Here is a 48,332-nt window from a genome sequence, read left to right as displayed (position 1 = left end):
CGCCTCGCGGCTGCCCGGGGTAACGCCCCGACCTGGCGAATGTTCTCGGTGGCTCGCGGCTACCGGGGATGTAACCGTGCCGGGCCGGCGGGTGTTCCCGGCTGGGCTCCCGCCCACCTGAGCTGGGGGGTACCGCGAAGCCCGAGGGCTGGGGCGGCATGCCAGGTATAACGACCCCCGCCAGCCCCCGATTCCACGACCAGGATGACCCCGACCACGGAACGAAATCCCCCATACGGAACAAACCGACCCGACGCTGGCCTCGCGTATCGGGCGGTGAGCGGTGATCCACTCCAGTTCGGCGACATGGCGGTATCCGCCGGACGGGATACCCCCATGTCGGCGATATGGAGTGGATCACGGCGCCTGTCCGGTTGGCGCCGGCCGACAGGACTCGGCCCGGCCTCAGAGCGGCGGGGTGTCGGCCCAGGTCGGGTCGTGCTGGGCGGGGGCGGTCCGCCGGTCATGCTGCGCCGGGATGGTCGGGTCGTGCTGGGCGGGGGTGGTCGGGTCATGCTGGGCGGGGGTGGTTGGGGTGGTCGGGTCGTGCTGGGTCGGGATGGTCGGCATGGTCGAGATGGTCGGCCAGGGGATCTCGGGCGCGCGGTGGAAGGCTGTGCCGGCTATCGCCCAGTGCGGGCCGTGAGCGGCCAGCCGGTCGCGGAAGCCGGCCCAGTTGTGCGTTGCCCGGGGTGACCAGCCCAGTTCGGCGATGGCGGGGAGCCGGGGGAGGAGCATGAATTCGATGTCGGCCAGCGTTGTGACCGATTCGGTCCAGAGCGGCGCCTCCACACCGAGCACCGCCTCCGTGGGTACGCCCGTGATGTGCGTGCCGGGGTCCCAGTCGTACGCCTTTCGCACGTCGATCAGGCCAGCCCAGTCGTGTCCGATCGGGGTGTCCGGGGTGTACTTCATGTCCAGGTAGGCGTGGTTGCCGGGGGAGAGGATCAGCCGGGCGCCCCTACGTACGGCGTCGGCGGTGGTGGGGTCTTCGGCGTTGGTGCCCCACCACTGGAGCACCCGCCCGTCGACGTGGGCGGCCGGTGCGAGCTGGTGCCAACCGACGACGGTCTTGTCGAGGCCGGCCACGATGCGCTGGACCCGCTCGACGAAACCGGTGTAGACCTCGCCCTTCACCTTGAACGCCTCGTCGCCACCGATGTGCAACCACGGCCCGGGGGTGAGTTCGGCCATTTCGCCCAACACGTCGGTGATGAAGTCGTACGTCCGCTCGTCGGCCGGGTCGACGTAGCTGAAGCCGACCTCGGTGCCGGTGTACGTCGGCGGGGCGATCTTGTCCGGTGCCAGCTCCGGGTACGCGACCAGCGCCGAGTTGGTGTGCCCGGGGAGGTCGATCTCCGGGACGATGGTGATGTGGTGGGCGGCGGCGTAGGAGACGATGCGCCGGTAGTCGGCCTTCGTGTAGTGCCCGCCGGGGCCGCCGCCGACCTCGGTCGTCGCGCCGATGCCTGTCAGCTTCGGCCAGGAGTCGACAGCGATCCGCCAGCCCTGGTCGTCGGTGAGGTGCAGGTGCAGGTGGTTGAGCTTGTAACGGGCCAGGTGCTCGATCACCCGCAGCACGGCCTCGACGGCGAAGAAGTGCCGCGCGACGTCGAGCATCGCGCCCCGGTACGGGAACCGGGGGGCGTCGGTGATGGTCCCGCCGGGTAGCGCCCAGTGCGCGGTGACCGGGGCTGGGCTCTCGATGGCCGGTGGCAGCAGTTGGCGCAGGGTCTGCACGCCGTAGAAGAGGCCGGTGGCGGTGACGGCGGTGACGCGTACCCCGTTGGTGGTGATGTTGAGCCGGTAGCCCTCCGCGCCGAGGTCGGCGGTTTCGTCCAGTACCAGCGCGATGCCGTCGGTGGGGTCCGGCGTGGTGGCGTCGGTGACCGGCAGCGGGTACCCGGTGGCTGGCCGGAGCAGCTCGGCGAGTTGCACGGCGACCGCCAGCGCGGCGGGGTCGGCGCTGGCCACGATGACCGCCTCGGCTGGCAGCACCCAGTCCTCGGTCGGGTCCGGCTGGACCTGCCGGGGGGCGGGCACGACGTCGGTCAGCCGGTGTGGGGCTGGCGGGGCGAGCGACTCGGCGGCGGTCCGCTCGGCTGCCCGGGCCAGCGTGGCCGCGTCGGGTTCCCGGGCCGGCAGCGGCACCGCAGCGGTGGGCCTGGCCGCGGTGGGGTCGGCGGCGGGGTCGAAGGAGGGGATGGTCGACACGGCGGCGACTCCGGGGGTGTATTCGCGTCGGTTATGGCAAAAGTGAGGTTCGCTGGCTGGCGTGCCGTCAAGCGTACGACTCCTGGCCAGGATGCGTGTTAGTGCGCGTGGAAGCGTTCCCAAAAACCGGTACGAACACGGATAGTCGTGATAGCTGTGCCTATTGTCACCGAACGGTCCCAGAGCACCCCAAGTTCGCTTAACCTTCGCCCACCGATTGGCGTCGACTCCGGGATTACCGGTGGTCCGTCCGGGGGAAGAAAAAAACTGAACCTTCGTTAAGTGTCAATCCGGCGCGTGTGTGGAGGCTCTGGTGGCAGCGCAAGAGACCGTCGATCACAAGTACGTCTACGACTTCTCCGAAGGCAACAAGGATCTCAAGGACCTGCTCGGCGGCAAGGGGGCGAACCTCGCCGAGATGACCAACCTCGGCCTGCCCGTTCCGCCCGGCTTCACCATCACCACCGAGGCCTGCCAGGCGTACCTCGCGACGGGACGGGAGCCCGACGGCCTCGCCGGTCAGATCGAGGCGCACCTGGAGTCGTTGGAGCGTGTGATGGGCAAGCGTCTCGGCGACCCGCAGGACCCCCTGCTGGTCTCCGTCCGTTCCGGGGCCAAGTTCTCCATGCCCGGCATGATGGAGACCGTCCTCAACGTCGGTCTCAACGACCAGAGCGTGGAAGGACTCGCACGACAGGCGGTCGGCTCGACTGGCCAGGCCGCCTCCGGCGGCAACGACCGGTTCGCCTGGGACTCCTACCGCCGGCTCATCCAGATGTTCGGCAAGACCGTCTGCGAGGTGCCGGGCGAGGCGTTCGAGCACGCCCTGGACGAGGCCAAGAGCGCCAGGGGTACGTCCAACGACCTCGACCTCGACGCGGACGACCTGCGCGGGCTGGTCGACGCGTACAAGAAGATCTTTCTTGAGCACACCGGTCGGGAGTTCCCGCAGCAGCCGCGCGAACAGCTCGATCTCGCCATCCGCGCGGTCTTCGAGTCGTGGAACGCCGAGCGCGCGGTGCTCTACCGCCGTCAGGAGCGCATCCCGGCCGACCTCGGCACCGCGGTCAACGTGGTGACCATGGTCTTCGGCAACCTCGGCCCAGATTCCGGCACCGGCGTCGCGTTCACCCGTGACCCGGCCAGCGGCGCGCAGGGCATCTACGGCGACTACCTGGCCAATGCCCAGGGCGAGGACGTGGTCGCCGGCATCCGTAACACCGTGCCCCTGCAGGAGTTGGAGCAGCTCGACAAGGCGTCCTACGACGAGTTACTCGGCATCATGGCCCGGTTGGAGGAGCACTACAAGGACCTCTGCGACATCGAGTTCACCATCGAGCGCGGCAAGCTGTGGATGCTGCAGACGCGGGTCGGTAAACGCACCGCGGCCGCCGCGTTCGTCATCGCCGGGCAACTCGTCGACGAGGGCCTGATCGACCTGGACGAGGCGCTGCACCGGGTCAACGGAGCGCAGTTGGCCCAGCTGATGTTCCCCCGCTTTCAGCTCGACCACGAGTTCCAGCCGGTCGCCACGGGCATCGGCGCCTCGCCCGGCGCGGCGTCCGGCACTGTGGTCTTCACCTCCGCGCGGGCCGTCGAGCTGGCCGCCGAGGGCGCGTCGGTGATCCTGGTCCGCCGGGAGACCAATCCCGACGACCTGAACGGCATGATCGCCGCGAAAGGCATCCTCACCTCCCGGGGTGGCAAGACCAGCCACGCCGCCGTGGTGGCCCGGGGCATGGGCAAGACCTGCGTCTCCGGCGCGGACGACATCGAGGTGAACGTGCCGGCGAAGCGGTTCACCGTCGCCGGGCAGACCGTCAACGAGGGCGACGTCGTGTCCATCGACGGCACCACCGGCAAGGTCTACCTGGGTGAGGTGCCGGTCAGGCCGTCGGAGGTGGTGCAGTACTTCGAGGGCAGCGTCGATCCCGAGCACATCGACAACGCGCTGGTCCGGGCCGTACACCGGATCATGACGCACGCCGACGGTAAGCGGCGGCTCGCGATCCGCACGAACGCCGACACCGGCGCGGATGCGGCCCGGGCCCGGCGCTTCGGCGCCGAGGGCATCGGGCTGTGTCGCACCGAGCACATGTTCCTCGGCGACCGGCGGGAGTTGGTCGAGCGGCTGATCCTGGCCCGGGCCGAGGGTGAGCGGGAAGCTGCGCTGGCGGCGTTGCTGCCGTTGCAGCGGGCCGACTTCGAGGAGATCTTCCGGGAGATGGACGGCCTGCCGGTCACCGTGCGGCTGATCGACCCGCCGCTGCACGAGTTCCTGCCGCCGTTGGAACAGCTCGCGGTCAACGTCGCGGTCGCTCAGGAACGCGGCGAGGACGTCGCCAAGGAGGAGGCACTGCTCGCTGCCGTCCGACGGATGCACGAGGAGAACCCGATGCTCGGGCTGCGGGGCGTTCGCCTCGGCCTGGTCATCCCCGGCCTGTTCGCGATGCAGGTCCGGGCCATCGCCGAGGCGGCCGTCACCTGCGCCCGTGGCGGCGGCGTGGCGAAACCGGAGATCATGGTGCCGCTGGTCGGGGCCGTGCAGGAGTTGGAGACGGTCCGCGCCGAGGCCGAGAAGATCATCGCGGAGGTGGTCGGGGACAGCGGGGTCGAGGTGCTGATCGGCACCATGATCGAGGTGCCCCGAGCGGCGCTGACCGCCGGGCAGATCGCCGAGGCGGCCGAGTTCTTCTCCTTCGGCACCAACGACCTGACCCAGATGGGCTGGGGTTTCTCCCGCGACGACGTTGAGGGCGCGTTCTTCTGGCGCTACCTGGAGTTGGGCATCTTCGGCATCTCGCCGTTCGAGTCGATCGACCGCGACGGCGTCGGCCGGCTGGTGCGGATTGCCGCCGAGGAGGGCCGGGCCGCCCGGCCCGGGCTGAAGCTGGGTGTCTGTGGTGAGCACGGCGGTGACCCGGACTCGGTGCACTTCTTCCACGAGGTCGGCCTGGACTACGTGTCCTGCTCGCCGTTCCGCGTGCCGGTGGCCCGGCTGGAGGCGGGCCGGGCGGTCGTGGAGACCGGCGGCTCGGACAGCCGTTGACGCGGGGTCGGCGGCGGACCGGGCGACCCGGCCGCCGCCGGCCTCAGCGCTCAGATCGGCGGGCGACGCCAGGTCGGTCGGGCTGGGCGGCGTAGCTGCGTCGGCAGGGTCGCCATCGGGGTACGCACGGCAAGCGGCGCGTGCGCGTCCGGGACGGAGGTGGCGCCGATCCCGCCGCCGCGCGTGTTGTCCAATACCGAACCGGCCCGTCGGGCCACCGCCCGAGCCTCCTCGTGCAGCGCCTCCAGATCGTCCGCAGCCGACACGGTGACCAGGGTCAGCAGGGCGGTGCGCCCGGCCGGGTAGGTCACCACGCAGCCGGCCGTCGTCGAAACGACCGACTCCCGGAACTCACCCCGCCGGACGGTGTCGGCGACCCGGTTGCCGAGCCCGAAACTGGCGGCGGCCAACGCGGCGAGATGGGTGGCGTCGGTGCTGGGCAGATCGCTGGAGATGAGCAGACCGTCAGTGCCGGCAAGCACCGCCCCGGCAACCTCGGGTCGGCGTCGGCGCAGCCCGCGTAGTTCCGTTCCCACCACCGTGTCTGCGTCCACGAACTGCTCCCTTACCGGTCGGGATCTGCGTGTCGGTCGGCTGGTCACGTTCTGCGCTGGGAACGCTACCGCTGGCGACTTCCGCCCGCGAGCCCGTAACCCACGGCAATCGGTTGACAACTCCGGGCCGATCGGCGGTTGTGGACATCCCCCCGACGCGTCGGGGGCGGGTCGAGCAGCTGTGGCGGGCGTAACCTTGGCTCGCTCGCACACGGCCGATTGCGCACGCCGTCGAACGGGAAGGGTTATTGCATGACCAGCGTCTGGGAGAGCCTGACCATCGATGCCCGCGACCCGGCCCGACTGGCCCGCTGGTGGGCCGAGGCGCTCGGCTATCAGATCGTCACCGAGAAGCCCGGCGGCGTGGAAATTCGCCAGTCCGCAGACCAGCGCCCCGCCCTGTTCTTCGGCCCGGTGACCGACGGCAAGGACCGCAAGAACCGGCTGCACCTCGACCTGCGCCCCGCCAATCAGGAAGCCGAGGTCGAGCGCCTGGTCGACATGGGCGCCCGGCACGTCGACATCGACCAGGGTGACGTCGAGTGGACGGTGTTGGCCGACCCGGAGGGCAACGAGTTCTGCGTGCTCCGTGAGCGCGAGGAGTGAGCCGGGTTTGCGAGCCCCGCAGTCGCGAACAGCGGTGGCTCCGTGAGCGCGAGGAGTGAGCAGGCCGCGGCGGACGCCCGGCTGGTCGAGGAGCCACCCAAGGACACCGGGCACCGCCGGTCACCGTACGAGCGCGACCGTGCGCGGGTGCTGCACTCCGCCGCGTTCCGCCGGCTGGCCACCAAGACCCAGGTGCACACCGCAGGCACCGACGACTTCCTGCGTACGCGGCTGACGCACTCGCTGGAGGTGGCCCAGATCGCGCGGGAGATGGGTGCCCGGTTGGGCTGCGACCCGGACGTGGTGGATGTCGCCGGGCTCGCCCACGACCTCGGGCACCCGCCGTTCGGCCACAACGGCGAGGCGGCCCTGGATCTGCTCGCCACACCGTGCGGCGGCTTCGAGGGCAACGCGCAGACCCTGCGGGTGCTGACCCGCCTGGAGGCGAAGGTGCTCGCCCCGGACGGCTCGTCCGCCGGGCTGAACCTGACCCGGGCGTCGCTCGACGCGATCGGCAAGTACCCGTGGCCGCGCCGCCCCGGGGAGCGCAAGTTCGGGGTGTACGCCGACGACACGGCGGTCTTCGAGTGGATCCGGGCCGGTGCGCCCGGCGACCGGCGCTGTCTCGAGGCGCAGGTGATGGATTGGGCCGACGACGTCGCGTACTCGGTGCACGACGTGGAGGACGGCATCCACGGCGGGTACGTCACGCTGCGCCCGTTGCTCGCCGACGCCGACGAGCGGGCCGCTCTCTGTGCCGACGTGGCTGGCGCCTACTCCGGGGAGTCCGCGGCCGACCTGGCCGAGGTGCTTGTCGAGTTGCTGGCGGATCCGCTGCTCGCCCCGCTCGCCGGCTACGACGGCAGTCACCGCGCCCTGGTCGCGTTGAAGGCCACCACCAGCGGGGTGACCGGGCGGTTCGTGTCCGCGGCGGTGGCTGCCACCGAGGAGCGGTTCGGTCCCGGCCCGCACCGGCGCTACGCCGCCGACCTGGTGGTGCCACGTCTGGCCCGGGCGCAGTGTGCCCTACTCAAGGGCATCGCGCTGCGGTACGTGATGCGTCGAGCCGGCTTCCGTGGCCGCTACGAGCGGCAGCGGACGATGCTGGCCGAGTTGGTCGCCGCGCTGGTCCGGTGCGCGCCGGACGGGCTCGACCCGATCTTCGCCCCGCTGTGGCGAGCCGCACCAGACGACGCCGCCCGACTGCGCGTGGTGGTCGACCAGGTCGCCTCACTCACCGACCCGGCGGCCGTGACCTGGCACACTCGCCTGGTCGGTAGGAGCGCACCGCCGACTGACGGCGGAGCAGATTAGGCTAGCCTAAGCAACATGTCGGAACGCCCCAGGAACGTCACCTCCGCCCGGGTGCTGCGCACCGAGCGGCCCACCCCGCACCTGATCCGGCTCGTCCTCGGTGGGGACGAGCTTGCCGGCCTGCCGGTGGGCGAGTTCACCGACCACTACATCAAGGTGGTGTTCCCGCAGCCCGGCGTCGCGTACCCGCAGCCGTTGGATCTCGCCGCGATCCGCCGGGACCTGCCCCGGGAGCAGTGGCCGCGGCAGCGCGCGTACACGGTGCGACGCTGGGACCCGCTGGCCAAGGAGCTGACCGTGGACGTGGTGTACCACGGCGACGAAGGGCTGGCCGGGCCGTGGGCCGCCGCGTTGCGCCCGGGCGACCCCGTGCACTTCGTCGGCCCCGGTGGCGCGTACGCCCCGAACCCGGACGCGGACTGGCACCTGCTGGCCGGCGACGAGAGCGCCCTGCCGGCGATCGCGGCGGCGTGCGAGCGGCTGCCACTGGGTGCCCCGGCCCACGTCTTCGTGGAGGTCAGCGACCCGGCGGAGGAGCAGAAGCTGCTCAGCCCTGGTGCGGTCGAGCTGACGTGGCTGCACCGCGGCGAACGCCCGGTGGGCGAGGCGCTTGTCGCGGCGGTGCGGGAGTTGGAGTTCCCGCCCGGCCAGGTGCATGCGTTCGTCCACGGCGAGGCTGCCTTCGTACGGGAGCTGCGCCGGCTGCTGCGCACCGAGCGGGGCGTACCCGTCGAGCGACTCTCCATCTCCGGCTACTGGCGGCGCGGCATGGACGACGAGGGCTGGCGCTCCACCAAGGCCGACTGGAACAGCCAGGTGGCCGCCGAGGAGGCTGCCGCCCCGGTGGCCGTCGAGCGGGCAGCCGCCTGAGCGGCGCTCAACTCTCGGGCTCGTCGTCCGACTCCCGGCGGGCCAAGGCGAGTCGCCGGGTGAGCAGCACGGCGTACCCGATGATCGCTGCGGACAACAGAAACAGCATCAACCTCGGCTCGTGCACCGTCGCGGTGATCACGCTGACCGAGATCACTCCGTAGCCGGTGATCGCCAGTCGGGGAACGCTCGGCTGCGACCAGAGCCAATACAGGGCCAGCCCACATATCGTCCAGATCACGACCGAGGCGGCCAGCAGGAGCCGCAGCTCCAGCGGCAGGCGGTCCGCGTTCTCGTCGATCAGTCGGACCACCTGCCCGAGCGACCAGCCGAGCAGCAGCAGCGACCCGCCGAGCGGGATGTGCAGGTAGCCGTACGCCTGCCCCCCGCGCAGCCGGCGCTGCGTCAAGCGGGTGGTGACGAAGGTGGTGTAGACCCACCAGACGGCGGCCGGCACCAGGAAGGCCATCCCGGCGGCGACGATCATGTGCGGCCGGGGGTGGTCCGGCACCGCGAAGAGCAGGCTGGCCAGCGCGCTGCCCAGCACGATGATGGTGAACTGCCCGATTCGCTCGGGCAGGTGGCGGTTGTCCACGGGCCACTGGTTGAGCCGGCGTTTGCCGACCCACGGTGTGGCCAGTTCGATGCACATCGCGATGACCCACAGGGTCGGGCGCAGCGTGTTGGGCGCGGCCAGCGAGGCCAACCAGATCAACCAGCCTGCCCCGAAGCCGATCAGGTAGACCGAGGTCACCGCGCGGGCCATCGGGCTCGTCGGCCGTGCCCGCAGGTACAGCAGGAGCAGCACGCCCCGCACGATGAGGTACCCGACTGCCAGGAGCACGCTGTCCGGCACCTCGTCGACGCCGAGCGTCATCGTGCCCGCGCCGACCAACGCGCCCAGCACCAGCACTCGGTGCACCGTGTCATCCGGGTCGAACCGGGTGTCGTAGTAGACCTGCCCCACCCAGGCCCACTGGACCACCACGAAAAGCCCGATCACGGCCAGCACGGCGCGCGGTGACGGAGTCGGGTCGTTGCCCAGCCGGGCGACCACCGCCGCCAACGCGTACACGAAGATGATGTCGAGGAAGAGCTCCAGCCAGGTGGCATGGCGGTGGCCGGCCTCGTCCGTCCGCGGGGCCTGTCCGCGTAGTCCCAATCGGCCGGCCAGCCAACCGGAGGACTGGACACCGTCGGCCCGTACCCTGCGCATCTGGTCATGGTCCCTGCGCGGGCCCGGCCGCCGGGGGGAAATCGGCGAGCCGGCAGCGGTGGCCGCCACACCGGCGTCCCCCGGCGGGCGCGTCGTCGGTCCGGCAGGGCAGGATGTACGCCGAGGGGGTGGCGCATGGCCGGGCGGATCCGGGACGAGGACATCGCACTGGTCCGGGAACGCACCTCGATCGGGGATGTGATCTCCGAGACGGTCACCCTGAAGTCCGCCGGCGGCGGCAACCTCAAGGGTCTGTGCCCGTTCCACGACGAGAAGAGTCCGTCGTTCAACGTCTCTCCGGCCCGCAACGTCTGGTACTGCTTCGGCTGCGGGGCCGGCGGCGACGCGATCAAGTTCCTGATGGACGCCGACCATCTCAGCTTCGTGGAGTCCGTCGAGCGGCTGGCCGGCCGCGCCGGCATCCAACTGCGCTATATCGAGGACGACAAGGGCACCCCGCGCCCCCGCCCACAGCAGGGCCAGCGCCAGCGCCTGGTCGCCGCGCACGCCGCGGCTGTGGAGTTCTACCGGGCGCAGCTCAGCACTGCGGGTGCCCGGCCGGCACGGGAGTTCCTGGCCAAACGGGGCTTCGACCGGGCCGCCGCGGAGCGCTACGGCTGTGGTTTTGCGCCGGAGGGCTGGGACCTGCTCACCAAGCACCTGCGCCAGCAGGGTTTCACCCACCAGGAGCTGGTCACCGCCGGGTTGTCCCGAGAGTCCCGCTCCGGCACCCTGATCGACCGGTTCCGCCGTCGGCTGCTCTGGCCGATCCGCGACCTCGCCGGTGACGTGATCGGTTTCGGCGCGCGCAAGCTCTTCGACGACGACGACGGCCCGAAATACCTGAACACCCCCGAGACGCCGATCTACAAGAAGTCGCACGTGCTCTACGGCATCGACCAGGCCAAGCGGGAGATCGCCAAGCAGGGTCGGGCGGTGATCGTCGAGGGCTACACCGACGTGATGGCCTGCCACCTCGCCGGGGTGACCACGGCAGTGGCGACCTGTGGCACCGCTTTCGCCGCGGACCACATTTCGGTGCTGCGTCGGCTCCTGTTCGACAGTGACGAGGTGGCAGGCGAGATCATCTTCACCTTCGACGGTGATGCTGCCGGCCAGAAGGCCGCGCTGCGCGCCTTCGAAGATGATCAGCGGTTCGTCGGGCGTACGTTCATCGCGGTCAGCCCGGACAACATGGACCCGTGCGACCTGCGGCTGGCCAAGGGTGACCTGGCGGTGCGTGACCTGGTCGCCCGCCGCGAGCCGCTTGTCGACTTCGCGCTGCGACACGTGATCAGCCGCTTCGACCTCGACACCGTCGACGGCCGGGTCGAGGCGATGCGCCACGCCGCGCCGCTGGTCGCGCGACTCAAGGACCGGGAGAAGCGCCCGGAGTACGTTCGCAAGCTCGCCATGGACCTCGGCATGGAGATCGAGCCGGTGCAACGGGCGGTGCTCGCCGCTGCCAACACCCCGCCGCCCGGCTCCCGCGACGCCGCACCCGCCGCCCGGCCCGCCTCGGCCCGCGCCGAGTCAACACCGGACAGCCCGCAGTCGATGGTCGAGCGGGAGGCGTTGAAGCTCGCTCTCCAGCAACCGGTCCTGGCCGGGCCCATGTTCGACGCGGTCGAGGCCACCGAATACCGCCACCCCGTGCACGTCGCGGTGCGTACGGCCATCGCGGCGGCCGGTGGGGCCGCGTCGGCGACCGGCGGCGCGGTCTGGATCGAGTCGGTCCGTGACGCCTGCGACGACCTGGCAGCGGCGGCGCTGGTCGGCGAGTTGGCGGTGGAGCCGCTGCGGATCGACGGCGAACCGGACCCCCGCTACGTGTCGATCACGATGGCGCGGGTGCAGTTCGGGTCGGTGACCTCCCGAATCCGCGACCTCAAGTCGCGCATCCAGCGGATCAACCCGGTCAACAACAAGGACGAGTACTTCGCCGCCTTCGGTGAGCTGCTGTCACTGGAGCAGCACGCCCGGGCGCTGCGCGAGCAGGCCGCGGGAGGCCTCTAGATGGGACTGTTCAGCCGCAAGCCAAAGCTGCCACCGGCCTCCCGGCCGCCGCTGACGGCCGACGAACGGGTGCTGGCGTGGGCTGCCGCCGGAAACGGCGAGGGCGACGGGGTGGTGGTCGCCAGCAACCTCGGGTTGTGGCTGCCCGGTCGAGGGCACCGGCTCGGCTGGCACACCATCCTCAAGGCGGTCTGGTCCGGCCGGGAGCTGACCGTCACACCCGCCGAGCCCTTCGCCGAACGCGACGGTTACACGGTGGTCGCCGACGGCCCGGCCGAGACGTACCTTCTGCTCGACCCGGGTGAGCTGCCGCACCAGGTGCGGGCGCGGGTCACCCGCTCGGTCGCGTACACCGAGCACCAGCCGGTGCCCGGCGGCGCCGCGCGGGTCGCGGCCCGCCGCGTGCCCGGGGTCGACGGTCTCACCTGGACGGTCCGACTCGACCCCGGCACCCCGGCGGACGACGAGGCCCTGCTCGTCGAGACCGACCGTCTGGTCACGGTGGCCCGCGCCGCCACCAACCCCGGCGACCTCTGAACCTCGCCGAAAGTCGGTGGGGAGGTGTCGGACTCGACGGTTAGGGTCGGGCGGTGACTTCGGGGCTACCACTCATTCAGGCTCGGGGGCTGGTGAAGCGGTTCGGTGACTTCACCGCCGTGGCCGGCATCGACGTCGAGGTGCGCTCGGGCGAGGCGTTCGGCTTCCTCGGGCCGAACGGTGCCGGCAAGTCCTCCACCATGCGGATGATCGGCTGCACCTCCCCACCGAGCGGAGGTGAGCTGCGCATCCTCGGCATGGACCCGGTCGGTGACGGGCCGGCGATCCGGGCCCGGCTCGGTGTCTGCCCGCAGTTGGACAATCTCGACCCCGAGCTGACAGTTCGGGAAAACCTGACCGTCTACGCCCGCTACTTCGGCGTCTCACGCCGGGCGGCCCGGGAACGGGCCGACGAGCTGCTCGACTTCGTCCAGCTCGCCGAGCGGGCCGACAGCTTGGTCGAGCCGCTGTCCGGTGGGATGAAGCGTCGGTTGACCATCGCCCGCGCGCTGGTCAACGATCCGGAGATCGTGCTGCTCGACGAGCCGACCACCGGGCTCGATCCGCAGGCCCGGCACCTGGTGTGGGAGCGGCTCTTCCGGCTCAAGCAGCAGGGCGTCACGCTGGTGCTCACCACGCACTACATGGACGAGGCCGAGCAGCTCTGCGACCGGCTGGTGGTGATGGACGGCGGGCGGATCGTCGCCGAGGGCTCACCCCGGGCGCTGATCGCGCAACACTCCACCCGCGAGGTGGTCGAGCTGCGCTTCGCTGCCGAGTCACAGGAGTCATTTGCCGGCAAGCTCGACGGCGTGGGGGAGCGGGTCGAGGTGCTGCCGGACCGGGTCCTGCTCTATGTGCCCGACGGTGACGCGGCGGTCGCCGAGGTCGCCGCGTTGGGGCTCAACCCGGCCAACGTGCTGGTGCGGCGCAGTGGCCTGGAGGACGTCTTCCTGCACCTGACCGGTCGCACCCTGGTCGACTGACCGACCTTTGTGATCAGTCGCGCTGGCTGGGAAGGCGCGCGTAGGCCCCGGGTTGTGGCCACATTCGATCTTGGGCATAGCATCGGCCGGCCCGGTCGGTGGGTGCACCGAACCGGCCGACGTTCATGGAGGTTCGATGTCCGATCTGCTAATCGCCAACCGACGTCAGGCGGGGCTTACCGCCCTTTACCTGGGCATCTTCGCGATGGTCTGGTTCAGTGTGCCGGCGGCGGAGCAACCGCTGCGTGCCCTGCTCGTCGTGGGCAGCATCGTCGCACTGCTCACCGCCGTGGTGGGCGGCGTGCTGTCGGCTCGCCTCCGGGGTGCCGCTGTCCCCCGGGACCGGGCAGCCGACCGCCCGTACCTGCTCATCGTCGTCGCCGAATTCGTCGCCGCCGGGCTGGGTGCCGCGGTGGTTGCCGCCGCCGGCTGGTCCGAGTACGTCCCGGTGCTGGTCTGCCTGGTGGTCGGACTGCACTTCTTCCCGCTCGCCCCGCTGCTGCGTGATCCGCTGCTCCGTCCGCTCGGTGTCGCGCTGTGCCTGGTGGCGGCGGCGGCGCTCGTCACCGGCCTGGCCTCGGGGGTGTCCGCTGGCCTGGTGGTCGGCACCGGCGCGGGAGCGCTGCTGCTGGGATACGCCGTGCAGGCATTGATCCGCGCGTACCGCCCGGCCTGACCGGCCCGCGCTTCGCTGACCGCCGTGCGCGCGGTGTGATCGACTCCAGGTCGGCGAGGTGGGGGTGTCCGGGCGACGGAATGCCGCCACATCGCCGATGTGGAGTGGATCGTCGCTTCGACGCCCCGCAGCACGATGCGCTGCGGGTCCGGCGCGCCGCCGCCCGAAAACCCGGGCGACACGTTGGCGGGGCCGCCGTAGGGTGACCGGCGGTCTGTCGTACCCCGGGGGTAGACAGGTCGGGACGGGGGTGGTCGTGGTGGGCGTGGCGGGGCAGGCGCGATTGCCGTGGGTGCCGGCGTACGCGGTGTTCGAGCACCACCTGGTCGGTCTGCGGCGCACCTGGCGGGCCGGGGTGTTCTCCTCGTTCCTGCTGCCGGTGCTCACCGTGCTCGGCTTCGGGCTGGGCGTCGGTGCCTACATCGACCAGGGCGTCGGCGGCGTGCGTTATCTCGACTGGCTGGTCCCGGGGTTGATCGCCTCGACCGCACTCCAGGTGACCGTCGGTGACTCGACCTGGCCGGTGTTCAGCAAATTCCGGTGGGTCAAGACCTACTTCTCGCAGAGTGCGTCACCGCTGCGGGTTGGCGACATCGTGGCGGGGCACCTGGCCTTCGTGCTGTTCCGGGTGCTCACCACGATCGCGGCGTTCCTGCTGGTCACCGGGCTGTTCGGGGCGTTGCGGTCGCCGTGGGCGGTGGCCGCCCTGCCGGTGGTGGCGTTGCTCGGGTTGGCCGTCGCCGCGCCGGTCTTCGCCTACACCGCGTCGGTGTCCAGCGACAGTTGGCTCGCGATGCTGTTCCGGTTCGCGGTCATCCCGATGACGCTCTTCGCCGGGGTGTTCTTCCCGGTCGAGTCCTTACCCGAGGCGTTGCGCTGGCTGGCGTACGTGACGCCGTTGTGGCACGCCGTCGACCTCTGCCGAGCGGCCACGCTCGGCGTCGCCCCACAGTGGTCGATCGTCGGGCATCTGCTCTACCTGGCCACCTGGGCGGTCGCCGGCTGGCTGCTGGCGCTGCGCGCGTTCCGTCGCAGGCTCGTCGTCTAGGGAGGGCTGTCGTGGTCACGCTGATCCTGCCCCGGCTGGTTGATGTCTCCGCCGCGTCCCGGCGGTCGGCGTCGGTGGTCGAGCGCAACGTCACGGCGCTGAAGTCGGTCTACTGGCTGCTGCTGCTCTCCGGCTTCCTGGAGCCGCTGCTCTACCTGCTCTCCATCGGGGTGGGCGTCGGGGCGCTGGTCGGCGACCTGCCGCTGCCCGACGGGCGGTTGGTCTCGTACGCCGAGTTCGTGGCTCCGGCGATGCTCGCCTCCTCGGCGATGACCGGGGCGCTCGCGGAGACCACCTTCAATTTCTTCGGCAAGATGAAGTACTGGAAGCTGTACGACGGGATGATCGCCACGCCGGTACGGCCGTTCGAGATCGCCCTCGGTGAGCTGGGTTGGGCGATGCTGCGGGGCAGCAGCTACTCGGCCGCGTTCCTCGGGGTGATGGTCGCGCTGGATCTGACCAGCGTCACCCGCGCGCTGACCGCTCTGCCGGCCGCGGTGCTTGTCGGGTTCGCGTTCGGGGCGCTCGGCATGGCGATCTCCACGTTCATGCGCAGCTGGCAGGATTTTGACCTGCTGGGCTCCGCCCAGTTCACGCTGTTCCTCTTCTCCGGCACGTTCGTGCCGGCGCAGGCCTATCCGACAGTGCTGCACTGGCTCATCGAGATCACTCCGCTGTACCGGTCGGTGCACCTGATCCGAGGGCTCGCGCTGGGCGGTGGTGGCTGGGTCTGGCTGCTCGACGTGCTCTACCTGCTGGCGATGGTGGCCGTCGGCCTGCTGGTGGCCTCACACCGGATGGGCAGGTTGCTCTACAGGTAAGTGGTTATCGGCGCCCGTCGACGGGCATGTCCGGAGGTGACACCGCCAGCGAACAGGAGGGGTGATGGCCTCGGACGAGTCTTCCGCCCACCGGGAGCACGAGCGTGATCCGGTCGGGCCCGACGCGGGGCCGGACAGCCCCGCCGATCTGCCCGGCAGCGGCTGGAAGGCGGCACTGCGGCGCACGGTCAGCGAATTCCAGGACGACAGCCTGACCGACTGGGCGGCGGCGCTCACCTACTACGGGGTGCTGTCCATCTTCCCCGGCCTGTTGGTGCTGATCTCGATCCTCGGTCTGCTCGGCACGAGCGCCACCAACGGCGTCCGGGACACCGTCAACCAGGCGGTGCCGAACGGAAGCATCCAGAACATCATCAATGATGCGATCGGTACCGCTCAGGACAACGGCGGGTTGGCCAGCCTTGCGGCGATCATCGGTGTGCTGGCCGCGTTCTGGTCCGCGTCCGGCTACATCGGCGCGTTCATGCGCGCCTCGAACACGATCTACGACGTGCCGGAGGGCCGGCCGATCTGGAAGACGCTGCCGATCCGCCTCGGCGTGACCGCGGTGATCGGGGTGCTGTTGCTGGTCAGTGCGGTGATCGTGGTCTTCACCGGCCGCCTCGCCGAGGCGGTGGGGGACGTGGTCGGCCTCGGTGCCACCGCGGTCACGGTATGGGACATCGCCAAGTGGCCGGTGCTGCTGATCCTGGTCAGCCTGATGTTCGCGATCCTCTACTGGGCCTCACCGAACGCCCGGCACGGCGGATTCCGCTGGGTCAGCCCGGGAGGGGTGCTGGCCGTGGTGATCTGGTTGGTGGTCTCCGGCCTGTTCGCCCTCTACGTGAGCAACTTCGGCTCGTACGACAAGACGTACGGGGCGCTGGCCGGCGTGATCATCTTTCTGATCTGGTTGTGGCTGAGCAACATCGCGATCCTGCTGGGCGCCGAGCTCGACGCCGAGTTGGAGCGGGGTCGCGCCATCGCGGCCGGGCACGCACCCGACGACGAGCCGTACGTCGAGCTGCGTGACGACCGCAAGCTCCGGAAGAAGCGAAACTCCGCCGGCCGCCGCTGACGCCTCGGCGCAGACGGCCCCGTTCCGCGTGGACCGTCACGCGCGAACCGCCCCGCCACCGAAGACCGGCCGGCGGGGCGGTTTTGTGTTCATCGATGGAACTGCGGGCGAGCGGACGCGGGCGCCCCGTGATCCTTTTCTAGATCGACTAGTAGCTTTTGTTCTTTCGGACAAAAGTTCATCTCGGAACGGTTGAAGCTCTGGACAGGCGGTGCGGAACGCTCTTACTGTGTCGGACACAACACATCGCCGTTGCGTCGATGTGAACGACACCGATGAAGAGGTGACACCCCGGTGCGGACGGTCGACCCCCTACACGTGCGACTGTTGCGGTTGCTCCGCGACGAGGGGGCCGTGTCCCGGGCTGAGCTGGGCGACCGACTCCAGATGCCGCGCCCGCGCATGCTGGCCGAGCTGGATCGCCTGGTCGCGCTGGGTTACGTCGCCGAGGCGGGGCTCGCCGCCTCCCGGGGCGGGCGTCGCTCGACCCTTGTCGAGCTGAACCCGAAGCTGCGCTTCGCCGCCGTCGACCTCGGTGCGAGCTCGATGGACGTCGAGGTGGTCAACGGCCGCCTCGAACCGGTCGCCCACTACGCCGAGCCGGCCGACATCCGCAACGGACCCAAAGTAACCCTGCAACGGGTCAACGAGCTGCTGCACAAGGCCCGGGTCGACGGCGCGTACGAGCGGTTGGACGCGGTCGGCATCGGCGTACCCGGTCCGGTCAGCTTCCGCGACGGCGTCCCGGTCTCCCCGCCGATCATGCCGGGCTGGGACCGGTTCCCGGTGCGCGAGTTGCTCAGCCGGGAGCACGGCTGCCCTGCGGTGGTCGACAACGACGTCAACATCATGGCGATCGGTGAGCGCCACGGCGGGGTCGCCCACTCGGTGGACGACTTCCTCTTCGTGAAGATCGGCACCGGCATCGGGTGCGGCATCTTCCTCACCGGCGAGGTCTACCGGGGCACCGACGGCTGCGCGGGCGACATCGGCCACATCCAGGTCGACTCGCACGGCCCGATGTGCTCCTGCGGCAACGTCGGCTGCCTGGAGGCGCTGTTCAGTGGCGCCGCACTCGCCAAGGAAGCCACCGTCGCGGCACGCAGTGGAATGTCACCGGCGCTGGCCGAGCGGATGGCCCTGCGTGGCGTGGTGACCGCACTGGACGTCGCCGAGGGTGCCGTCGAAGGCGACGTGAGCTGCATCCAACTGATCCGTGACGGTGGGCGGCGGGTCGGCGGGGTGCTCGCCGGTCTGGTCAGCTTCACCAACCCGTCGATGATCGTGATTGGCGGTGGGCTGGCCCAGCTTGGGCACATCCTGCTGGCCGAGATCCGCAGTGTCGTCTACCGCCGTTCGCTGCCGCTGGCCACCGGCAACCTGCCCGTCGTGTTGTCCGAGCTCGGTGGTCGGGCCGGTGTCACCGGCGCGGCCGTGCTCGCCAGTGACGTCGCCTTCGGGGAAGCCGCATGAAGATGAGCGAAATTCCGTCGTGAGCGAGGAGGAGACTATGGCCCTGCCCGAGGATGACCCCGCCACCGCGTCGGCCGAGGCCGTCGCCGAGGCACCGCTGGTCGAGGCTCCCGCCGACACCGTCGCGGGCGAGGTGGTCCTGCGCCTCACCGATCTGGTCAAGACCTTCCCCGGCGTACGCGCTTTGGACGGCGTGCAGCTGGAGGTGCGTGCTGGCGAGGTGCACTGTCTGCTCGGGCAGAACGGCGCCGGCAAGTCCACCCTGATCAAGGTGCTCTCCGGGGTTCACCAACCGGACTCCGGGCAGGTGGAGTGGCGCGGCGAGCCGGCGAGCTTCGCCAACCCGCAGGCCGCGATGAAAGCCGGCATCGCCACGATCTATCAGGAGCTCGATCTCGTCGAGGATCTGTCGGTGGCGGAGAACGCGTTCCTCGGTCACGAGCACCGCAGTTTCGGGTTCGTCCGGCGCGGCACGATGGCCCGGCACACTCGGCAGATCCTCAGTCGGCTCGGCCACGGTGAGATCCCGCCGGGGAGGATGGTCCGGTCACTGCCGGCCGCCGGTAAGCAGATCGTCAGCATGGCCCGGGCGTTGTCGCACGAGGCCCGACTGATCATCATGGACGAGCCGAGCGCGGTGCTGGCCCACGACGAGGTCGGCAACCTGTTCCGGATCATCCGTGAGCTGACCGCGCAGGGCATCGCCGTCATCTACATCTCCCACCGCCTGGAGGAGATCCGCGAGATCGGTGACCGGGTCACCGTACTCAAGGACGGCCGGACCACGGCGGCGAACCTGCCTGCGCGCGACACCCCGACCCGCGACCTGGTCAGCCGGATGACCGGCCGCACCATCGAGTACGTCTTCCCGGATCGGCCGACCGACGACGCTGTCGGTGCGGATCTGCTCCAGGTGGAGGGGTTGACCCGCCCCGGTGAGTTCGCCGATGTCTCGCTGAGCGTTCGCGCCGGGGAGATCGTCGGCATCGCGGGGCTGGTCGGCTCCGGTCGCTCGGAGCTGCTGGAAACCATCTACGGCGCCCGTGTCGCGGAGGCGGGTTCGGTTCGGATGGAGGGGCGGGTGCTGCGTGCCGGCGTCGGCGCGGCGGTGCGGGCCGGCATGGGGATGGCCCCGGAGGAGCGCAAGAGTCAGGCGTTGTTGCTCGGAGAGCCGATCTACCGCAACGTCACGTTGGCCAACTTCAGCCGATATGCGCGGCTGGGCTTCACCGACGCCGCCAAGGAACGAGCCGAGGCCGACCGGATCGCCGAGAGCCTGGAGCTGCGGCCCCGGGACGTCGACCGGCCGGTACGCACGCTCTCCGGCGGTAACCAACAGAAGGTCGTGGTCGGGCGGTGGCTGCTCGGCGGCACGAAGCTGTTGCTGCTCGACGAGCCGACCCGGGGCGTGGACGTGGGCGCCCGGGCTGAGCTCTACCAGGTCATCCGGGGCTTGGCCGCCCAGGGCGTCGGGGTGCTGCTGGTCTCCAGCGAGGTGCCCGAGGTGCTCGGTCTGGCCGACCGGGTGCTGGTCATGCGGGAAGGGCGGGTCGTCCGCGAGGCTGCGGCCGGCGAACTCGACGAGAACACCGTGCTCGACCTCGTGATGGCGGGGTCCTTGATGGAAGGCGCACCGGCATGAGCGACGCGACTCCCACTCCCACCGCGACACCGGAGCGCGCGCAGCTTCCGGCGCAGTCGCCGCCGGTGGACCCGGCGGAGACGGCGGTGGCCAGCGACAAGGCAGGATCCACGGGCCGACTCTCCTGGTGGCGGGGTGACGGCGGCGACGGGGCCAAGCGCAACCTCGGTCTGATCGGGGTGCTGGCCGCACTCATCGTGGTCGGTGCGGTCACCAAACCGGACCTGTACGGCGACCCGAACTGGGTCTGGAACAACGTGCTCGCCATCCTGCAGCTCGCCTCGGTCGTCGGCGTGGTCACGGTCGGGATGACCTTCGTGATCATCGGCGGTGGCATCGACCTGTCGGTCGGGGCGATCGTCGCGCTGGCCGGGGTCTGGTGCACCACGGTCGCCACCCAGGAATTCGGCGCCGCTGGCATGATCTTCACCGCTATCGTGGTCGGCATCTGCGTCGGCCTGGTCAACGGCGTACTCATCTCGTACGGGAAGCTTGTCCCCTTCATCGCGACGCTCGCGATGCTGGTGGCGGCTCGCGGGCTCGCGGCGTCGATCTCCAACAAGCAGACCCAGGTGTCGAGCAGCACCTTCATCAACGACATCGCGGCGCGCAAGATTCTCGGGATTCCGATCCTCGTCTACATCCTGGGCGCGGTGGTGGTGGCCGGGTGGATCCTGCTCAACCGCACGACCTTCGGCCGGCGCACCATCGCCGTCGGCGGCAACCCGGAGGCCGCACGGCTGGCCGGCATCAACGTCCGCCGGCACACCATGCTGCTCTACGCGCTGTCCGGTCTGTGCTGCGGCATCGCGGCCATCATGCTCACCTCGCAGGCCACCTCGGCCCAGGCGGCGATGGCCAACCTCTACGAGCTGGACGCGATCGCCGCCGCGATCATCGGCGGGACGCTGCTCAGCGGTGGTCGGGGCACGATCGTCGGTTCGCTGCTCGGCGTCATCATCTTCGCCACGATCACGAACCTCTTCGCCATCAACGGCCTCTCCATCGAGGCGCAGAACATGGTCAAGGGCGGCATTATCGTCGCCGCCGTCCTGGTCCAGCAGTTCCAGTTCAAGTCCGTCACTCGGCTCCTCGCGCGGAACAGGGTCACCACCGCAACCTGACGCACCGCACCGTTGTCCCTGGCGACGTCGAGAAATTCGACAGTGGCCGGGCCTCGCACACCCTCACCAACAAAAATCCCGCTCCCAGGAGGTCGTTCATGACCCAGCACAGTCGCGACGTGTCGCGCCGCCGGTTGCTCTTCGGTGGAGCCGCAGTCGGCGCCGCCACCCTGCTCACCGCCTGCACCAGCAACGAGACCCCGGCGGCCAGCACCCAGACCAAGGCCGCCGGCAACGCCGAAGGCAACAACGCCCCGGGCAAGAAGGTCGTCATCGGCTTCTCCGCCCCGGCCGCCGACCACGGCTGGATGGGCGCGATCCACGCCAACGCCAAGGCTCAGGCCGCGGCCTACTCGGACGTGGAGTTCAAGGAGGTCGACGGTGGGTCGAACTCCGAGGCCCAGCGCTCCACGCTCGGCACGCTGATCGCCCAGAAGCCGGACATCATCGTCGTGCTGCCGCACGACGGCAAGGAGGTCAACGCGGTTGCCCTCCAGGCGATGCAGGCGGGCATCCCGATCGTGAACCTCGACCGGGCCTTCCCCGACGCGCTGGCCTCGCGCCTGGTCATCAAGGGCGACAACTACGGCATGGGCGTCTCGGCCGGGCACTTCATCGGCAAGCAGCTCAAGGACAAGGGCATCGCCAACCCGGTGATCGGTGAGATCGCCGGCCTGGAGATTCCGCTGACCGTCGAGCGCAGCAACGGCTTCAAGGCTGCCCTGGCGACCTACGGCTTCACGGTGAAGAACCGGCGTTCGGCCGAGTTCACCTCGGACAGCGGTCAGCGCGAGGCGTCCCAGCTGCTCCAGGCGCTGCCGAAGATCGACGCGATCTGGAACCACGACGACGACCAGGGCATCGGCGTGCTTGCCGCCATCAAGCAGGCCAACCGGTCGGAGTTCTTCATGGTCGGCGGCGCGGGTTCGAAGCTCGCGATCGACGCGATCAAGGCCGACAACTCGGTGCTCAAGGCGACGGTCACGTACAACCCGTCGATGGCCTCGTCGGCGATTTCCCTCGCGCGGCTCATCGCGCAGGGCCGGGGCCTGGGCGACCTGACGGAGCTGCAGGTTCCCAAGGAAGTCACCCTGGCCTCTGAGACGATCACCAAGGAGAACGCGAGCAGCTACGAGAAGCTCGGGTTCTGATACACGGGGGGAGACCCACCTTGTCCACGACAGACAAAGAACTGCGGGTCGGCATGGTCGGCTACGCGTTCATGGGCGCCGCGCACTCACAGGCGTGGCGCACCGTGAACCGCGTCTTCGACCTGCCGGCGCGGGCCCGGATGGCGTTGATCTGCGGTCGAGACACACCGAAGGTGGCCGACGCCGCCGACCGGCTCGGCTGGGACGCCTACACCACGGACTGGCGTGACCTGATCACCCGGGACGATATCGACGTGGTCGACATCTGCACCCCGGGCGACAGCCACGCCGAGATCGCCCTCGCCGCGTTGGCCGCCGGCAAGCACGTCCTGTGCGAGAAGCCGTTGGCCAACTCGGTGGCGGAGGCACGAGCGATGACCGCCGCGGCGGACGTCGCCCGGGCCGCCGGGGTGCGGTCGATGTGCGCGTTCAACTACCGCCGGGTCCCCGCGGTCGCGATGATGCGCCAGTTGGTCGCCGACGGACGACTCGGGGTGATTCGACACGTTCGCGCGGTGTACCTACAGGACTGGATCGTGGACCCGCAGTTCCCGCTGGTCTGGCGGTTGCAGAAGGACAGGGCGGGCTCCGGCGCGCTCGGTGACATCGGTGCGCACATCATCGATCTGACCCAGTTCGTCACCGGCCAGCGGATCAGCGGGGTCAGCGCGGTCACCGAGACCTTCGTCAAGGAGCGGCCGTTGCCGGCCGAGTCGAGCGGGTTGGCGGCCACTGTGGATGGGGGCAAGGCGCCCACCGGGCCGGTCACCGTCGACGACGCCGCGGTCTTCGTGGCCCGGCTCGACGGCGGCGCCCTGGCCACGTACGAGGCGAGCAGGTTCGCCACCGGCCGCAAGAACGCCCTGCGTGTCGAGATCAACGGATCGTTGGGCACCGTGGTCTTCGACCTGGAGCGCCTCAACGAGCTGGAGTTCTACGACGCCACCCGTCCGAGTGTGGAGCAGGGCTTCAACCGCATCCTGGTGACCGAGGGCGAGCACCCGTACATGTCGGCGTGGTGGCCTCCGGGCCACATCATCGGCTACGAGCACTCGTTCACGCACGAGATGCGCGACTTCATCGAGGCGGTTGCCACCGGCGTCGACCCGACTCCCTCCTTCGCCGACGCGTTGCAGGTCCAGCTGGTGCTGGACGCGGTGACGCGCTCGGCGGAGCTCGGCTCCTCCTGGGCCGAGGTGGAGCCGGCGCTGATCGCGGCGGCTGTCTGACCGTTGCCCACCCGCGATGGCGGTGTTCGCACCGTTGTCGCCCGACCGGCTCTCCGAAGCCGACCGGCGAGGGACCTGCCGCGGATTGCGCCCCGCGGCCGGGACGAGGTCGGCATCGGAGAGTGTGCGGCCGGGCCGTACGGCCCGGTGGCGCACGAGCAGGACGGTCGTCCGGTGCGACCGGACCGGGATTCCCCGGCCGCACCGGAGGACCGCCACCATCGGTGGAGATCGGATGCGGGGGAGGCAGGGTCGAGACGCCGACCCGACCCTGCCTGCCAGCCCCGTCTGCCCGCACCCGTACCGGGATCCGGTCCGGCGTTGGCGCCGCCGACGCCGACGCCGAAACCGGTGCCGTCCCGGTGCGGGGCGGGCGGGCGGGGCCCATCCACCCAGGGCGTATCTTTCTGAAACATATTCTGATATTCCTATATTTGGCGGTACCGACGGTTCCTCCTGGATGGGAAGGAGCACCATGCGAACAGGTGTCTGGCTGGTAGGAGCGCGCGGTTCCGTCGCGACCACCAGCATCGTCGGAGGGCTCGCGCTGCGGGCCGGCCTCGCCGGGCCCACCGGCTGCGTCACCGAGCTGCCCGAGCTGCGCGGCCCCGCCCTGCCGGCGTTCGCCGACCTCGTCTTCGGCGGGCACGACCTGGCCACCACCCCGCTGTGCAAGCGCGCAGAGGCACTTGCCGACAGCGGTGTCATTCCCTGGCGGCTTGTCGCCGCTCTCCGGGACGAGCTGAGTGCGGTCGAGCAGGAGCTGCGCCCCGCACCGGTCGGTGCCACCCAGGCCGATCGGGCCGCCGCCGTGGTCCGCGACCTCACCAGCTTCCGCGAGCGGCACGAGCTGGACCGGGTGGTGGTGGTCAACGTCTCCGCAACCGAGCCGGCCCCCCGACCGCACGCCGGGCACGCCGACCCGGCCGCGCTGCGTGCCGCGCTCGCCGGACCGGACGAGGTGCTGCCGCCCAGTTCCCTCTACGGGTACGCGGCGTTGCTGGCCGGTTGCCCGTACGTCGACTTCACCCCGTCCACCGGGCTGCGGCTCCCGGCGTTGACCGCGCTGGCCGAAGAGGCTCGACTGCCGTACGCCGGGCATGACGGTAAGACCGGGGAGACCCTGGTCAAGTCGGTGCTCGCGCCGATGTTCGCGATGCGCAACCTGGACGTGCGCTCCTGGTCCGGGTTCAACCTGCTCGGCGGTGGCGACGGCGCCACCCTCGCCGACCCGGCCGCGAACGCGGCGAAGGTGCAGAGCAAGCAGCGGGTGCTCGGCGAGACGCTGGGCTACGTGCCGCAGGGCGGCACGCGCATCGAGTACGTCGAGGAGCTGGGCGACTTCAAGACCGCCTGGGATCTGATCACCTTCGCGGGTTTCCTCGGCACCAGCATGCGGATGGAGTTCACCTGGCACGGCTGCGACTCCGCGTTGGCCGCGCCGCTGGTGCTCGACCTGGCCCGGCTCACCGCCGCCGCGCACGCCGCCGGGCAGGTGGGGCCGTTGACCGACCTGGGCTTCTTCTTCAAGGACCCGCTCGGCGCACCCACCCACTCGCTGGCCGAGCAGTGGGCCCGGCTGACCGACTTCACGCGACAACTGCACGCCGGCGGGGACGGTGCCCATGACCACGCTGGGTGACCTCGCCGAGCTGGTCCGGGCACCGGCTGCGCTCTCGGTGCCCGGTGACGTGGTCGCCGGAGCGGCGGCGGCCGGCGCGTTGGGCCCGCGTACCCCTGCCTTGGCCGGCGCTTCGGTGCTGCTCTACTGGGCCGGCATGGCCGCCAACGACTGGGCCGACCGACGCCTGGACGCCGAGGAGCGGCCCGAACGGCCGATCCCCAGCGGGCGGGTCACCCCGGCCGCCGCGGTCGGTCTCGCGGCGGGCCTCACGGCCGCTGGCGTGGGCCTGGCCGCCGTCGTGGGCGGTCGCCGCGCCGCCGCGCTCGCCGTGCCGCTGGCCGCCACCATCTGGGGGTACGACCTGCTGGCCAAGAACACGGCCGCCGGTCCGGCCGTGATGGCCGCCTGCCGGGGGCTGGATGTGCTGCTCGGCGCGTCCGGTGGCCGGGTGACCAGGGCGTTGCCGGCGGCGGCGACGGTCGCCGCGCACACCTGGACGGTCACCGCGCTGTCCCGCCGGGAGGTCACCGGCGCCGATGCCACCCTGCCGAAGTGGACCCTCGCCGGCACTGCGGTGGTCGCCGCCAGCGCCGCCGTCGTCGCCCCCCGGCGGATGGCCGCGCTGCCCGCTGTGCTGGCTGGATGGTATGCGGCCCGCTACGGCGCGGCTCAGGCCGAGGTCGTCCGGGACCCATCGGCCGGGCGGGTTCGCGCTGCCGTCGGTGCCGGGATCACCGGGCTGCCCGCACTGCAGGGGGCGCTCACCGCGCGAGGCGGAGCCGGCCTGCTCGGGTTGGCCGTCGCGGCGGCCGCACCGCTGGGTCGACGGTTGGCCCGGAAAGTCTCCCCGACATGACCGTTCCCCAGCCCCGACCCGCTGCGGAGGCCGCCGACGCCACGACGCTGCGCCTCGGGTACGGCACGAACGGCTTCGCCAACCACCGTCTGGACGACGCGCTCGCCGTTGTCGCCGATCTCGGCTACGACGGGGTGGCGCTCACCCTGGACCACGACCACCTGGACCCGTTCGCGCCTGGGCTCACGCGCCGGGTCGCCGCCGTCAGCCGTCGGTTGAACGAGCTGGGTCTGGCGGTGGTGATCGAAACCGGGGCCCGCTACCTGCTCGACCCGTGGCACAAGCACGCCCCGACGCTGCTGCACGACGACCCGACCCGGCGGGTCGAGTTTCTGCGCCGGGCCGTCCGGATCGGCGCCGACCTGGGCGCGGAGGCGGTTTCCTTCTGGGCCGGCGTCCGGCCCGAGGCGGTGTCACCGCAGTGCGCCTGGGACCGGCTGGTGGCCGGCTGCGCCAGCGTTGTCGACGCGGCCGACACCGCCGACGTCACCCTCGGGTTCGAGCCGGAGCCGGGGATGTTGGTGCAGGACATCGCCGACTGGCGTCGGCTGCGCGCCGCGCTCGGTGACCCGGCCGGGTTCGGCATCACCCTCGACATCGGCCACTGCCGCTGCCTGGAGCCGTGGCCGGTGCCGCAGTGCGTCGCCGAGGTGGCCGAGCACCTGGTCAACGTGCAGATCGACGACATGCGCCGGGGTGTGCACGAGCACCTGGAGTTCGGCACCGGCGAGATCGACTTCCCGCCGGTCCTGGCGGCCCTGGCGACAGCCGGTTACCGCGGGCTGGTCGCGGTGGAGTTGCCCCGCGACTCGCACGCCGCGCCCGCCGTGGCCGCCCGGTCGATCGAGTTCCTGCGTGCCGCCGCCGCGACCGCGGTGGCCGGCGCGCGGCCCATCGAGGACGAGGTGCTCCCAGGCGCCCTTTGCTCTGCTTCAACGGAGGCAACAGCGACCGTCCGCTATTCGGACAATGGCCGTCGCCTGGAGTGAAGCAGAGCAAAGGGTGTGCCTGGGGTGCCCGCGGAGCAGCACAAGGGGAGGAGACGGGATGACACCGGATTCACTACGGGCCGCGCTTCGAGGCGTACCCGATCCCGATTGGCTGGACACGGCGCTGCGCCGGGTCCCGGTCGAGCCCACCGAGATCACCCGACTCTTCCCCGCCGCCGGCCGGCGTTGCGGTCGGGCCGCGCTGCCCGACGCCCCCGGCTGGACCGCCGACGACGCGGCCCGGGTGCTGCTGCTCACCAGCCTGCCCGGCGACCACGCGGCGTACGCCGAGCGCCTCTACCAGCACGGTGACGCGGCCGAGCGCCGAGCCGTGCTGCGGGCCCTGCCGCTGCTGCCGATCGGCGACGCCGGTGTGCCGTTGCTGCACGACGCGATCCGGACCAACGACACCCGGCTCGTCGCCGCCGCGCTCGGCCCGTACGCCCAGCACCTCGCCCCGGCCGCCTGGCGGCAGGCGGTGCTCAAGTGCGTGTTCAGCGGTGTTCCCCTCGCCGTGGTGGCAGACCTGGACGCCCGGGCGGACGGGGAGTTGGCGGCGATGCTGGCCGCGCTGGCCGCCGAGCGGCACGCCGCCGGCCGGGAGTTGCCCGCCGACGCCACCGACCTGCTCGACCGGCTCACCGCCGCACTGCCCCGGGAGGCGTGAATGCGTATCTTCGACCCGCACATCCACATGACCTCACGCACCACCGACGACTACGAACGGATGGCCGCCGCTGGGGTCCGCGCGGTGGTGGAGCCGGCCTTCTGGCTGGGTCAGCCCCGCACCAGCGTCGCCTCGTTCGCCGACTACTTCGACTCGCTGATCGGCTGGGAGCCGTTCCGGGCCGGGCAGTTCGGGGTGCGGCACCACGCGACAGTGGCACTGAACCCCAAGGAGGCCAACGACCCGCGCTGCCGGGCGGTGCTCGACCTGCTGCCCCGCTACCTGGACAAGGACGCGGTGGTGGCGGTCGGCGAGATCGGGTACGACTCGATGACGCCGGAGGAGGACGAGGCGTTCGCCGCGCAACTCGCCCTCGCTGTGGCGTACGACCTGCCGGCGCTGGTGCACACCCCGCACCGGGACAAGGCGCGCGGCTGCGAGCGGACCCTCGCCGTGGTCGCCGAATCCGGCATCGACGCGGGTCGCGTGGTGGTCGATCACCTCAACGAGGTGACCGTCAAGCTGGTCCGGGACAGCGGCTGCTGGCTTGGTTTCTCCATCTACCCGGACACCAAGATGACGCCGCAGCGGATGGTGGATCTGCTCCGGGAGTACGGCACGGATCGGATGCTTGTCAACTCGGCCGCCGACTGGGGGCGCTCCGACCCACTGCTGACCCGGGCCACCGGCGAGGCGATGCTGCTGGCCGGGTTCAGCGACGACGACGTCGACAAGGTGCTGTGGCGAAACCCGGTGGAGTTCTACGGGCAGTCCGGGCGGCTCGACCTCAGCGACCTGGACGTCACCGCCGCCGTGGACCCGCAGACCGGCAACTCGATCCTGCGCGGCGGCAGCTGATGCGGCTGCGACACAGCGGCGGCGACACCATCCACCTCGGCTACTGCACCAATGTGCACCCCGCCGAGGAGTTCGCCGGCATCCTCGGTCAACTGGACACCTACGCCGTGCCGGTCCGCGAGGCGCTCGGCAGTGACCTGCTCGGGCTCGGCCTGTGGCTGGCGGCCCCGGTCGCCGCCGCGCTGGCCGCCGACCCGACGCTGCGCCGCCGGCTGCGCACCGAACTGGTCGCGCGCGGTCTGGAGGTGGTCACCCTCAACGGCTTCCCGTACGCGGCCTTCCAGGCGCCGGTGGTCAAGCAGGACGTCTACCACCCGGACTGGACCACCGAGCAGCGCCTCACGTACACGCTGAATCTGGCCCGGGTGCTCGCCGACCTGCTGCCCGACGACGCCGCCCGGGGCTCGATCTCCACGCTGCCGCTGGCCTGGCGGCAACCCTGGGACACCGGTCGGGCCGACGCGGCCCGACGCCGTCTGGATCAGCTGGCCACCGGCCTGGCCGCAGTCCAACGGGAGACTGGCCGTGAGGTGCGGGTCGCCTTCGAACCGGAGCCGGGCTGCGTGGTGGAGAGCACCGGCCAGGCCGCCGCGCTGTTGTCCGGCATGGACACCGAGAGGTTGGGTGTCTGTCTCGACCTGGCCCACCTGGCCTGCGCTTGGGAGGAGCCGGCCGAGGCACTGGAGCGACTGCGAGCGGCCGGGCTGCCAGTGGTGAAGGTGCAGGTCTCCGCCGCCGTCGAGGCGGCCGACCCGCAGGGCGGGGCCGACGCGTTGCGCCGCTGGGTGGAGCCACGCTTCCTGCACCAGACCCGGGGCGCCGGGTGCGCAGGCCTGACCGACCCGGCCGACCCGGCGTACGCGGCCGACGACCTGGACGCCGCACTGGATCAGGCGCTGCCCGGCCCGTGGCGGGTGCACTACCACGTGCCCCTGCACGCCCCACCCGAGGAACCGCTCGGCTCCACCCTGCCGGTGCTGCGCACCGCCCTGGCCGCGCTCTTCACCGGTCCCACGGCGGGCTGCGACCACCTGGACGTGGAGACGTACACCTGGGGGGTGCTGCCGGCCGCACGGCGGCCCGGCACCGACGCGGAGCTGGCCGCCGGCATCGCCGCCGAGCTGGCCTTCGCCCGGGACGAGTTGATCGGCCTGGGCCTGACTTCGGAGCAGACCACGACAGCGGGGGTAACGCGATGAGCCGGCAACTGGTGGTGCTCGACGTGGTCGGGCTGACCCCGCGACTGCTGGCGCACATGCCCCGGCTACGCGGGGTCGCCGACGGCGGCTTCCGGGCCGAGCTGGGCACCGTACTGCCCGCGGTGACCTGCTCGGTGCAGTCCACCTTCCTCACCGGGGAGCCGCCCAGCGGGCACGGGATCGTCGGCAACGGGTGGTATTTCCGGGAGCTGGGTGAGGTGTTGCTGTGGCGGCAGCACAACGCGCTGGTCGGCGGGGAGAAGCTCTGGCAGGCGGCACGTCGGGCCGAACCCGGCTACACCGTCGCCAACGTCTGCTGGTGGTACGCGATGGGCGCCGACGTCAACTGGACGGTCACCCCACGCCCTGTGTATTACGCCGACGGGCGCAAAGAGCCGGACTGCTACACCGACCCGCCGGAGCTGCACGACGCGCTCACCGGGCGGCTGGGCACCTTCCCACTGTTCACCTACTGGGGGCCGACAGCCGGGCTGCCGTCGTCGCGGTGGATCTGCCAGGCCGCCGAGCAGATCCTGGCCGACGTGTCACCCGACTTGACCCTGGTCTACGTCCCACACCTCGACTACGACCTGCAACGCCACGGCCCGTCGTCGGCCCAGGCCGCCGCTGCGGCGGCCGAACTGGACACGGTGCTCGGGCCACTGCTGGATGCCGCCCGGGCTCGGGACGCCACAGTGGTGGTGCTCTCGGAGTACGGCATCACCGACGTGTCCCGGCCGGTCGACGTCAACCGACTGCTGCGCGCCGAGGGGCTGCTGCGGGTGCACACCCAGGCCGGCATGGAATACCTCGACCCGTGGACGTCGAGGGCGTTCGCGGTCGCCGACCATCAGGTCGCCCATGTCTACGTCCGGGATCCGGCCGACGTGCCGGCAGTGGCGAAACTCTGCGCCGGCCTGCCCGGGGTGGCTGAGGTGCTCGACGCCGACGGAAAGGCCGCACACGGGCTGGACCATCCGCGTGCTGGCGAGTTGGTGCTGGTGGCGGAGCCGGACGCCTGGTTCACGTACTACTACTGGCTGGACGACGCCCGAGCACCGGACTTCGCCCGGCTCGTGGAAATTCATCGGAAGCCGGGTTACGACCCGGCGGAGCTGTTCTTCGATCCGGCCAACCCCGGTGCCGCGAAGGCTCGCGCCGGGGTGGCCCTGGCCCGCAAGAAGCTCGGTATGCGCTATCTGATGAGCGCGGTCGGCCTGGACGCCGGCGCGCGGGCGGTGCGCGGCTCGCACGGGCGGCTGCCGGACGACCCGGCGGACGCCCCGGTGCTGCTCTGCTCCGACCCGGCAGCTGCCCGGGACAAGATCGCGGCCACCGCCGTGAAGGCACTGCTGCTGGAGTTGGCCGGGCTGGGTGCCGGCGGTATGGACGGGTCGGGGGAGAGAGCATGACGGTTACCGTCGCGCCCACCGATACGAGTGGGCTGCGGGAGCGCTTCGACGCGGAGCTGGCCGGGTTCCTTGAGCGGCAGGGCCCGGACTGGCCGGACGGCGCGCCGCGCGGCGTGTTCACCGCACTGCAACGGTTCGTGCTGGCCGGCGGAAAGCGGCTACGCCCGCTGTTCTGCTACTGGGGCTGGCGCGGCGCTGGGGCGGCCGACGGCACCCCGATCGTGGTGGCGGCGGCGGCCCTGGAGCTGTTCCACGCATTCGCGTTGATCCACGACGACATCCTGGACGGCAGCGACCGCCGCCGCGGTGAGCCGTCGGTGCACCGGCTCTTCGCCGATCTGCACGCCCGTTCGTCGTGGCGCGGGGACCCGGAGGCGTACGGCCGCAACACCGCGCTGCTCTGCGGGGACCTCTGCGCGGCCTGGTCGGATCAGATGTTCCACGAGTGTGGGCTGAGCACCGAACAGGTGCACCGGGGGTACGGCGTGTTCGCGCTGATGCGTACCGAGGTGATCGCGGGGGAGTACCTGGACCTGGTCTCGGGCGTGGGTGACGGCTCGGTGGCCAGCGCGCTTACCGTGATCCGGATGAAGGCTGCCCGGTACACGGTGACCCGGCCGTTGCAGATCGGCGCGGCCCTGGCCGGCGCGGGGCCGGAGCTGATCGCCGCGCTGGGCGAGTTCGGCGACCCGCTGGGCGACGCGTTCCAGCTCCGCGACGACGTGCTGGGTGTTTTCGGGGACCCGGCGGTAACTGGTAAGTCGGTCCTGGACGACCTGCGTGAGGGCAAGCCCACTGTGATGATGGCGCTTGCCCGCAGCGCTGCCGACCGGCCGCAGACCATCCGGCTGCGGGAGCTGTTCGGCAACCCGGCGTTGGACGCCGACGGCGCGGCGGAGCTGCGCGGGATCATCGAGGTGACCGGCGCGCTGGAGCGGATCGAGCAGATGATCCGGGTCCGGACCGAGGCCGCGCTCGCCGCTCTGCAGAGCGCGATGGTGGCCGACGAGGCTCGCGCGGCGCTGGTTGCGCTGGCCGGTCAGGCGATCGACCGCCGCGCCTGATCGGTGACTTTCGGCCAGATCGACGAAAGTTGATGCTGAACCACCGGAAGGTATGGACACATCGACACTCACAACTTAGTGTCGTGACCAACGCCACAATGTTTCGTCGAGGTGAACCGGCGGCGCGGTAACCCATCGACCCCCACCATCACCGCTACGGCATCCGGCGCGACGGCGCGCGCCCGGCCTGGCAGTCACTCGTCAGGAAGGGGCAGCACAGATGTCTATGAAGGACGCTCCCAAACATCGATCCCGACGATGGTTCTCCGCTGGATCAGCACTGCTGCTGGCGGTCGCCGCCGGCACGGTCACACTCGCCGCAGGCTCGGCCCCCGCACAGGCGCACACGATCGTCGCCAGCGACTTCCAGCAGGTCGAGCTGGCCCGTGGTGTGACCGACATGGGTGAGCCGATGTCGCTGGCGGTGCTGCCGGACCGCTCCGTCCTGCACACCGCCCGCAACGGCACCCTGCGCCGCACCGACGCCAACGGCACCACCTCCGTGATCGGCACCCTGTCGGTCTACACACACGACGAGGAGGGTTTGCAGGGCGTCGGCGTCGACCCGGGCTTCGCCACCAACCGGTACATCTACCTCTACTACGCCCCGCCGCTGTCCACCCCCGGTGGCGACGCGCCGGCCACCGGCACCGACTTCTCGGCCTGGAACGGGGTCAACCGGCTCTCCCGGTTCACCCTCAACTCCGACTTCACGATCAACCAGGCGAGCAAGGTCGACGTGCTCGACGTGCCGGCCAACCGCGGCCTGTGCTGCCACGTCGGCGGGGACATCGACTTCGACGCCGCCGGCAACCTCTACCTGTCCACCGGCGACGACACCAACCCGTTCGAATCGTCCGGCTACTCACCACTGGACGAGCGGACCAACCGCAACCCCGCGTACGACGCACAGCGCAGCGCCGGCAACACCAACGACCTGCGCGGCAAGATCCTGCGGATCAAGGTGAACGCCAACGGCACCTACTCCATCCCGTCGGGCAACCTGTTCGCACCCGGCACGGCCAGGACACGGCCGGAGATCTACGCGATGGGGTTCCGCAACCCGTTCCGGATCAGCGTGGACAAGGCCACCGGTGTCGTCTATGTCGGTGACTACGGGCCGGATGCCGGCACCACCAGCTCTACCCGTGGGCCGTCCGGCCAGGTCGAGTTCAACCGGGTCGCCGCGCCAGCCAACTACGGATGGCCGTACTGCACCGGCACCAACACCTCCACCGAGACGTACAACGAGTGGGACTTCGCCTCGAGCACCAGCGGTTCGAAGTACAACTGCTCCGGCGGGCCGACCAACAACTCGTTCCGCAACACCGGCCTGACCACCCTGCCGCCCGCCCAACCCGCCTGGATCCGCTACGCCGGCGACGCCGGCACCCCGACCGAGTTCGGCGGCGGCTCCGAGTCCCCGATGGGTGGCCCGGTCTACCGGTACAACGCCTCGTCGACCTCCACCACCAAGTTCCCGCAGTCCTTCGACGGGCAGTTCTTCGCCACCGAGTTCGGCCGCGGCTGGATCAAGCCGATCCACGTCAACTCCGACGGCTCCCGGGGCACCATCGACACCTTTCCCTGGGTCGGCAAGCAGGTGATGGACTCGGCGTTCGGCCCGGACGGCGCGTACTACGTGCTCGACTACGGCACCGGCTACTTCAACGGTGACGCCAACTCGGCGCTCTACCGCTTCGACTACGTCGGCGGCGGCAACCGGGCGCCAACCGCGGTGGCCAACTCCAACCGGACCTCCGGTGCGGCCCCGCTCGCGGTGACCTTCTCCTCGGCCGGCTCGTCCGACCCCGAGGGAGGCGCGTTGACGTACTCCTGGAACTTCGGTGACGGGACCACCTCCACCGCGGCCAACCCGTCGAAGACCTACACCGCCAACGGCAGCTACACCGCCACCCTGACGGTTCGGGATCCGCAGGGTGCCACCGGCAGCAGCAGCGTGCAGATCAGCGTCGGCAACACCGCGCCCACGGTGACCATCAACAACCCCGGCAACGGTCAGCTGTTCAGCTTTGGCGACACGGTGCCGTTCAGCATCACGGTGACCGACCCGGAGGACGGCACGATCGACTGCACGAAGGTCAAGATGACCTACGTGCTCGGGCACGACCAGCACGGGCACCAGATCACCTCGAAGACCGGGTGCTCCGGCTCGATCACGATCCCGGTCGACGGTGAGCACGACGACGCGGCGAACATCTTCGCGATCTTCGACGCCGAGTACACCGACGCCGGTGGGCTGACCACGCACACCCAGCACACGCTGCCGCCACGGCACCGGCAGGCCGAGTTCTACGGCACCTCGTCCGGGATCAACGTGTTCAGCAAGACCACGGCCGAGGGCGGCAAGACCGTCGGCGACATCAACAACGGCGACTGGATCGCGTTCCAGCCGTACCGGCTGGGCAACGTGACCTCGTTCAACGCCCGGGTCTCCTCGGCCGGAGCCGGTGGCACCCTCCAGGTGCGGGCCGGCTCGGCCACCGGCACGGTGCTCGGCTCGGCCACGGTCCCGGTGACCGGCGGCTGGGAGACCTTCGCGACGGTGACCGGCACGATCAGCAGCCCGCCGACCGGCACGACCACGCTCTACCTGACCTTCGCCGGGTCGGGCACCGGGGCGCTCTACGACCTGGACGCGTTCACGTTCGTCACCGGCACCGCCTCCAGCGGAGGCGGCCCGATCAAGGGTCTGGGTGGCAAGTGCCTGGACGTCCGCAGCGCCGCGACCGCCGACGGCACGCAGATCCAGATCTACACCTGCAACGCCAGCGCGGCGCAGACCTGGGCGATCACGCCGAACTCCACGATCAAGTCGTTGGGTAAGTGCCTGGACGTCTCCGGTGCCGGCACCGCCGACGGCACCAAGATCCAGCTCTACACCTGCAACGGGACCGCCGCGCAGAACTGGGCCGCGCAGGCCGACGGCACGATACGCAACGCCGGGTCCAGCAAGTGCCTCGACGTCACCGGCAGCAGCTCCGCCGACAGCACGGTGGTCCAACTGTGGACCTGCACCGCCGCCGCCAACCAAAAGTGGATCCTGCCCTGAGCTGAGTGGTGGGGCCCCCTGTCACCGCCTACGGTTGGGCAGGGGGCCCTTCCTAACCACAGTTAGGAGAGCGATATGCGCAGACGCCTGCGACCCGTCCTCGGTGCGGCCATGGCGGCACTCGCCGTCATCGCCTGCACCACCCCGGCGAGCCCGGCGAGCGCCGCCGACGCTCCGTACGACGTGCTGGTCTTCTCCAAGACCGCCGGTTTCCGGCACGACGCGATCCCTGTCGGCATCCAGACCATCCGTGACCTGGGCGCGGCGAACAACTTCACCGTGACCGCCACCGAGGACGCCGCCGCATTCACCACCGCCAACCTCGCCCAGTACGAGGCGGTCGTCTTCCTCAACACCACAGGTGACGTGCTCAACGCCAGCCAGCAGACCGCCTTCGAGTCGTACATCGGCTCCGGTCGTGGTTACGTGGGTGTGCACGCGGCCTCCGACACCGAGTACGACTGGCCGTTCTACGGCAACCTGGTGGGCGCGTGGTTCGCCTCGCACCCGGCGATCCAGCAGGCCAACGTCAAGGTGGAGGACCGGGGGCACGCGGCGACCGGCCACCTGCCGCAGACCTGGACCCGCACCGACGAGTGGTACAACTACCGGACCAACGCCCGCTCGACCGCCCACGTGCTGGCCACGCTGGACGAGTCGTCGTACTCCGGGGGCGGGATGGGCGCTGACCACCCGCTGAGCTGGTGCAAGAGTTACAGCGGCGGCCGGTCCTTCTACACCGGTGCCGGGCACACCCAGGCGTCGTACGCGGAGCCGGCGTTCCGGACCCATCTGCTCGGCGGCATCCGGTACGCCTCCGGTCGGAGCAAGGCCGACTGCCGGCCCGAGACCGGCTACACCCCGATCTACAACGGTTCGACGACCGGTTGGTCGCAGGCGGGCCCGGGCAACTTCACCAACTCCGACGCCACCCTGACCTCGGTGGGCGGTATGGGGCTGTTCTGGTACAACGCCAAGCAGTTCACCAACTACTCGCTGAAGCTGGACTGGAAGCTTGCCGGTGACGACAACTCCGGCATCTTCATCGGCTTCCCGCCGTCCACTGATCCGTGGTCCGCCGTGGACAACGGCTACGAGATCCAGATCGACGCGACCGACGCCGCCGACCGCACGACCGGTTCGGTCTACACCTTCAAGTCCGCCGACACCGCGGCCCGTGACGCTGCGCTGAACGCGCCGGGGGAGTGGAACACCTACGAGTTGCTGGTCGAGGGTGAGCGGCTACAGATCTTCCTCAACGGGGTGAAGATCAACGACTTCACGAACACCAACCCGGTCCGCTCACTGGCCGGCCACATCGGCATCCAGAACCATGGCACCGGTGACGACGCCTCGTTCCGCAACATCCGGATCAAGGAGTTGGGCACCACGCCGCCGCCGACCGGCACGATCCAGGCCGAGGCCTTCAGCTCGGCCAACGGCGTCTCCGCGTTCGCCAAGGCGGGCGCCAACGGTGGGCAGACCATCGGCTACATCGACCCGGGAGACTGGGCCGCGTACAGCGGTGTGGACCTGACCGGGGTCACCTCGTTCACCTCCCGGGTCGTCTCCGGCGGCGCGGGTGGCACCATCCAGGTGCGTACGGGTTCGGCGACCGGTCCGGTGCTCGGTTCGGTCGCAGTGCCGAACACCGGCAGTTGGACCACCTTCGCCAATGTGAGCACCGCGTTGTCCGGCGTCCCGTCCGGCACCCAGAACCTCTACCTCACCTTCACCGGTAGCGGCACGGGGCTCTTCGACGTGGACGACTTCACCCTGGTCAAGGGGAGCGGGGGCACTCCCGGCGTCGGTCCGGTCAAGGGCCTCGCCGGCAAGTGCCTGGACGTCCGCAACGGCGGCACCGCCGACGGCACCCAGATCCAGATCTACACCTGCAACAGCAGCACGGCGCAGACCTGGACCGTCACGTCGGGCTCGACGATCAGGGCGCTCGGCAAGTGCCTGGACGTCAACGGCAGCGGCACCGCCGACGGCACCAAGATCCAGCTCTGGACCTGCAACGGCACCGGCGCGCAGAACTGGGCGGCCCAGTCCGACGGCACCCTGCGCAATCCGTCGTCGGGCAAGTGCCTCGACGTCTCCGGTAACAACTCGGCGGACAGCACCGCCGTGCACCTCTGGACCTGCCTCGGCGCGGCCAACCAGAAGTGGACCCTGCCCTGACCGACTGAGCCGGGAGGGGCCGCCGGTCGCGGCGGCCCCTCCCGGCCTGTCGATATGGCCCACCCCCGGCTTGCCGAGGGTTGGATTACTGGGCGCGGACGACGCTGGCGGTGCCCTCTGAGAGCGGTATGCCTGTGAGTCATAAATATGACTCACAGGTATACCGCTCATGACAATGTCGCCGGGTCGCTGGCGTGGCATCGAATCGGCCAGCCGCATTGCATGGACGCCGCAGACCGGCCCACAGCCGGCTGCCGTACCTTGACCAGCATGGGGCGGTTCGCGCAGTGGCGCGGGATGGTGCTGGCACAGGGGCACCGGCTGCGCGGTGCGCTGCGCCAGGCCGAGGAGCCCGACGACCCGCTTGAGCCGACGCCGAGCCTGAACCGCCTCGACGCGCTGGTGGAGGGCTTCGCCGCCGGCCAGCCGGTGCGTTGGAAGCTGGCTGGGCAACCCCGGCCGCTGCCGGGCCCGGTCGACGTGGTGGCCTACCGGATCATCGAGGAATCGTTGACCAACGCGTGCCGGCACGCTCCGGGTGCGCCGGTCGCGGTCCACCTGCGCTACGACGCCACCGGCATCACCATCGAGGTACGCGACGAGGGCGCTGGTTCCGTCCCGTCAGCCGGGGGCGCCCAGGGCGCCGGGCGAGGTCTGCTCGGGGTACGCAGGCGCGCGGAGCGGCTCGGCGGCACGTTGTCCGCCGGCCCGCGCGCCGGCGGCGGCTTCGTCGTCCGGGCCGTCCTGCCGGCGCCGGAGGAGATGGCCGAATGATGATCGGGCTGCGGGGCTTCCGCGATGGGGTGCCGCGGAAATAGGGTGGGGTCGGCGACCGTGCTGGTGGCCGGTGACCCGGTGGGAGGCGCAACCCGCTGGGCTCAGGTGTGTTCCGCACCCACCGGTGACCGCTCCGACGCCATGCACGTCCGGTCACCCTCGCCCTGGTCCCGCACATGGAATCCCCATTACAACAGGGGAGAAGAACAATGGCGCGACCCATCACGCTCTTCACCGGCCAGTGGGCCGACCTGCCTTTCGAGGAGGTCTGCCGGCTTGCCTCCGAGTGGGGCTACGACGGTCTGGAGATCGCCTGCTGGGGCGACCACTTCGAGGTCGACAAGGCGCTCGCCGACGACTCGTACGTCGAGCGCAAGCGGGAGACCCTCGCGAAGCACAACCTTGAGGTCTTCACGATCTCCAACCACCTGGTCGGTCAGGCGGTCTGCGACCACCCGATCGACGAGCGGCACCAGGACATCCTGCCCGGCCGCATCTGGGGCGACGGGGAGCCCGAGGGGGTCCGCCAGCGGGCCGCCGAGGAGATCAAGGACACCGCGCGGGCGGCGGCGAAGCTCGGAGTGAAGACGGTCGTCGGCTTCACCGGTTCGTCGATCTGGCACACCCTGGCGATGTTCCCGCCGGTGCCGCCGTCGATGATCGAGCGCGGCTACCAGGACTTCGCCGACCGTTGGAACCCGATCCTCGACGTGTTCGACGAGGTGGGGGTGCGGTTCGCGCACGAGGTGCACCCCAGCGAGATCGCGTACGACTACTGGACGACGAAGCGGACGCTGGAGGCGATCGGCAACCGGCCCGCGTTCGGGCTGAACTGGGACCCGTCGCACTTCGTCTGGCAGGAGCTGGACCCGGTGAACTTCATCCTCGACTTCGCCGACCGGATCTACCACGTGGACTGCAAGGACGCCAAGGTGCGTACCGGGGATGGCCGGCGTGGCCGGCTCGCCTCGCACCTGCCCTGGGCCGACCTGCGCCGCGGGTGGGACTTCGTCTCCACCGGGCACGGCGACGTGCCCTGGGAGGACTGCTTCCGCGCGTTGAACACGATCGGCTACACCGGCCCGATCTCGGTCGAATGGGAGGACGCCGGGATGGACCGGCTGATCGGTGCCCCCGAGGCGTTGCAGTTCGTTCGCCGGCTCGCCTTCGACGCCCCGAGCGCCGCTTTCGACGCGGCGTTCAGCAGCAAGGACTGACCGGACCCCGGACAGACCACGGGCCGGTCGCCCTGCGGCGACCGGCCCGTCGACGTGCGATTGGTCAGAGCGTGCTGGCGTTCGTGCCCGAGCCGGACGGCTTGGTGCGGGGGTTCGTGGACGACGGCGACCCGGAGGTCGTGCCGACCGTGCTGGTGCCCGCCTTGGCGCCCACGGTTGCGGGCGTGCCGGCGAACGCGTCGTCGGCGGCGGTCAGCTCCTGCTTGCCGGTGCTGCCGTTGCCGGTGCCCAGCTTCTCGCCCAGTCTGGTCTGGCCGAGCTTGTCCTTGCCCTCGCTGTAGAGCTTGTTGGCCTGGGCCTGCGCGACCCCGGCCGCCTCCTGGACGGTCGGGTGGTCGAGCACCTTGCGGCCCCGAACAACGAGCTCCTCGTACTTTTCCCGGCCGGCACGGGCGCCCAGGACGAATCCCGCAGCCAGCCCGCCAAGAAACATGATCTTTCCGCGCATGGCGGCTCCTTCCGTACCTGACGCGCCGTCGCCTCGGCGAGTTGCCCCGTTGGAAGGCGACCAATCCGCGCCTGCGTCCTCTGTCCGCAGCTAACTACCCATCCTGCTCTCCACTCAAGCATGCTTGTGCCGGGATGGCGATTTACCCTAATTGTCGATGCGTTGCGTCTCCTGACCTGCACGCCTTGATCATTAGAGGGTGGGTCAGAACCCACTGGACCGGCACCGGGGGATGTCCTGTATTCTTTTCCCGTCGCACGGCGCCGGCGAGATCCGGAGTCGAGCGGTGCACGATCCCCTGTAGCTCAATTGGCAGAGCAGCCGGCTGTTAACCGGCAGGTTATTGGTTCGAGTCCAATCGGGGGAGCTTCTCCACCCAGCGCCCGTCGGCAGTCCTGCCGACGGGCGTTTTCGTGTGCGTGCCACCGGTTTCGCCCTCCCTCGACCTGCTTGCCCGGCAGGATGGTCGATGTCGACTCAGACTCCCGCTGCGTCGATTGATGCGTCGATTCTTGAGGTGAGTGCGGATGTCCGGACGAGGCGGCAGGGCCACGCTGATCGCGGTGGCGGTCGTGCTGGCCTGGCTGGTGATCGGCGGCGTGGCCGGGCCGTACTCCGGACGCCTCAGCGAGGTCGCCACCAACGACAACGCCGCCTTCCTGCCCACCGACGCCGAGGCGACCCGCGCCCAGGACCTCACCGGCGACTTCGTCGACCGGCAGACCATCCCGGCACTTGTCGTCTACGAGCGGCCCTCCGGGATCACCGACGCGGACCGGCAACGGGTCAACGCCGACGCCACCCGGTTCGCCCAGGTGCCCGGAGTCCTCACCCCGCTGCCCCCGCCCATCCCGAGCGAGGACGGTCAGGCACTGCAGGTCGTCGTGCCGGTGGACGACGCCGAGGGGGAAGAGATCGGCTCAGTCGTCAAGCAGTTGCGCGACATCACCGGCGGCGACCGGGACGGGCTCACCGTGGACGTCTCCGGGCCCGCCGGCCTGCTCGCCGACCTGATCGAGGTCTTCTCCGCCATCGACGGGCCACTGCTGCTGGTCACCCTGGTCGTGGTGCTGATCATCCTGTTGGTGGTCTACCGCAGCCCGGTGCTCTGGATCTTCCCGCTGCTCGCCGCCGGAATGTCGTACGCGCTGGCTTCGGTCTTCGTCTACCTGCTCGCCGACGCCGACGTGGTCAAGCTCAACGGGCAGGCACAGGGCATCCTCACCGTGCTGGTCTTCGGTGCCGGCACCGACTACGCGCTGCTGATGATCGCCCGCTACCGGGAGGAACTGCACCGCCACGACCGCCCCTGGGATGCCATGCGTACGGCGTGGAAAGGCGCCGCTCCGGCCATCATCGCCTCCGGAGGCACGGTCATCGTCAGCCTGCTCTGCCTGCTGTTGTCCAGCCTGAACTCCAACCGGGCACTCGGGCCCGTCGCAGCGATCGGCATCGCGGCCACCCTGCTGGTGATGCTCACCTTCCTCCCCGCGCTGCTGGTCCTCGGCGGCCGATGGGCGTTCTGGCCCAGACAGCCCCGAGCGGACCAGGCCGACCCGCGGGCCGAGCACGGCATCTGGAGCCGCGTCGCCGGCTTCGTGGCCCGGCACGCCCGACCGATCTGGCTGAGCACCGCAGTCGTGCTGGCCATCCTCACGCTGGGCCTCACGCAGCTCGGCGCCACCACCCTCGGGCAGTCCGACCTGTTCACCCAGCGCACCCAGTCGGTGGACGGCCAAGAGGTGATCACCCGGCACTACCCGGCAGGCACCGGCAGCCCGGCCACCATCTTCACGACCGAGCAGACCGCCCGGCAGGTTGCCCAGGTGGCGCAGAGTGTGCCCGGCGTCGCCGAGGTCCGCCCGCTCACCACCGGCCCGCAGACCGGCCCACCCAACCCGGACGCCACACCGAAGGTCGTCGACGGGCGGGTGCAACTGGAGGCGACCCTGGCCGACCCGCCCGACAGCGACCGCGCCGAGCGGACCATCCGTGAGCTGCGGGTGGCCGTACACCGGGTGCCCGGCGCGGACGCGGTGGTCGGCGGCTTCACCGCGATCAACGTGGACACCTCCGACGCCGCCAAGCGCGACCAGAACGTCATCATCCCGGTGGTGCTGGTGGTCATCGCGGTCATCCTGGCCCTGCTGCTACGGGCGCTGCTCGCCCCGTTGCTGCTGATCGCCACGGTGCTGCTCAGCTTCGCGGCCACCCTCGGTCTGTGCGCGCTGCTGTTCCGTCACGTCTTCGGCTTCCCCGGTGTGGACTCGTCGTTCCCGCTGTTCGCGTTCGTCTTCCTGGTCGCCCTCGGCATCGACTACAACATCTTCCTGATGAGCCGGGTGCGCGAGGAGTCGGTCAAGCGCGGCACCCGCGCCGGTGTGCTCGGCGGCCTCGCCGTCACCGGCGGGGTGATCACCTCGGCCGGCATCGTGCTCGCCGCGACCTTCTCCGCCCTCGCCGTCCTGCCACTGGTAGTGCTTGTCGAGCTGGGTACGGCGGTCGCGATCGGGGTACTGATCGACACCATCATCGTCCGGTCGCTGCTGGTGCCCGCGCTCGCGTACGACATCGGGCCGAAGATCTGGTGGCCGGGCCGGTTGTCCCGGGCGAACGGTGAGCGGGAGGCGCGCAATGCTGGCTGAGACCGACGTGGTCATCGTCGGCGGCGGCCTGGCCGGCCTCGCCGCCGCCCGCCGGCTGCACCGCGCCGGCATGCCCTGGCGGCTGCTGGAGGCCAGCGGCAGGCTCGGCGGCCGGGTCGCCACCGACGTCGTCGACGGTTACCTCATCGACCGTGGCTTCCAGGTGCTCAACACCGCCTACCCCCAACTCGGCACGCTGCTCGACACCGAACGGCTCGACCTCGGGTACTTCACCTCCGGCGTGCTGGTGCGCAAGGGCGACGACCTGCTGCGGCTGGTCAACCCGAGACGCGAGCCGATCGGCGGCCCGCGCACCGCGCTCGCCGGGGTCGGCTCCCTGCTCGACCGTCTGCGCTTCGCCGCGCTCGCGACCGGCTGCGCCACCCTGCCCACGTCCCGGTTGCTCGCCGCACCGGAAACCAGCTCCGAGACGGCGTTGCGCCGGGCCGGCCTCTCCGACGCGATCATCGAGGAGTTGTTGCGGCCGTTCCTGTCCGGCGTGCTCATCGATCGGGAGCTGGCCACCTCCAGCCACGTACTGGCGATGGTGTTGCGCTCCTTCGCCCGCGGCCGGATCGGCCTGCCCGCCGAGGGCATGGCGGCGCTGCCACGGGCCATCGCCGACCCGCTGCCGGCCGACCTGCTCAACCTGGACACCCCGGTCGCCGAGGTCACGCCCGGCCGGGTCCGCACCCAGGCCGGCGACATCCGCTGCCGGGCCGTCGTGGTCGCCGTCGACCCACCCGCCGCGCCCGCGCTGCTGCCGGCCCTGGCGACGGTACGCATGCACAGCTACACCACCTACTACCACAGCGCACCCGAGCCGCCGCTTACCGAGCCGATCCTGCTCATCGACGGCGACCGGCGGGAACTCGTCGCCAACACGGTGGTGCTCAGCAACGCCGCCAGAACGTACGCGCCCGCCGGACGGCATCTGGTGGCCACCTCGGTGGTCGGCCCGACACCCCCGCCCGAGCCGACCGTACGGGCCGAGTTGACCCGGCTGTACGGCCAATCCACCGCCGACTGGGCCCACCTCACCACCGTGGCCGTCCCGAACGCACTACCCGCCGCGCTGCCACCGCAAGGGCTGCTGCGTAAACCGGTCGCGCTGGGTGAGGGCCTGTTCGTGGCCGGTGACCACCGGGACAGCCCTTCCATCCAGGGCGCCCTCGCCAGCGGCTGGCGCACCGCCGGGGCGGTGTTGGACGAGCTGCGCGTCGGCTGACAGGCGTAGCCGAGCACGCTGTTATATTCCTGTTGCCCATCGTGCCGTCCAGGCGTGGGCACCGGCCGGCTCGGTGCTGGCTGCTGATCGCCGAGCGGGATAAGATCCGGCGCGGTGTTCGGGGCGGTAGCTCAGCCGGTTAGAGCAGGGGACTCATAATCCCTCGGTCGCGGGTTCGAGCCCCGCCCGCCCCACCATCGCCGGTAGCCTGCGCACGCGCACGCGCACGCGCTCGTCCGTCCAGACGAGCGCGTTCGGCCGGCGAACCGGGTCGAACTCCACATGGGCGGCCGGGTTGAAGGCGATCAGTTCTGGGTGAGATCCGTGAGGCTGTCGTCTCCGGCACGGATCTTGCTGCGGGGTTTGCACACCGTCGTGAGCGACGTGCCGCGACCCCGGGTTTCAGACGACACCGATTGGCGGTTGCGGCCATGACAGGAACCGACGGAGCGACCGTCGTACGGCGGGGGACGCGAGCGCTGACCGTACTCGCCGGGCTGGTCGCCGTCGCGTACCTCCTGTTGCTGGTGTTTGTGGCCTACCTGGCCACGATCCAAGCGGCCAGCGTGCTGGTTCCTCTCGTCGCCGGGAGCGGTCTCGGGCTCGTGGGCTCGCTCGCCGTATTCGCGGCGAACGCGAGGCTGGCAGCCGGGCGGGGCGGTGGGCCAACCCGCGGTCTGTTGTGGGGCGTTGTCGCCTTGACCGCGGTGGGCGCGGCTGCCCTGGTCGTGGTGGGGATCCTCTATCTGATCAGCTCTGACTCGACGGTCGGGCTCATCACGCTCGCCTCGGTCATCCTGCTGCTCGGGCCGCCGATCCTGGCGGCCGTGTCCCTGCCTGCCGCCCGCGGCCGCTGAAACGAGACCGGCGCGATGTGTTCCAACAGTGGGCCATGCAGCATGGATGGGCCTTCGTTCCAGCACCGAACGTCGACTGGGGCAGCCGCCTACCGGGCCGTAATCGACGTGGTGTCTCCCTGGCCGCGTTCGGTTCGATTGGCGGCTACCAGGTCAGCGTTGCCGAATACTCCTACACCGAGACCCACACCTCCACCAGCGGCGACGGAATGGGCGGCACGACCACAACCACGTCCAGCCACAGCCATCCCTACGTGGTGATCGTGGTCCACCTCGACGAGCCTCATCCCACGATCTCCGTACAGCCACGCTCCGCCGTCTCCCGAATTGGTCAAGTCATGTTCGGTGGCGCCGGGCCCGTGACCGGCGACCAGAACTTTGACAAGCACTACCGGGTGGCTGGCGATCCGGTAGCCGTGCGGCAGCTCATCGGGCCTGTCGTACGAGCCGAACACCTCGCTGGCACCGTGCCACTCTGGGCCCTGCATCAGACAGAGTTGATGACCTACCGGCCTGGCCGAATCGACAGCCCGCACCAGATCCCCAACCTGGCCGCACCCTTGATCCGCGTAGCTGCCCTGCTGACGTTCAAAGATCAGCGGAAGTTGTGAAGCGGTCCTTCGCAGCAACGATGGAGGACCCCACAAGCTGCGTCGAGGGCCGCCGCAAGTTCCGTGTTTCGATCGCGGAGCAGGAACAGGTGTAGGGGTGCCGGCACAAGCACAAAGCGAGGTACGCCTCGGAGTTGTCGGCCCCTGGGAACGTCAGCCCATCCCCGGTGATCGACCACCTGGCCAACCACCGGATCTCGCGAGGTCTCCCCGACGATAACCGTGCATGACGGATTTCTCCGAGAGCCGAGAGCCGCTCGCTTCCGGATCTGGAGACCCCTCTGTTGCCAACGCCTTGACACGGGGAGGTGCCGTTAGCGAGACAGGCCCACCTGCAACTCTGATGTAGGTTCTCGTTGGTCTTGTCCCTGGAGGCTCGACCGACCTGGACGCGCCTGCGGTTTCTCAGCGGTTTGGCGCCTGGTTCTTCTCATTGGTGTGACGCTTTCCTGATGATCTTGGTGTCGTCGCCTGCCTCGTGCGGTGATGGCGGGCTCGTGGCCGCTAGCGATCGTGTTGCCGCAGGCGTTCGAGGGATGGGTGGCCGCGTCGGTTGAGCGGCCTGGCAGGATCGCCGGTTGGATCTCGGTCCGTTCGGGATCGACGGGGCGAGTCCTTCGGGACGTTCGGGAAGGCGGCGGGGCGTTGTCCGACGGGGAGGTTGTTCGCGTCAACGGCGTCGATTTGTTTGTGCGGCGGTTCGGCGATCCGGCGTTGCCGCTGCTGGTGGTGATCCATGGCGGTCCGACGTGGGACCACTCGTATCTCCTGCCGGCGGTCGCCGATCTGGCCGACGTGGCCCATGTAGTCGCTTTCGATCTACGCGGCTGCGGGCGTAGCTGTCGCGCATCTCCGCTGGGGACACTGCCTATCACTGCGTTGCAGCCGGATTTCCTGGCCGACGACGTGGCCGCCTTGGTTCGCTATTTGGGTGTGCAGCGTGCGGATGTGCTCGGGTTCTCGTATGGAGGGCGGATCGCCATGCGGGTTGTCGATCAACACCCGGGCCTGGTGCACCGGGTGATCCTGGCGTCGACGACCGCATACGAGGACTTTCAGGAAGAGCTTGAGAGATCGGCGGACTACCAGCACCGCGGCGCGTTGTGCACCGAGGTCCGCTTCGACGATCCGGCTTTGGTCGGCCCGGACGCCGCCGATGGTGCGCTGAGCCGGGCGATGGCTGTGGGCAGCGCGCCTCGTAACATCTGGCGCCTTGACCGGTTGGCGCAGTGGCATCAGGTGCTGGACGTGGTCCGCTTTTCCAGTGACTGGAACGAACCGTTCGCGGCTGGCGCGCTGCGACCCGGTGGGCCGGATGATCCGCCTCGGGTCCTGCGGGAATGGGGCGGGCCGGTGTTGGTGTTGCAGGGCGCCCGCGAGATGAGCTTCCCGATCGGCGTTGCGCGGCGGCTGCATGCCGAAGTGCCGGCGAGCACGTTGGTTGAGGTGCCGGAGGCTGCGCATATGGCGCACTTCGACAATCCAACAGTGTGGTTAGGTGCCGTTCGCGAGTTCCTGCGCCCTCCTGCTGGGTAAGCCGTGGATGGTCGGTGAAGCACGGTCTTCTAGGTTGCTCGGGCGATCTCGTGCTGGCGAGGGCCGTGTAGCTGGTTTGCCCCGGGACGATAGGTCACCTGCACGGACGACAAGCGATCTTCAATATTGATAGGCATCTCAAAATAGTCGAGCGCCTTAAATATCAACTTCCGGAGCCGCGCCGACAACGTCTCAGTGAGATTTCGCGAAGTGACAAACCGAGCGACAGATTGATGAGAAAGTGCAAGATTCATTGAGAACCTGCAATCGGCTGTGGGTTCTCGATGTAGATGTCGGTCCCATGCTCGCTGAGCTGGACCTGTTGGAGGGCTTCCCAGCGTTCTGTCGGCAGCTTTTTCTCATCGATCTGTCGTTTTCTAGACGATCTATGTGGCACGCGCTGCCTGACTAAGATTGTGGCGTCTGGGGTTAGCGGCAGCGTTACCGCAGACGTCCTGGTGGGAACGCCGGTCGCCGAGGCTTTGCGCCTGATGCGCTCACACAATGTGGACCAGTTGCCCGTCCGGACCTCGCACGGCCACGTGGTCGGGGTGTTCAGCCATAGGTCATTCGCCCGAGGCCTCCCGTACGTCCCGGGACAGAACCCGCTGGCTTCGCCGGTGGACGATCTGGTTGAGGATCTGCCCTTCATGGCGTCTTCGGAGCGAATGGAGAAAGTACTTGAGCCGCTGGCCAACGACAACGCAGTCCTGGTCGGCGACGAGGAGCGGCTGCTCGCCGTCGTGACACCCGCTGATCTCAACCGGTTCCTGTGGGGGCGTACCCAGCCGTTCCTGCTGCTGGATATCGAGCTCGGCGTACGCGACATGATGCGCTCTTGCTGCGCCGTCGACGACCTGACCGCGTCGATCACCGCGGCGCTGCCCGCGGATGTCGAGGTCGCGGAGCCCCGCCTGGAGAACCTGACCTGGTCCCAGCTCACCACAGTGCTGCTACACGACGCGAACTTCGGCCGGTTCTTTCGGCACCGCTTCGGGCGGAACCGGGGGATCGTGAAGGTCGCCCTGGAACCAGTCCGCGAGATCAGGAACAAGGTGTTCCACTTCCGTGGCGAGATCTTGCCCGAGGAGGTGCAGAGCTTGTCCGAGGCCGTGACCTGGGTCCGGCGTCGCGCCATCATGAGCGGCGGCGGCCGGTGAGGTACCTGTACGTGCATCAGCGAGAGCTGTTGGAGAAGCTCCAGGACCCGTTGTGCCCGCGGGCCGGTGTGGTCCTCGCTCCCCCCGGCGCTGGCATCCGCACCGCTGTCCTCCAGCACGTGGCCGACGTCGCGCCAACGTCGCTTGTGATGGTCGTGACGCGGACCGTCGAAGAGGCCCGCCAGTGGGCTAGCCGGCTCGTGGACCGGGGCGTGGCAGTGCGACTGCTAGTACGACAGCCGCCGTTCGTGAGGTGACCTCGGATCCCGCGGGAACGAGGACGGCCACCGCATGATCGTCTG

The 48,332-nt window shown here is 70.1% G+C and carries 36 protein-coding genes, 2 tRNA genes and 3 pseudogenes; 37 read left to right on the top strand and 4 right to left on the bottom strand.

Annotated features, from left to right (window positions below; translation table 11 throughout):
- Positions 1-501: 501 nt before the first annotated feature.
- A pseudogene (locus ACLQ28_RS33400) lies at positions 502-2,304 on the bottom strand (beta-N-acetylhexosaminidase); the annotation flags it as partial.
- Positions 2,305-2,527: 223 nt separating this feature from the next.
- Between ACLQ28_RS33400 and ppdK the strand changes: the two are divergent.
- Positions 2,528-5,263, top strand: coding sequence for a pyruvate, phosphate dikinase (gene ppdK, locus ACLQ28_RS33395; RefSeq protein WP_425690243.1), 2,736 nt, complete (start codon positions 2,528-2,530; stop codon positions 5,261-5,263).
- Positions 5,264-5,313: 50 nt separating this feature from the next.
- Here ppdK and ACLQ28_RS33390 read toward each other — a convergent pair whose 3' ends face one another.
- Entirely contained in the window at positions 5,314-5,817 is a 504-nt protein-coding gene (locus ACLQ28_RS33390; protein ID WP_425690242.1) for a roadblock/LC7 domain-containing protein, read from the bottom strand.
- A gap of 252 nt (positions 5,818-6,069) precedes the next feature.
- Here ACLQ28_RS33390 and ACLQ28_RS33385 point away from each other — a divergent pair, with 252 nt between their 5' ends.
- Genes ACLQ28_RS33385 through ACLQ28_RS33375 form a run of 3 tightly spaced genes read left to right on the top strand, consistent with a single transcriptional unit; the run spans position 6,070 to position 8,607 of the window.
- Positions 6,070-6,423 (top strand): VOC family protein, encoded by a 354-nt coding sequence (locus tag ACLQ28_RS33385; protein ID WP_425690241.1) that lies wholly within the window; start codon positions 6,070-6,072, stop codon positions 6,421-6,423.
- 42 nt (positions 6,424-6,465) lie between these two features.
- Positions 6,466-7,737 (top strand): deoxyguanosinetriphosphate triphosphohydrolase, encoded by a 1,272-nt coding sequence (locus ACLQ28_RS33380; RefSeq protein WP_425690240.1) that lies wholly within the window; start codon positions 6,466-6,468, stop codon positions 7,735-7,737.
- A gap of 15 nt (positions 7,738-7,752) precedes the next feature.
- Positions 7,753-8,607, top strand: a complete 855-nt coding sequence (locus tag ACLQ28_RS33375) for a siderophore-interacting protein (protein ID WP_425690239.1) — start codon at positions 7,753-7,755, stop codon at positions 8,605-8,607.
- A gap of 7 nt (positions 8,608-8,614) precedes the next feature.
- On the opposite strand, the gene ACLQ28_RS33370 is transcribed toward ACLQ28_RS33375, so the two are convergent.
- Positions 8,615-9,823, bottom strand: a complete 1,209-nt coding sequence (locus ACLQ28_RS33370; protein WP_425690238.1) for a low temperature requirement protein A — start codon at positions 9,821-9,823, stop codon at positions 8,615-8,617.
- Between the two features lie 113 nt (positions 9,824-9,936).
- Between ACLQ28_RS33370 and dnaG the strand changes: the two are divergent.
- The 24 genes and pseudogenes from dnaG to ACLQ28_RS33250 all read left to right on the top strand — a co-directional run bounded on the left by dnaG (position 9,937) and on the right by ACLQ28_RS33250 (position 39,524).
- Positions 9,937-11,839 (top strand): annotated as a pseudogene (gene dnaG / locus ACLQ28_RS33365) (DNA primase).
- Entirely contained in the window at positions 11,840-12,376 is a 537-nt protein-coding gene (locus ACLQ28_RS33360) for a hypothetical protein (RefSeq protein ID WP_425690237.1), read from the top strand. It begins immediately after the preceding pseudogene.
- Positions 12,377-12,429: 53 nt separating this feature from the next.
- Complete coding sequence (locus ACLQ28_RS33355) at positions 12,430-13,362, top strand: ABC transporter ATP-binding protein (protein ID WP_425690236.1); 933 nt, start codon at positions 12,430-12,432, stop codon at positions 13,360-13,362.
- 136 nt (positions 13,363-13,498) lie between these two features.
- Positions 13,499-14,038, top strand: coding sequence for a hypothetical protein (locus ACLQ28_RS33350; protein WP_425690235.1), 540 nt, complete (start codon positions 13,499-13,501; stop codon positions 14,036-14,038).
- A 250-nt stretch (positions 14,039-14,288) separates the two neighbouring features.
- Positions 14,289-15,086: an ABC transporter permease gene (locus ACLQ28_RS33345; RefSeq protein ID WP_425690234.1), complete on the top strand. Its 798-nt coding sequence runs from the start codon at positions 14,289-14,291 to the stop codon at positions 15,084-15,086.
- Positions 15,087-15,097: 11 nt separating this feature from the next.
- Complete coding sequence (locus ACLQ28_RS33340) at positions 15,098-15,907, top strand: ABC transporter permease (protein ID WP_425690233.1); 810 nt, start codon at positions 15,098-15,100, stop codon at positions 15,905-15,907.
- A 64-nt stretch (positions 15,908-15,971) separates the two neighbouring features.
- Entirely contained in the window at positions 15,972-16,985 is a 1,014-nt protein-coding gene (locus ACLQ28_RS33335; protein ID WP_425690232.1) for a YihY/virulence factor BrkB family protein, read from the top strand.
- A 294-nt stretch (positions 16,986-17,279) separates the two neighbouring features.
- Entirely contained in the window at positions 17,280-18,458 is a 1,179-nt protein-coding gene (locus tag ACLQ28_RS33330; protein ID WP_425690231.1) for an ROK family protein, read from the top strand.
- Between the two features lie 37 nt (positions 18,459-18,495).
- Positions 18,496-20,100 carry a sugar ABC transporter ATP-binding protein gene (locus ACLQ28_RS33325; RefSeq protein ID WP_425690230.1) on the top strand — a complete coding sequence of 535 codons (1,605 nt, stop codon included), beginning with the start codon at positions 18,496-18,498 and terminating at the stop codon, positions 20,098-20,100.
- The gene (locus tag ACLQ28_RS33320) at positions 20,097-21,224 is read left to right on the top strand and encodes an ABC transporter permease (RefSeq protein WP_425690229.1); all 1,128 of its coding nucleotides are present in this window, start codon (positions 20,097-20,099) and stop codon (positions 21,222-21,224) included. The genes ACLQ28_RS33325 and ACLQ28_RS33320 overlap by 4 nt, the downstream gene beginning before the upstream one ends.
- Before the next feature lie 98 nt (positions 21,225-21,322).
- Positions 21,323-22,375 carry a substrate-binding domain-containing protein gene (locus ACLQ28_RS33315; protein WP_425690228.1) on the top strand — a complete coding sequence of 351 codons (1,053 nt, stop codon included), beginning with the start codon at positions 21,323-21,325 and terminating at the stop codon, positions 22,373-22,375.
- A 53-nt stretch (positions 22,376-22,428) separates the two neighbouring features.
- Positions 22,429-23,604: a Gfo/Idh/MocA family protein gene (locus ACLQ28_RS33310; protein WP_425690244.1), complete on the top strand. Its 1,176-nt coding sequence runs from the start codon at positions 22,429-22,431 to the stop codon at positions 23,602-23,604.
- Positions 23,605-24,079: 475 nt separating this feature from the next.
- Positions 24,080-25,246 carry an inositol-3-phosphate synthase gene (locus ACLQ28_RS33305; RefSeq protein WP_425690227.1) on the top strand — a complete coding sequence of 389 codons (1,167 nt, stop codon included), beginning with the start codon at positions 24,080-24,082 and terminating at the stop codon, positions 25,244-25,246.
- Positions 25,230-26,084 carry an SCO3242 family prenyltransferase gene (locus ACLQ28_RS33300; RefSeq protein ID WP_425690226.1) on the top strand — a complete coding sequence of 285 codons (855 nt, stop codon included), beginning with the start codon at positions 25,230-25,232 and terminating at the stop codon, positions 26,082-26,084. The genes ACLQ28_RS33305 and ACLQ28_RS33300 overlap by 17 nt, the downstream gene beginning before the upstream one ends.
- Complete coding sequence (locus tag ACLQ28_RS33295; protein ID WP_425690225.1) at positions 26,081-27,073, top strand: sugar phosphate isomerase/epimerase family protein; 993 nt, start codon at positions 26,081-26,083, stop codon at positions 27,071-27,073. The genes ACLQ28_RS33300 and ACLQ28_RS33295 overlap by 4 nt, the downstream gene beginning before the upstream one ends.
- A gap of 58 nt (positions 27,074-27,131) precedes the next feature.
- Positions 27,132-27,740, top strand: a complete 609-nt coding sequence (locus ACLQ28_RS33290; RefSeq protein WP_425690224.1) for an EboA domain-containing protein — start codon at positions 27,132-27,134, stop codon at positions 27,738-27,740.
- The gene (locus ACLQ28_RS33285) at positions 27,741-28,598 is read left to right on the top strand and encodes a TatD family hydrolase (protein WP_425690223.1); all 858 of its coding nucleotides are present in this window, start codon (positions 27,741-27,743) and stop codon (positions 28,596-28,598) included.
- Positions 28,598-29,797: a metabolite traffic protein EboE gene (gene eboE, locus ACLQ28_RS33280; protein WP_425690222.1), complete on the top strand. Its 1,200-nt coding sequence runs from the start codon at positions 28,598-28,600 to the stop codon at positions 29,795-29,797. Before ACLQ28_RS33285 ends, eboE begins: the two co-directional genes overlap by 1 nt.
- Positions 29,794-31,209, top strand: coding sequence for an alkaline phosphatase family protein (locus ACLQ28_RS33275; protein ID WP_425690221.1), 1,416 nt, complete (start codon positions 29,794-29,796; stop codon positions 31,207-31,209). Before eboE ends, ACLQ28_RS33275 begins: the two co-directional genes overlap by 4 nt.
- Positions 31,206-32,273, top strand: coding sequence for a polyprenyl synthetase family protein (locus ACLQ28_RS33270; protein WP_425690220.1), 1,068 nt, complete (start codon positions 31,206-31,208; stop codon positions 32,271-32,273). The genes ACLQ28_RS33275 and ACLQ28_RS33270 overlap by 4 nt, the downstream gene beginning before the upstream one ends.
- Positions 32,274-32,493: 220 nt before the next feature.
- Positions 32,494-35,346, top strand: coding sequence for a PQQ-dependent sugar dehydrogenase (locus ACLQ28_RS33265; protein ID WP_425690219.1), 2,853 nt, complete (start codon positions 32,494-32,496; stop codon positions 35,344-35,346).
- A 75-nt stretch (positions 35,347-35,421) separates the two neighbouring features.
- Complete coding sequence (locus tag ACLQ28_RS33260; RefSeq protein WP_425690218.1) at positions 35,422-37,530, top strand: ThuA domain-containing protein; 2,109 nt, start codon at positions 35,422-35,424, stop codon at positions 37,528-37,530.
- A gap of 270 nt (positions 37,531-37,800) precedes the next feature.
- Entirely contained in the window at positions 37,801-38,304 is a 504-nt protein-coding gene (locus ACLQ28_RS33255) for a sensor histidine kinase (protein ID WP_425690217.1), read from the top strand.
- Between the two features lie 212 nt (positions 38,305-38,516).
- On the top strand, positions 38,517-39,524 hold the full coding sequence (locus ACLQ28_RS33250; RefSeq protein ID WP_425690216.1) for a sugar phosphate isomerase/epimerase family protein: 1,008 nt from the start codon (positions 38,517-38,519) through the stop codon (positions 39,522-39,524).
- A 64-nt stretch (positions 39,525-39,588) separates the two neighbouring features.
- Here the strand turns inward: ACLQ28_RS33250 and ACLQ28_RS33245 are convergent, their stop codons facing one another.
- Positions 39,589-39,993 carry a hypothetical protein gene (locus ACLQ28_RS33245; RefSeq protein WP_363616202.1) on the bottom strand — a complete coding sequence of 135 codons (405 nt, stop codon included), beginning with the start codon at positions 39,991-39,993 and terminating at the stop codon, positions 39,589-39,591.
- Positions 39,994-40,287: 294 nt separating this feature from the next.
- On the opposite strand from ACLQ28_RS33245, the gene ACLQ28_RS33240 reads away from it, so the two are divergent.
- The 9 genes and pseudogenes from ACLQ28_RS33240 (at position 40,288) to ACLQ28_RS33200 (ending at position 48,030) form a co-directional block, all read left to right on the top strand.
- A tRNA-Asn gene (locus ACLQ28_RS33240) sits at positions 40,288-40,360 on the top strand.
- Positions 40,361-40,520: 160 nt separating this feature from the next.
- The gene (locus tag ACLQ28_RS33235; protein ID WP_425690215.1) at positions 40,521-42,638 is read left to right on the top strand and encodes an MMPL family transporter; all 2,118 of its coding nucleotides are present in this window, start codon (positions 40,521-40,523) and stop codon (positions 42,636-42,638) included.
- The gene (locus ACLQ28_RS33230) at positions 42,628-43,866 is read left to right on the top strand and encodes an NAD(P)/FAD-dependent oxidoreductase (protein WP_425690214.1); all 1,239 of its coding nucleotides are present in this window, start codon (positions 42,628-42,630) and stop codon (positions 43,864-43,866) included. Before ACLQ28_RS33235 ends, ACLQ28_RS33230 begins: the two co-directional genes overlap by 11 nt.
- A 120-nt stretch (positions 43,867-43,986) precedes the next feature.
- Positions 43,987-44,063 (top strand) — tRNA-Ile (locus ACLQ28_RS33225).
- 234 nt (positions 44,064-44,297) lie between these two features.
- Entirely contained in the window at positions 44,298-44,723 is a 426-nt protein-coding gene (locus ACLQ28_RS33220; RefSeq protein ID WP_425690213.1) for a hypothetical protein, read from the top strand.
- 35 nt (positions 44,724-44,758) lie between these two features.
- Positions 44,759-45,334 carry a hypothetical protein gene (locus tag ACLQ28_RS33215; RefSeq protein ID WP_425690212.1) on the top strand — a complete coding sequence of 192 codons (576 nt, stop codon included), beginning with the start codon at positions 44,759-44,761 and terminating at the stop codon, positions 45,332-45,334.
- A gap of 645 nt (positions 45,335-45,979) precedes the next feature.
- Positions 45,980-46,870: an alpha/beta fold hydrolase gene (locus tag ACLQ28_RS33210; RefSeq protein WP_425690211.1), complete on the top strand. Its 891-nt coding sequence runs from the start codon at positions 45,980-45,982 to the stop codon at positions 46,868-46,870.
- Between the two features lie 290 nt (positions 46,871-47,160).
- A pseudogene (locus ACLQ28_RS33205) lies at positions 47,161-47,436 on the top strand (CBS domain-containing protein); the annotation flags it as partial.
- 102 nt (positions 47,437-47,538) lie between these two features.
- On the top strand, positions 47,539-48,030 hold the full coding sequence (locus ACLQ28_RS33200) for a hypothetical protein (RefSeq protein WP_425690245.1): 492 nt from the start codon (positions 47,539-47,541) through the stop codon (positions 48,028-48,030).
- Positions 48,031-48,332 lie beyond the last annotated feature (302 nt).

This window comes from Micromonospora sp. DT201 (assembly GCF_049841575.1).
GTDB lineage: Bacteria > Actinomycetota > Actinomycetes > Mycobacteriales > Micromonosporaceae > Micromonospora.
This window is presented reverse-complemented; position numbering and strand designations above follow the sequence as displayed.

Coding starts and splice junctions, on each gene's coding strand:
- ACLQ28_RS33250 (WP_425690216.1), top strand. CDS start 38,517: ATGGCGCGACCCATCACGCTCTTCACCGGCCAGTGGGCCGACCTGCCT.
- ACLQ28_RS33325 (WP_425690230.1), top strand. CDS start 18,496: ATGGCCCTGCCCGAGGATGACCCCGCCACCGCGTCGGCCGAGGCCGTC.
- ACLQ28_RS33235 (WP_425690215.1), top strand. CDS start 40,521: ATGTCCGGACGAGGCGGCAGGGCCACGCTGATCGCGGTGGCGGTCGTG.
- ACLQ28_RS33295 (WP_425690225.1), top strand. CDS start 26,081: ATGACCGTTCCCCAGCCCCGACCCGCTGCGGAGGCCGCCGACGCCACG.
- ACLQ28_RS33300 (WP_425690226.1), top strand. CDS start 25,230: ATGACCACGCTGGGTGACCTCGCCGAGCTGGTCCGGGCACCGGCTGCG.
- ACLQ28_RS33375 (WP_425690239.1), top strand. CDS start 7,753: ATGTCGGAACGCCCCAGGAACGTCACCTCCGCCCGGGTGCTGCGCACC.
- ACLQ28_RS33255 (WP_425690217.1), top strand. CDS start 37,801: ATGGGGCGGTTCGCGCAGTGGCGCGGGATGGTGCTGGCACAGGGGCAC.
- ACLQ28_RS33370 (WP_425690238.1), bottom strand. CDS start 9,823: ATGCGCAGGGTACGGGCCGACGGTGTCCAGTCCTCCGGTTGGCTGGCC.
- ACLQ28_RS33275 (WP_425690221.1), top strand. CDS start 29,794: ATGAGCCGGCAACTGGTGGTGCTCGACGTGGTCGGGCTGACCCCGCGA.
- ACLQ28_RS33200 (WP_425690245.1), top strand. CDS start 47,539: ATGGAGAAAGTACTTGAGCCGCTGGCCAACGACAACGCAGTCCTGGTC.
- ACLQ28_RS33310 (WP_425690244.1), top strand. CDS start 22,429: ATGGTCGGCTACGCGTTCATGGGCGCCGCGCACTCACAGGCGTGGCGC.
- ACLQ28_RS33230 (WP_425690214.1), top strand. CDS start 42,628: ATGCTGGCTGAGACCGACGTGGTCATCGTCGGCGGCGGCCTGGCCGGC.
- ACLQ28_RS33245 (WP_363616202.1), bottom strand. CDS start 39,993: ATGCGCGGAAAGATCATGTTTCTTGGCGGGCTGGCTGCGGGATTCGTC.
- ACLQ28_RS33265 (WP_425690219.1), top strand. CDS start 32,494: ATGTCTATGAAGGACGCTCCCAAACATCGATCCCGACGATGGTTCTCC.
- ACLQ28_RS33220 (WP_425690213.1), top strand. CDS start 44,298: ATGACAGGAACCGACGGAGCGACCGTCGTACGGCGGGGGACGCGAGCG.
- ACLQ28_RS33290 (WP_425690224.1), top strand. CDS start 27,132: ATGACACCGGATTCACTACGGGCCGCGCTTCGAGGCGTACCCGATCCC.
- ACLQ28_RS33270 (WP_425690220.1), top strand. CDS start 31,206: ATGACGGTTACCGTCGCGCCCACCGATACGAGTGGGCTGCGGGAGCGC.
- ACLQ28_RS33320 (WP_425690229.1), top strand. CDS start 20,097: ATGAGCGACGCGACTCCCACTCCCACCGCGACACCGGAGCGCGCGCAG.
- ACLQ28_RS33215 (WP_425690212.1), top strand. CDS start 44,759: ATGCAGCATGGATGGGCCTTCGTTCCAGCACCGAACGTCGACTGGGGC.
- ACLQ28_RS33285 (WP_425690223.1), top strand. CDS start 27,741: ATGCGTATCTTCGACCCGCACATCCACATGACCTCACGCACCACCGAC.
- ACLQ28_RS33350 (WP_425690235.1), top strand. CDS start 13,499: ATGTCCGATCTGCTAATCGCCAACCGACGTCAGGCGGGGCTTACCGCC.
- ACLQ28_RS33385 (WP_425690241.1), top strand. CDS start 6,070: ATGACCAGCGTCTGGGAGAGCCTGACCATCGATGCCCGCGACCCGGCC.
- ACLQ28_RS33260 (WP_425690218.1), top strand. CDS start 35,422: ATGCGCAGACGCCTGCGACCCGTCCTCGGTGCGGCCATGGCGGCACTC.
- ACLQ28_RS33315 (WP_425690228.1), top strand. CDS start 21,323: ATGACCCAGCACAGTCGCGACGTGTCGCGCCGCCGGTTGCTCTTCGGT.
- ACLQ28_RS33360 (WP_425690237.1), top strand. CDS start 11,840: ATGGGACTGTTCAGCCGCAAGCCAAAGCTGCCACCGGCCTCCCGGCCG.
- eboE (WP_425690222.1), top strand. CDS start 28,598: ATGCGGCTGCGACACAGCGGCGGCGACACCATCCACCTCGGCTACTGC.
- ACLQ28_RS33305 (WP_425690227.1), top strand. CDS start 24,080: ATGCGAACAGGTGTCTGGCTGGTAGGAGCGCGCGGTTCCGTCGCGACC.
- ACLQ28_RS33335 (WP_425690232.1), top strand. CDS start 15,972: ATGGCCTCGGACGAGTCTTCCGCCCACCGGGAGCACGAGCGTGATCCG.